General features: G+C 49.0%; 54 protein-coding genes (2 of these 54 cut by a window edge). 26 read left to right on the forward strand and 28 right to left on the reverse strand.

The genetic code is table 11. From position 1 onward, the window contains the following. Together B5P39_RS16115 and B5P39_RS16120 are read left to right on the forward strand one after the other, a co-directional pair. Positions 1 to 316, forward strand: the final stretch of a protein-coding gene (locus tag B5P39_RS16115) for an acyltransferase family protein (RefSeq protein ID WP_088212252.1). 722 nt of this gene lie to the left of the window's left edge; 316 of the gene's 1,038 nt are visible here — the last part of the coding sequence; its start codon lies beyond the left edge, outside the window; it ends in the stop codon at positions 314 to 316. Between the two features lie 85 nt (positions 317 to 401). Further along, complete coding sequence (locus tag B5P39_RS16120) at positions 402 to 1,004, forward strand: hypothetical protein (RefSeq protein ID WP_088212253.1); 603 nt, start codon at positions 402 to 404, stop codon at positions 1,002 to 1,004. Between the two features lie 77 nt (positions 1,005 to 1,081). Here the strand turns inward: B5P39_RS16120 and B5P39_RS16125 are convergent, their stop codons facing one another. The 4 genes from B5P39_RS16125 to B5P39_RS16140 form a co-directional block, all read right to left on the reverse strand. Next, entirely contained in the window at positions 1,082 to 1,663 is a 582-nt protein-coding gene (locus tag B5P39_RS16125; RefSeq protein ID WP_088212254.1) for a lipid-binding SYLF domain-containing protein, read from the reverse strand. A gap of 138 nt (positions 1,664 to 1,801) precedes the next feature. Beyond that, positions 1,802 to 2,734 carry a hypothetical protein gene (locus B5P39_RS16130; RefSeq protein ID WP_088212329.1) on the reverse strand — a complete coding sequence of 311 codons (933 nt, stop codon included), beginning with the start codon at positions 2,732 to 2,734 and terminating at the stop codon, positions 1,802 to 1,804. A gap of 55 nt (positions 2,735 to 2,789) precedes the next feature. Further along, positions 2,790 to 3,191 (reverse strand): nitrous oxide-stimulated promoter family protein, encoded by a 402-nt coding sequence (locus B5P39_RS16135; RefSeq protein WP_011718580.1) that lies wholly within the window; start codon positions 3,189 to 3,191, stop codon positions 2,790 to 2,792. A gap of 104 nt (positions 3,192 to 3,295) precedes the next feature. Continuing rightward, positions 3,296 to 3,655 carry a DsrE/DsrF/TusD sulfur relay family protein gene (locus B5P39_RS16140; protein ID WP_088212255.1) on the reverse strand — a complete coding sequence of 120 codons (360 nt, stop codon included), beginning with the start codon at positions 3,653 to 3,655 and terminating at the stop codon, positions 3,296 to 3,298. A gap of 252 nt (positions 3,656 to 3,907) precedes the next feature. On the opposite strand from B5P39_RS16140, the gene B5P39_RS16145 reads away from it, so the two are divergent. The 7 genes from B5P39_RS16145 to B5P39_RS16175 all read left to right on the forward strand — a co-directional run bounded on the left by B5P39_RS16145 (position 3,908) and on the right by B5P39_RS16175 (position 9,587). Beyond that, entirely contained in the window at positions 3,908 to 4,825 is a 918-nt protein-coding gene (locus B5P39_RS16145; protein WP_088212256.1) for a hypothetical protein, read from the forward strand. Between the two features lie 217 nt (positions 4,826 to 5,042). Further along, on the forward strand, positions 5,043 to 5,354 hold the full coding sequence (locus tag B5P39_RS16150) for a hypothetical protein (protein ID WP_176399970.1): 312 nt from the start codon (positions 5,043 to 5,045) through the stop codon (positions 5,352 to 5,354). Between the two features lie 11 nt (positions 5,355 to 5,365). After that, positions 5,366 to 6,820, forward strand: coding sequence for a protein adenylyltransferase SelO (locus B5P39_RS16155; RefSeq protein ID WP_088212258.1), 1,455 nt, complete (start codon positions 5,366 to 5,368; stop codon positions 6,818 to 6,820). 11 nt (positions 6,821 to 6,831) lie between these two features. Then, entirely contained in the window at positions 6,832 to 7,125 is a 294-nt protein-coding gene (locus B5P39_RS16160) for a DUF3630 family protein (protein ID WP_086017278.1), read from the forward strand. Between the two features lie 10 nt (positions 7,126 to 7,135). After that, positions 7,136 to 8,173, forward strand: coding sequence for a serine/threonine protein kinase (locus B5P39_RS16165; protein ID WP_088212259.1), 1,038 nt, complete (start codon positions 7,136 to 7,138; stop codon positions 8,171 to 8,173). Between the two features lie 127 nt (positions 8,174 to 8,300). Beyond that, positions 8,301 to 8,912, forward strand: coding sequence for a thiol:disulfide interchange protein DsbA/DsbL (locus B5P39_RS16170; protein ID WP_086903027.1), 612 nt, complete (start codon positions 8,301 to 8,303; stop codon positions 8,910 to 8,912). Positions 8,913 to 9,374: 462 nt separating this feature from the next. Then, entirely contained in the window at positions 9,375 to 9,587 is a 213-nt protein-coding gene (locus tag B5P39_RS16175; RefSeq protein WP_011624366.1) for a DUF1107 domain-containing protein, read from the forward strand. On the opposite strand, the gene B5P39_RS16180 is transcribed toward B5P39_RS16175, so the two are convergent. Continuing rightward, positions 9,584 to 9,805: a cell division protein ZapB gene (locus tag B5P39_RS16180; RefSeq protein ID WP_086903028.1), complete on the reverse strand. Its 222-nt coding sequence runs from the start codon at positions 9,803 to 9,805 to the stop codon at positions 9,584 to 9,586. The genes B5P39_RS16175 and B5P39_RS16180 overlap by 4 nt on opposite strands. A gap of 179 nt (positions 9,806 to 9,984) precedes the next feature. Here B5P39_RS16180 and B5P39_RS16185 point away from each other — a divergent pair, with 179 nt between their 5' ends. Together B5P39_RS16185 and B5P39_RS16190 are read left to right on the forward strand one after the other, a co-directional pair. Further along, positions 9,985 to 11,490 carry a Na+/H+ antiporter NhaC family protein gene (locus tag B5P39_RS16185; protein ID WP_088212260.1) on the forward strand — a complete coding sequence of 502 codons (1,506 nt, stop codon included), beginning with the start codon at positions 9,985 to 9,987 and terminating at the stop codon, positions 11,488 to 11,490. Between the two features lie 56 nt (positions 11,491 to 11,546). Continuing rightward, positions 11,547 to 11,903: a RidA family protein gene (locus tag B5P39_RS16190; RefSeq protein ID WP_088212261.1), complete on the forward strand. Its 357-nt coding sequence runs from the start codon at positions 11,547 to 11,549 to the stop codon at positions 11,901 to 11,903. Between the two features lie 160 nt (positions 11,904 to 12,063). Here B5P39_RS16190 and B5P39_RS16195 read toward each other — a convergent pair whose 3' ends face one another. Together B5P39_RS16195 and B5P39_RS16200 are read right to left on the reverse strand one after the other, a co-directional pair. Continuing rightward, the gene (locus tag B5P39_RS16195; protein ID WP_088212262.1) at positions 12,064 to 12,399 is read right to left on the reverse strand and encodes a hypothetical protein; all 336 of its coding nucleotides are present in this window, start codon (positions 12,397 to 12,399) and stop codon (positions 12,064 to 12,066) included. A gap of 17 nt (positions 12,400 to 12,416) precedes the next feature. Continuing rightward, the gene (locus B5P39_RS16200; RefSeq protein ID WP_176399972.1) at positions 12,417 to 12,683 is read right to left on the reverse strand and encodes a Rho-binding antiterminator; all 267 of its coding nucleotides are present in this window, start codon (positions 12,681 to 12,683) and stop codon (positions 12,417 to 12,419) included. Between the two features lie 70 nt (positions 12,684 to 12,753). Between B5P39_RS16200 and B5P39_RS16205 the strand changes: the two genes are divergently transcribed. Then, entirely contained in the window at positions 12,754 to 13,554 is an 801-nt protein-coding gene (locus tag B5P39_RS16205) for a DUF1223 domain-containing protein (protein WP_088212264.1), read from the forward strand. 171 nt (positions 13,555 to 13,725) lie between these two features. Next, positions 13,726 to 14,817: a branched-chain amino acid aminotransferase gene (locus tag B5P39_RS16210; protein ID WP_088212265.1), complete on the forward strand. Its 1,092-nt coding sequence runs from the start codon at positions 13,726 to 13,728 to the stop codon at positions 14,815 to 14,817. Between the two features lie 58 nt (positions 14,818 to 14,875). On the opposite strand, the gene B5P39_RS16215 is transcribed toward B5P39_RS16210, so the two are convergent. From B5P39_RS16215 to B5P39_RS16240, 6 genes are all read right to left on the reverse strand, one after another. Further along, a complete protein-coding gene (locus B5P39_RS16215) occupies positions 14,876 to 19,393 on the reverse strand; it encodes an EAL domain-containing protein (protein WP_088212266.1) in 4,518 nt (1,505 codons plus the stop codon). Between the two features lie 278 nt (positions 19,394 to 19,671). Beyond that, the gene (gene prpF, locus B5P39_RS16220) at positions 19,672 to 20,865 is read right to left on the reverse strand and encodes a 2-methylaconitate cis-trans isomerase PrpF (RefSeq protein ID WP_088212267.1); all 1,194 of its coding nucleotides are present in this window, start codon (positions 20,863 to 20,865) and stop codon (positions 19,672 to 19,674) included. Between the two features lie 112 nt (positions 20,866 to 20,977). Continuing rightward, complete coding sequence (gene acnD, locus B5P39_RS16225; RefSeq protein WP_088212268.1) at positions 20,978 to 23,581, reverse strand: Fe/S-dependent 2-methylisocitrate dehydratase AcnD; 2,604 nt, start codon at positions 23,579 to 23,581, stop codon at positions 20,978 to 20,980. Positions 23,582 to 23,691: 110 nt separating this feature from the next. Continuing rightward, complete coding sequence (gene prpC / locus B5P39_RS16230; protein ID WP_088212269.1) at positions 23,692 to 24,819, reverse strand: bifunctional 2-methylcitrate synthase/citrate synthase; 1,128 nt, start codon at positions 24,817 to 24,819, stop codon at positions 23,692 to 23,694. Between the two features lie 233 nt (positions 24,820 to 25,052). Continuing rightward, entirely contained in the window at positions 25,053 to 25,931 is an 879-nt protein-coding gene (gene prpB, locus B5P39_RS16235) for a methylisocitrate lyase (protein ID WP_088212270.1), read from the reverse strand. 66 nt (positions 25,932 to 25,997) lie between these two features. Beyond that, positions 25,998 to 26,786 (reverse strand): GntR family transcriptional regulator, encoded by a 789-nt coding sequence (locus B5P39_RS16240; RefSeq protein ID WP_088212271.1) that lies wholly within the window; start codon positions 26,784 to 26,786, stop codon positions 25,998 to 26,000. A 348-nt stretch (positions 26,787 to 27,134) separates the two neighbouring features. Here B5P39_RS16240 and B5P39_RS16245 point away from each other — a divergent pair, with 348 nt between their 5' ends. Beyond that, the gene (locus B5P39_RS16245) at positions 27,135 to 27,608 is read left to right on the forward strand and encodes a DUF523 domain-containing protein (RefSeq protein WP_088212272.1); all 474 of its coding nucleotides are present in this window, start codon (positions 27,135 to 27,137) and stop codon (positions 27,606 to 27,608) included. Positions 27,609 to 27,672: 64 nt separating this feature from the next. Here the strand turns inward: B5P39_RS16245 and B5P39_RS16250 are convergent, their stop codons facing one another. From B5P39_RS16250 to B5P39_RS16260, 3 genes are all read right to left on the reverse strand, one after another. Continuing rightward, entirely contained in the window at positions 27,673 to 28,614 is a 942-nt protein-coding gene (locus B5P39_RS16250) for an acyltransferase (RefSeq protein WP_088212273.1), read from the reverse strand. Positions 28,615 to 28,621: 7 nt separating this feature from the next. After that, positions 28,622 to 29,524 (reverse strand): acyltransferase, encoded by a 903-nt coding sequence (locus B5P39_RS16255; RefSeq protein ID WP_088212274.1) that lies wholly within the window; start codon positions 29,522 to 29,524, stop codon positions 28,622 to 28,624. Between the two features lie 100 nt (positions 29,525 to 29,624). Then, the gene (locus B5P39_RS16260) at positions 29,625 to 31,151 is read right to left on the reverse strand and encodes a YifB family Mg chelatase-like AAA ATPase (RefSeq protein ID WP_088212275.1); all 1,527 of its coding nucleotides are present in this window, start codon (positions 31,149 to 31,151) and stop codon (positions 29,625 to 29,627) included. Positions 31,152 to 31,367: 216 nt separating this feature from the next. Here B5P39_RS16260 and B5P39_RS16265 point away from each other — a divergent pair, with 216 nt between their 5' ends. Next, positions 31,368 to 32,483 (forward strand): DUF1963 domain-containing protein, encoded by a 1,116-nt coding sequence (locus B5P39_RS16265; protein ID WP_088212276.1) that lies wholly within the window; start codon positions 31,368 to 31,370, stop codon positions 32,481 to 32,483. Positions 32,484 to 32,488: 5 nt separating this feature from the next. On the opposite strand, the gene B5P39_RS16270 is transcribed toward B5P39_RS16265, so the two are convergent. From B5P39_RS16270 to gmk, 9 genes are all read right to left on the reverse strand, one after another. After that, positions 32,489 to 33,085, reverse strand: coding sequence for a response regulator transcription factor (locus B5P39_RS16270; RefSeq protein WP_088212277.1), 597 nt, complete (start codon positions 33,083 to 33,085; stop codon positions 32,489 to 32,491). Then, a complete protein-coding gene (locus B5P39_RS16275; protein ID WP_088212278.1) occupies positions 33,085 to 34,164 on the reverse strand; it encodes a sensor histidine kinase in 1,080 nt (359 codons plus the stop codon). Before B5P39_RS16275 ends, B5P39_RS16270 begins: the two co-directional genes overlap by 1 nt. Before the next feature lie 83 nt (positions 34,165 to 34,247). Then, entirely contained in the window at positions 34,248 to 34,952 is a 705-nt protein-coding gene (locus tag B5P39_RS16280) for a hypothetical protein (RefSeq protein ID WP_088212279.1), read from the reverse strand. A 176-nt stretch (positions 34,953 to 35,128) separates the two neighbouring features. Beyond that, entirely contained in the window at positions 35,129 to 36,079 is a 951-nt protein-coding gene (locus B5P39_RS16285; protein ID WP_088212280.1) for a calcium/sodium antiporter, read from the reverse strand. Between the two features lie 170 nt (positions 36,080 to 36,249). After that, positions 36,250 to 37,914, reverse strand: a complete 1,665-nt coding sequence (locus tag B5P39_RS16290; RefSeq protein WP_088212281.1) for an AMP-binding protein — start codon at positions 37,912 to 37,914, stop codon at positions 36,250 to 36,252. Positions 37,915 to 38,146: 232 nt separating this feature from the next. Further along, entirely contained in the window at positions 38,147 to 38,530 is a 384-nt protein-coding gene (locus B5P39_RS16295; RefSeq protein ID WP_011624341.1) for a RidA family protein, read from the reverse strand. A 22-nt stretch (positions 38,531 to 38,552) separates the two neighbouring features. Beyond that, the gene (gene spoT / locus B5P39_RS16300; RefSeq protein WP_011624879.1) at positions 38,553 to 40,655 is read right to left on the reverse strand and encodes a bifunctional GTP diphosphokinase/guanosine-3',5'-bis pyrophosphate 3'-pyrophosphohydrolase; all 2,103 of its coding nucleotides are present in this window, start codon (positions 40,653 to 40,655) and stop codon (positions 38,553 to 38,555) included. 43 nt (positions 40,656 to 40,698) lie between these two features. After that, entirely contained in the window at positions 40,699 to 40,977 is a 279-nt protein-coding gene (rpoZ, locus tag B5P39_RS16305; protein ID WP_011624339.1) for a DNA-directed RNA polymerase subunit omega, read from the reverse strand. A 58-nt stretch (positions 40,978 to 41,035) separates the two neighbouring features. Beyond that, entirely contained in the window at positions 41,036 to 41,659 is a 624-nt protein-coding gene (gene gmk, locus B5P39_RS16310) for a guanylate kinase (RefSeq protein ID WP_086903081.1), read from the reverse strand. 374 nt (positions 41,660 to 42,033) lie between these two features. Between gmk and B5P39_RS16315 the strand changes: the two genes are divergently transcribed. From B5P39_RS16315 to B5P39_RS16330, 4 genes are all read left to right on the forward strand, one after another. Then, positions 42,034 to 43,530 (forward strand): hypothetical protein, encoded by a 1,497-nt coding sequence (locus B5P39_RS16315; protein WP_088212282.1) that lies wholly within the window; start codon positions 42,034 to 42,036, stop codon positions 43,528 to 43,530. A gap of 145 nt (positions 43,531 to 43,675) precedes the next feature. Beyond that, positions 43,676 to 44,548 (forward strand): nucleotidyltransferase family protein, encoded by an 873-nt coding sequence (locus tag B5P39_RS16320; protein ID WP_088212283.1) that lies wholly within the window; start codon positions 43,676 to 43,678, stop codon positions 44,546 to 44,548. Beyond that, a complete protein-coding gene (locus B5P39_RS16325; RefSeq protein ID WP_176399973.1) occupies positions 44,541 to 45,605 on the forward strand; it encodes a phosphotransferase enzyme family protein in 1,065 nt (354 codons plus the stop codon). Before B5P39_RS16320 ends, B5P39_RS16325 begins: the two co-directional genes overlap by 8 nt. 116 nt (positions 45,606 to 45,721) lie before the next feature. Beyond that, entirely contained in the window at positions 45,722 to 47,146 is a 1,425-nt protein-coding gene (locus tag B5P39_RS16330) for an MFS transporter (protein WP_088212284.1), read from the forward strand. A gap of 20 nt (positions 47,147 to 47,166) precedes the next feature. Here the strand turns inward: B5P39_RS16330 and B5P39_RS16335 are convergent, their stop codons facing one another. Beyond that, entirely contained in the window at positions 47,167 to 47,985 is an 819-nt protein-coding gene (locus B5P39_RS16335; RefSeq protein ID WP_088212285.1) for a sulfotransferase family protein, read from the reverse strand. A gap of 304 nt (positions 47,986 to 48,289) precedes the next feature. On the opposite strand from B5P39_RS16335, the gene B5P39_RS16340 reads away from it, so the two are divergent. Together B5P39_RS16340 and B5P39_RS16345 are read left to right on the forward strand one after the other, a co-directional pair. Next, positions 48,290 to 49,405: a Fic family protein gene (locus B5P39_RS16340; RefSeq protein WP_088212286.1), complete on the forward strand. Its 1,116-nt coding sequence runs from the start codon at positions 48,290 to 48,292 to the stop codon at positions 49,403 to 49,405. Positions 49,406 to 49,623: 218 nt separating this feature from the next. Then, entirely contained in the window at positions 49,624 to 52,791 is a 3,168-nt protein-coding gene (locus tag B5P39_RS16345) for a DUF3427 domain-containing protein (protein ID WP_088212287.1), read from the forward strand. Positions 52,792 to 52,801: 10 nt separating this feature from the next. Here the strand turns inward: B5P39_RS16345 and B5P39_RS16350 are convergent, their stop codons facing one another. Then, the gene (locus B5P39_RS16350) at positions 52,802 to 53,689 is read right to left on the reverse strand and encodes a LysR family transcriptional regulator (RefSeq protein ID WP_088212288.1); all 888 of its coding nucleotides are present in this window, start codon (positions 53,687 to 53,689) and stop codon (positions 52,802 to 52,804) included. A 240-nt stretch (positions 53,690 to 53,929) separates the two neighbouring features. Here B5P39_RS16350 and B5P39_RS16355 point away from each other — a divergent pair, with 240 nt between their 5' ends. From B5P39_RS16355 to yjjG, 3 genes are all read left to right on the forward strand, one after another. Then, positions 53,930 to 54,421, forward strand: coding sequence for a DMT family transporter (locus B5P39_RS16355; protein ID WP_088212289.1), 492 nt, complete (start codon positions 53,930 to 53,932; stop codon positions 54,419 to 54,421). Positions 54,422 to 54,443: 22 nt separating this feature from the next. Then, entirely contained in the window at positions 54,444 to 54,905 is a 462-nt protein-coding gene (locus tag B5P39_RS16360) for a DMT family transporter (protein ID WP_011718540.1), read from the forward strand. Between the two features lie 177 nt (positions 54,906 to 55,082). Further along, entirely contained in the window at positions 55,083 to 55,799 is a 717-nt protein-coding gene (gene yjjG / locus B5P39_RS16365) for a pyrimidine 5'-nucleotidase (RefSeq protein ID WP_088212290.1), read from the forward strand. A gap of 224 nt (positions 55,800 to 56,023) precedes the next feature. On the opposite strand, the gene B5P39_RS16370 is transcribed toward yjjG, so the two are convergent. Then, complete coding sequence (locus B5P39_RS16370; RefSeq protein ID WP_088212291.1) at positions 56,024 to 56,785, reverse strand: YaaW family protein; 762 nt, start codon at positions 56,783 to 56,785, stop codon at positions 56,024 to 56,026. 322 nt (positions 56,786 to 57,107) lie between these two features. Here B5P39_RS16370 and B5P39_RS24695 point away from each other — a divergent pair, with 322 nt between their 5' ends. Together B5P39_RS24695 and B5P39_RS16375 are read left to right on the forward strand one after the other, a co-directional pair. After that, positions 57,108 to 57,284, forward strand: coding sequence for a hypothetical protein (locus tag B5P39_RS24695; protein WP_176399975.1), 177 nt, complete (start codon positions 57,108 to 57,110; stop codon positions 57,282 to 57,284). A gap of 217 nt (positions 57,285 to 57,501) precedes the next feature. Then, a protein-coding gene (locus tag B5P39_RS16375; RefSeq protein WP_088212292.1) for a type II toxin-antitoxin system HipA family toxin crosses the window boundary here: on the forward strand, positions 57,502 to 57,671 show its beginning. Its footprint extends 1,177 nt past the window's final position; only the first 170 of its 1,347 coding nucleotides appear in the window; the start codon lies at positions 57,502 to 57,504; the stop codon falls past the right edge of the window.

Genomic DNA, 57,671 nt, shown 5'->3' on the forward strand with positions numbered 1-57,671 from the left:
GCAGTTTATCCAAAAGCTGAGTCTGTGTGTGCTAGTGCTTAACTTCTGTGATTGGTTGTCGAAACGCAGCCGCATCCCTTGGTTAGTCGAAACCGCCGAGATGAGCTTTGCGATTTTCTTCATCCACCCGTTATTCGACATGTTGTTTAATACGGTCGCCACTGTGTTGCGTTATCGCTTACCGCCGGGGTCTTGGGTCACCAGTATCCTGTTTTCGGCAGCGATTTTTACCTTCCTGATGGTGGGCAGTATTATCACGGCTCGCTTTATCAAAAAACGTTTAGGCAGCCGTTCACGCCTGTATATCGGTTGGTAACACCTCTAAGCTAAACAGGGGAATTAAGTTTAAATTTATTCCCCTGTGTTAGCGTGTTTTCATCGAATTTTCCATGGAAAACATAATGAAAACTATCACCCTATCACGCCTTGGAATCGTCGGCCTTATGCTGGCGACGCCAGTATTTGCCAATGCGGCAACCGAACCTACACTTGCCATGGTGCAAGAGACTTTCTTCAATCAATTAGCATCCCATTGCGGTAAAGCCTTTGCAGGTAAAGTGGTGTCAACGGACAGCGCCGATGCGGCTTTTCGTGATAAAGCGCTGGTGATGCATGTGCGCGAATGCAGTGACACTGAGCTGAAAATCCCCTTCCATGTGGGTGATGACCACTCCCGTACTTGGGTGATCACGAAAACGGCTCAAGGCTTAAGGTTAAAGCATGATCACCGCCATCAAGACGGAACGGAAGATAAAGTGACTATGTATGGCGGCGATACGGCGAGTGTCGGCAGCAGCCAAAAACAGTCATTCCCTATCGATCAGGCATCGATTGATAACTTTATGCAGAACGGCCTGACCCAGTCAGTCACCAATGTGTGGCATATGGAGGTTACGCCTAGTACCTTCAGCTACCTGCTGACCCGCGAGAATCGTCATTTCCAAGTGGATTTTGATTTGAGCCAACCGCAGCCGTTGCCGCCAGCCCCTTGGGGACATGAGTAAGCGCAATCGAGGATAAAAGAAAACCTCCTAACCCTGTGGGATTGGAGGTTTTTTTATGGGGACGACACGACTAAAGCTTAGTTGCCTCTGGGCTCGAAGGAGAAGGATTGTCCCGCCAGTGCGGCTTCAAACATTAATCCGCCCTTGGCTACCGTGAATACCGCCATACCATTGATATAGGCTGCGGTTGCCGATTGATTCCCACCTGCTTGGCCAGCACCTGCCGAGTTACCTGTGGTGCCCGCTTTGGCGTTGGCGCCCATGTTAATCGCAACGGCCGAGGCTTGGGCATCAAACTCAAAGCTGCCACTGGTAAACTCGTTGTAGGATTTGGCGTCCTTAAAGAAGATGATTTCACTGTAGGCTTGTCCGCCTAACTGAAAGCCGATGGAGAGCTGGGTCAGGCTAGAGTCTCCCATATATTGACCCGCTTGAAAGACGCGACCTTTGCCGTAGGCGGCGCCAATACCAATTCCGCCTTTACCGACAGTGGGGAAGAGGGCATAACCATAGGCGGTATCAAAAAATTTGCGGGTTTCCTTTGCTTGGTGAAAATTATTTAAAGCCTCGGTGTAGCTATCATCGGCTTGAGCCGCGGGTGCCATAAAGCTGGCAATCAGGCAGGTTGATGCGGCGATAAGGGATAAAAATGATTTCATGGCGTTCCTCCTTCATTCTTCGGTTCCATCAGACTACCCTTTGTTTTAACAAATGACAGCCTAAAGCTGCATTTGTGTCAGCTCGGGTTCAGTTTATTCGGTGTGGCATATTGCCAGTTTTGATTACCAAGTGCTGATTTAGTTCTGTGGCTTTGGGGGCGTATCGGTCGATTTTTCTTTGTTATCGGTCGATTCCTGCTGCAGTTGTTGCAGGAATTCAAACTCTTCGGGCGTGAGTATCTCAGAAGATTGAGGCTCTGCCTTTGGCTGTGGGGCCGACATATGTCCCCTGAGATAGGCGGTGCGGGTGATCTGCTTGAGGCCATAAGCCGCCAGCAGGTAAAAGCTTAACAGCAGGCTTAAGCGTGGCAGCGCATGGGATAGGGTCGAGAGTGAATCCCCAAGATAAAAGGGGAGCACTACCACAAATACCCTTAACAACCAGTTAAATAGCATGGCTAAGGTCAGGCCGAACAACCAGCGGAAACGGATCAGTTTTAAGGTTTGCTGCGGTGCATCGTTATTCTGTTGCTGGCGCAGTTTATGCCGTTGGAACAGTCGCCAGAGTGCAACAAAATAGGTTGCTGTCTGGATAAACAGCAGTAGCGGTAAGGCGAGGCTCCAGTGGCTGAAATCGATATCTTGCCGATATTTAAAGAATTCTGCCTCAAACCAAATCGCATTTTTGTGTAGATTCAACCGCACCGCGATATCAATCATGGCCAAGCATAGGGTGAGTAGTGCTGGCCAATAATGCCGCGAAAAGCCAATGGGTGAGGTGTTTTGCTCTAGACTGCGTTTGCAGTAGAGGTAGAGCAACGGCATGAGTAAGAAGTAAATCGGGGTGATCAGGTTAAATAACACATGGATAGGGATAGGCGTGTTATCGCGGTTGAGCATGCCCGTCAGGAAGTACAAGCCGATAAGACTCAAGAAGCCAGCAAGCAGTTTTTGGTTATTGTTTGAGTGGTAGAAGTAGCGAATATAAATAGCTAGCGCGAGGCAATGTAAGCCACCAAATAAGGATAACCACCAATAGGCTTGAGCAAAAAACGTATTAAATTCGTTCATTTTAAGCACCTCGACGCCTTGTTATAACAGGGAATTTCGAGGTGCAAAAGTGTTACTAAAGGTTTTTCTGTGAAATTGCGATGCGTTGATGGCGATTAGATGCCGCCTCGGGTACAGATGCGGGTACTGGCTGACGCTCTGCCAGTAAGTGTTTGATTGCGCGAATGGGATGCGGTAACAGCATTCGTGGGCCAGCGAAAATCATGATCTCTTTGACCTGCGCCTTTTGCGCCGGTTTATAGCAGTGCACTGGGCACTTATTGCAGGTGGGTTTATCTTGTCCGTAGGGGCAACGATCGAGGCGAACGGCGGCATACTCTAGCAGCGCTAAACACTCTTCACACAGGCCGGATGCCGTTTGGCCTTGGTGCTTAGCTTTGCAATAGATCTTCGCCATCGCGCTAATGGTTTCATGCTCGTAGCGCAGTTTACCTGTGAGTAGGGCCGCTGAGTCCATGGGAATACCTTAGTCTGTTACTCGGATAATCCCATCATAAGCAGCGGCGCGGGCTTGTTCAAAATTGAAGTGTCAATTTATGAAGATGCGCACAAAATGAGACTTTAAATATGCATCACCTTATCGGCGGCCAGCGTCCAGCGGGTGAGATCCTGTAAAGTGCCAATTTCGGCACCTTCGAGCAGCATATCGGGGTTAACGCCCCGCGCTTGGGCGCAGGTTTTACAGAGTAAAATCGGGACTTGCTGAGCGCTTAGGATCTCAAACATCTGTTGTAGATTGTAACTGAGGTCTGGAGTCGTTTGATGCTTAAGGGCGCCAAACACCGCATCTGACATTAAAAAGATTTTTAAATCAACTTGTTGCTCGGTTTGGTCCTTCAGCGCCAACGCGATACGTAGGCTATTGAAGAGCTTTTCAGTGCCATAGGGGCTGGCGTGGGCAACGATCAGAATGTTTTGCATTAGGCTTTCCTTAATTTTTGCAAATGGTCATAAACCCTTACAGTCTAGCCGAATTGCGCCTATCGATTTGCGTGCAAGATCGGATAAAACGGCATAAATACTTGATTTACACAGACACTATGGACTTTAATAGCGGTTAATCTCTGCTCAACTTTTGGACAGGATCCCTTGTCAGCTTCAGGTTATTGAGTCGCCCTGGCAAGCCAACTGCAATCGCTTCTGATGGGAAGCAGCCATTAAAGGTGAAGAAGAATGAAGGTCGTTGTCGTTTTTATACTGATCGCTATCGGAGTGTTTTTATTTCGTCGTGCCCAGCGTTTGGCGAAGGAAGAACAAGAAGCAATGATGGCGAAGAAATCAACCGAAAAGACAAGGGATACAAGCGCTTCGCCCGATGAGGCTGAACCTACGCCTGACATTGCTCCTGCTGCGACGAACGAGTCAGCAGATGCTTCTGAGGCTAAAGCACCCGAAGTTGAATTAATGCCAAGGGACGTTGAGCCGGCGAGTCGGGTCGAGATAAGCGAAGATATTATCGATGTCGAGCTCCCAGCCGCTAGTAATGAAAAGAGTGTGATTATCCTTGCCGATGTCCATTCTGCCGATGCCGATAAAGACTCTACAATCCCTAAGGATGAAGCTCCGGTCACCAAGGCGAGTGAGGCCCAAGAAGAGCCTGTAGTCGTCGACACCCCAGTTAAGGCTAAAGAAAGCGCCGAGAGTTCGCCTGAGGTGGCAAGCACTCACTTGGTAAAAGATGATTCGCTTGCAGAACTTGGTTCTTGGGCAAACGTGACCCTGCAACGTGCGGTAGAAGAATACCAAAGTGCAGAGACGGCATTGGCGCGCTATAACGCGTTACAAAACGTGATTGCCGAGTGCTACAAGCAGCGCAAGTCGGCCGAATATTTAGCCTATGGTGCAGCGCTGCATGAGTTGTATCTTGCATTATTCCACAGTGCGAATGCCGAAAAGCCCAAAGATCTTGAGCTTAAAACCCCTGGTTTTATGCAGCTCGCGACCCTGTTAAATGATACCCAAGACTTTGATAAAGCGATTGCGCTCTGCCAAGAGGCGATCAAACTTGGTTTAACCGATGGCACAGTCACGGGATTTGAAGGACGAATTAGCCGTATCGAGAAGGCGCAGGCGAAAGCGGCGACGGCCTAAGGTCGTTGTCTGCTCGCGATTGTAGGATTCGAGCCTTTGGTACTCAAACGCGATTAACGATGCGCTTGAGATACCCTTAGCCGAAAAGCGGTTATTTAACTGGGTAAAGCCGTGTAGAATCCTGATACTTACCGCGCAAAAGGCGAACTAAGGTTCGCTTTTTTTATGGGCTATTTTTATGAAGTGTGTTGCGAGCTGTTTTAACCGAATCGGCAAAATGAAATTATCCTTGGCCATCTTGTTTGCCTGCCTCAGCCTTGGCTTGAGTGACTGCACTAAAACCCCTGAATGGACGCTATTCTATTATCCTACGGCGACCTCACTGCCAACGACGCCATTACAAACCGATGATATCAATGGTTATTACGACACTCTCGAACAATGCCAACGCAAAGCCCAAGGGTTACAACGCTTAACGGGATCGGGTGTGAGTGGCTTCGAGGCCAGTGGTGCCGGCGTCTATCAATGCGGCCTGCAGTGCGAGTTTAACGACAAGTCCGTGCTCGTGTGTAAGCAGCTCGTTCAATAGGGAAAGCATTGATGAAGTTTAAACAGGATTTTTTTACCCAGTTGCCTGAGTTTTACGCTCAAGTCTATCCGCAGGGGATAAGTAATCCCCATTGGCTGGCGTGGAGCGAGGATGCCGCCAAGCTAATCGACTTACGGCAGCCGACGGATGCCTTATTGCAGGGATTATCGGGTAACGCGGCCGTTGAGGGCGCAAGTTATTATGCGCAGGTGTACAGTGGCCATCAGTTTGGTGGCTATACGCCCAGATTAGGCGATGGCCGCTCGATTATCTTGGGTGAGGCATTAGGCCCCCAAGGCGCTTGGGATGTGGCACTCAAAGGCGGTGGGCCGACGCCCTATTCTCGCCATGGCGATGGCAGAGCCGTGATGCGCTCTGCGGTGCGGGAGTTTCTTGTCTCTGAAGCGCTGCATCATTTAGGCGTGCCGACGACCCGAGCATTGGCAGTGATCGGCTCTGATATGCCCGTCTGGCGTGAGAGCCAAGAAACCGCAGCCATTACCGTGCGTTTGGCGCGCAGCCATATCCGTTTCGGTCATTTCGAATTTTTCTGCCATAGCGAGCGTGGTCAAGCCGATAAGCTCACGCAGTTACTCAACTTTACCTTGAGGCAGCATTATCCGCATTTGAGCTGCGATCTGGCGGGCTATAAAGCCTGGTTTTTGCAGGTGGTACAAGATACCGCTAAGCTCATCGCCCATTGGCAGGCTATCGGCTTTGCCCACGGGGTGATGAATACCGACAATATGTCGATTCTGGGGAACAGTTTCGATTTTGGCCCGTTTGCCTTCCTCGATACCTTCCAAGAAGACTTTATTTGCAATCATTCCGACCCAGAAGGGCGTTACGCCTTTGGTCAGCAGCCCGGCATTGGCCTGTGGAACCTGCAACGTTTAGCGCAGGCGTTGACGCCAGTGATCCCATCCGATGATCTAATTGCCGCCTTGAATCAATATCAACATGCTCTAGTGCAGCATTATTTGATGCTGATGCGCGCTAAGTTGGGATTGACTGAGCGAGTGGATTCGACAGCCGAGCAGGATCAGCAGGACTTAGAACTGATTGGCCGCTTTACCGTGCTGATGGAGAAAAATCAGCTGGATTACAGCAACACGTGGCGCCGCTTCGGTCAGCTTGACCCAAGCTGTGTGCACTCGTCGCTGCGGGATGATTTTATCGATCTCAAGGAGTTTGATGCTTGGTATCAGACCTATCAGGCACGGCTGGGTAAAGTTACCGATGTTGAGGCATGGCAACAGGCGCGTGATAGCGTCAATCCCAAGTACATTCTGCGCAACTATTTGGCTCAAGAGGCCATTATTGCTGTGGAGGAGGGGAATCTTGCGCCGCTAGAGCGTTTGCATCAAGTATTGCGCCAGCCGTTTGCCGAACAAGTTGAGCATGAAGATCTAGCCAAGCGTCCACCCGATTGGGGACAAGGGCTGATTATGTCGTGCAGTAGTTGATGGAAGTAAAGATGAAATTAGAAGCCATTCAATTAGATAGAGCCGCGTTAAGCTTAAGTGTGAGCGGCGATATCGATTTTGACCATTTCGAGGCCTTTGCCGAGCCACTAGCCCATGCCTTAGACTGCCGAGTGCGCGAGCGCCAATGGGGCGCGGATCGCCATCAATGGCTATTGGAGTTTGAGGGCACCTCGCTTTGGCTCAATTATGAGTTTTACGGCAATATCTGTTGGCTGAGTGTGGAACGTGAGGCCGATTTTGAGGTGCTGGAATACCTTGCCACACTTTTAAAGTCCTATGTATGAGAGAGTCGCAATGAGCCAAGATAAGTTAGCCCCATCTCAGGGCGTCGTTGATGATGCGCATTCGGGCGCAGCCTTTGACTTTCAAGCCTTAACGCCGGATTTGATTTTAGATGCGATCGAGAGTCTTGGGGTGTATCCAGAGACAGGCCTACTCGCGCTCAATAGCTACGAAAACCGCGTGTATCAATTTCGCAGCGATGAAGGGCAACGCTATGTGGTGAAGTTTTATCGCCCCGATCGTTGGACCGATGCGCAGATCCAAGAAGAACACGACTATGCCATCGCGCTTGCCGAGCAGGAAATCCCAATGGCGGTGCCCGCATCTGTGCAAGGGCAGACCTTACATCATTTCCTCGGCTTTCGCTTTGCACTGTTTCCCTCCATCGGCGGTCGTCCCTTTGAAGTGGATAATTTAGAGCAGTTGGAATTTGTTGGGCGTTTTATCGGTCGTATACACCAGTACGGCGCGCAGTCGACATTTAAGGCCCGTGAGCCTCTGAATCCTCAGATCTTAGGCGATGAGCCTTTAGCCTGGTTAAAGCAGTCAGATTTAGTGCCAAACACACTGCGCCCCGCGTTTTTTACCGTAGTAGAGCAAGTGCTGGCGAAGGTGAATCGCATTTGGGTGCAGCAATCCTTTACGCCCATTCGTCTGCATGGGGATTTACACCCGGGGAATATTCTTTGGACACCCGATGGGCCTGGGTTTGTGGATTTAGACGATGCCCGCATGGGACCGGCTATTCAAGATTTATGGATGATGCTGACGGGCGATAGAGCGCAGCAGCAACTGCAACTCGAGGTATTACTCGAGGCCTATGAAGAGTTTTGTGAGTTCGATACTCGGCAGTTGGCGTTGATTGAACCCCTACGCGCATTACGGATGGTGCACTATAACGCTTGGATTGGCAGGCGTTGGCAGGATCCTGCTTTCCCTATGCATTTCCCCTGGTTTGGGGATGAAAAGTATTGGGAGCAGCAGATCTTAGCCTTTAAGGAGCAACTCGCGGCACTCGATGAACCGCCGCTGAGCCTGATCCCCTACTAAATGTGTGAACAGGGTGGAATTACGCGCCTATTAGCCCAAACCGATTGAACTCTCGGCTTGAGTTACACTCAAAAAATGAAATATGTTAGGCTCCAGCTAGTTTTGAAAATTGATTTAAGGAAAATTCATGAAAAAAGCATTACTTATGGTGGCAGCGCTGTTATTGGCTCCATTAACTGTATCGGCAGTTGAGTACAAAGAAGGCGTACACTACACAGTGATTAACGACGGCCCAGCGACAGCTAAGCCTGAAATCACCGAGTTTTTCTCTTTCTATTGCCCACATTGCTTCAACTTCTCTAAAACTGTGGTGCCTAAAATTTTGGCTGAGAAGCCAGAAGGTGTGGCATTTAACCAAGCCCACGTTGACTTTATTGGTAAGGAAATGGGCGTAGAAATGTCACGCGCTTTTGCCGTTGCACACCAATTGAATGTGGACGAGAAAATGGATGCGGCTCTATTTTCTGCCATCCATGAGAAGAAACAACACTTCACTAACCGTGATGACGTGCGCGCCTTGTTCGTGGCTAATGGCGTAGACGGCAAGGCCTTCGATGCGGCCGCTGACTCTTTTATGGTGAAAGCGCAAATGGCGAAGATGAAGCGTGATACTGAAAACGCGAAGATTTCAGGTGTGCCTGCCTTAGTGGTGAATGGCAAGTACCGCGTCGAAACCGGTGCAATCAAGTCTTACGACGAACTGTTAGATATCGCTTACTATTTAGCCAAGAAACAGTAATGATCACCAGATTGCCGCCGTTTTATCATCATTTTGTAATCTAACTGATTGATACTGCGAGCATAAAATTAAAGGAGCCTAGCGCTCCTTTTTTATTGGCTGAAGCTTGAGCTCTTGGTAGTGACAGTTAAACTCGCCGCTTGCGGACTTAGGTGTTTGGCAAAAAAGAGTAAAAAAAAACCGTACTTCCGATAATCGGAAAGTACGGACTTGAGCCAGAGGGCTCATTTTTACCCTGAGTAACCTGGCTAATTTAACGATGCGTCAAAATAATGTCAATAGTCAATTTTTTGACGTTTGTTTATTGTAAGATAAACTGAACTGATTATTTAATTAAATCATTTGGTTAAGCTGTTTGAATTGTAAATCTTGAAAAAAATCTATCAGAGATGAAACTCAATAGGTAATGCTTCTGTCAAACAACTGTAATCAATAACAACAAGAATGCATGTAGGGGGTTGTATGAGAGTTTTCCCTGTATACGCACCGAAGCTTATTGCAAAGCATGCGCGTATTTTTCTCACTGGCGTGATATGGGTTAAAGACTTAGGTCGATTAGAATTTGAAAAGGGGCGTTTTTTATTGCCAAGAAAAAGCCTGCCAAAAGTGAAGCAGGCTATCTTAGAGCTGAACGAACTGATTGAATCGCAGAATCATCAAACTAAAACAGCTTAGATTTCACTGTTGAGCAGGCCAACAAGTCCAGTGACTTTGTCGTTCCAAGAAGCGAGTTCTTGTTGCAGTTGTTGGTTTTGCTCAGATAATTGTTGATTTTGCTCATTCAAGGTCGACGTCTTTTGCTTCTCTTCCTCTAGCTCCATTTTTAGAAGCTCGATAGTTTCGAGTGTAGCCTGGATCTTGGTTTCCAGTTTGGACAGTAATTCAAGGCTCATCTGGAGAGTCCTATAGTTTCTGGATGGGACTGTGATTCTAGCAGTGCCAAGAGCATAAGGAATAGCAGTCTTTTTCGTTTGGTCAAAAAATACCCGATAACTGCGTGCGAATTTAAGTTTTTTTGCATTTGTTACTAACTCGTTAGTATTCTTGGGTTTATTTATTATCGGAAAGGCCTATGTCGCCGAATCTGCTTGCGATACTTCCCCTGTTATTAACCCTAGTGTTAGCCCTTTGGCTGCGGCGTACCTTAGTGGCGCTGGGTGTCGGTATCCTCTCGGGCGCCTTAATCATTGCCCAGTTCGATATAGTGCAAAGCTTGGGCTATCTCTTGGAGATAGGCGCTAAGCAGTTTTACAGCCAAGACGCTTGGCAGTGGTGGCATTTAAACGTGCTGATGGCCATGTTACTGCTGGGCAGCATGACGCAGCTCCTCGCCAGAAGCGGTGCGGTAGAGCAATTTGGTGATTGGCTATATCGACGTATTCGTACGGGACGACAGGCGCGTATTGGTGTGGTGATGTTGGGTTGGCTGGTCTTTATCGACGGTATTTTTAGTTGCCTCGCCGTGGGGCATGTGTGCCAACCTTTGAGCCAGCGTTATGGCATCAGGCAGACGCAGCTGGCCTATTTAGTCGACTCTAATGCGTCGCCGCTCTGTTCACTCTTGCCTTTTTCTAGCTGGGGTCCCTATGTTATGGCGCTGTTGGCGGGACTCAGCTTTTTACCCGTATCTGCCCTTGAAGCCTTTATCGACGTCGCCCTATCCAATTTTTATGCGATAACCACCTTAGGCTTGTCGCTGATTGTGGCTTGGTTTGGGATGGGATTTCGCCCCATCGAGAAGGCGCTATTGGCGGCTGAGCCCGTTGAGCCAAGTTTAACTCCCTCCCAAGGCAATCCTTGGCTGCTTACGATCCCTATGCTGACCTTGCTGGTCGCCTCAGTCGGTTTAACTCTTTGGTCTGGCGAGCAGCAGGTGCCGTCATGGGATATTTCGGCCTGGTTAGCCAAGGCCGATATTGGCGCGGCGATGCGCGATGCTTGTCTGTTATCGACCTTAGTCACTCTAGTGTTGTTGATGCTGTCGGGCCGAAGCATAGGGAAACTGCTGGCGGACTTGGCGCATGGGGTGCGGATGATTGCCTTTGCCATCGCGATTTTACTCTGTACTTGGATGATAGGCGCGGTGATCCAAGATCTGGGCGTGGCGAGCTTGTTGGCGGGTTGGGCTAAATTGTATTTATCCCCGAGTCTGCTGGTGGCGGGGATGTTTCTGCTCTGCGCTATCATGGCCTTTGCCACTGGCTCAAGCTGGGGAACTTTCGCGATTATGATCCCCATCGGCGGGGAAATTGCCCATAACATGGATGCTAGCTTGCTGTTGCCTGTATTGAGTGCTGTGATGGCGGGCTCAGTGTTTGGCGATCATTGCTCGCCGATTTCCGATACTAGCGTGTTGAGCGCGACGAGTTCAGGCTGCTTACCCCATGACCATGTGGTGACTCAACTGCCCTTTGCGTTAATTGGGGCGGGTGCGGCATTAGTGGGATTTCAGTTAGTTAACTTATCGGTTGCAACCCTATTCGTGTGGTGTGGGGTCATAGGTACTGCGCTTGGGTTATTGGCCTTAATGACACGCTTTTATCCACCTTGGGTGAGCGCACGTTCGCAGACAAACTGAGCCTTTCGGGGTAGAATGCCCGCAGAATTAACCATTTGATTTAAGAGATTATCCCTATGAGCATTACCCGTTTAGATGTTGGTACACGTATGAGCAGCATAGTGATCCACCAAGGCACAGTGTACTTATGTGGCCAAGTGGCAAAGGATAAGTATCAAAACATCACCGAACAAACGACGACTATGCTAGAGGAAGTCGACACTCTGTTAGCGCAGGCGGGCAGTTCTCGGGAACGCTTGTTGTCAGCCACTATCTATTTAAAAGATATGAATGACTACGATACCATGAATGCCGTTTGGGATGCTTGGGTGCCACAGGGTCATGCGCCAGCCCGTGCCTGTGTGCAGGCGGCCATTGCCGAGCCTGAATATCTGGTTGAAGTTTCTGTTATTGCAGCGGTCGCTAAGGCGTAACTCGCTATCTTATCTCAGTAAGTAGTAAAGCTAAGTTGAACTTGGCTTTACTCGTCCTCAACCCTTGCAGCCTCAAATGATGCTGCACATCTATCGTGACAAGGTTACGCAACGTGACCTTCAATTAGAGCGCGATCTTTAGTTATAACAATCGCTTCAGTTAGAAATAGCGGGCTAAGTTTGCCGGGATATGTGGGCTGTTTGATGCATACTGCGCCTGCAAGCCTTGGGAAATGGCCTCAATATCCAGCGTTGGTAAACCTTGCTCTATAATGGTCGCGGCCCAAGGTGCGTGAAGCTTGAGTTGGCTATAATCCTCGGTTTCAACAAACCGTGCCAACGAATAACGGCTACCGCCTAATCCGTGCCCCCAACCTTCGCTAACGTCAAAGGGGGAATCGAGCCGCTCGCTATCAAATTCCACCAAGTAGGGTGATTGGCCGTGGTGACCACCAGTCCAATCGCCTAAGTCCAATAACAGAATCATCCTTGCCATTGAGTTATGCTCCTTTGCTACTGGCTGGCAATCATAACACGGCCAAAACTGGCATGGGGACCCGTGGGCGTGATGGCGATAATGCTATCTAGCCGCAGTGTTTGCTGGCCAGCTTGATGTTCGACGACCAGCCATTCGGTCTTATCGGCGTGGGTCTGGGTCGTAATTGCCCGTGCTTGGCATAGGCTGCCGTCCTGCAGCTCAATGTCGAGGCGATAGCCGTGCATACACGCTAGCTCAAGATAGTCGTAGTGGGCACAGGGGATCATTTTATAGTCAGACATCATCTTTCCTCTAGTGTGAATGATTTGGATGTGATTCAAGGTCTTCTTCTCTATTAAGGGAGGAAAAATAATGAAACGCATCCCATTAGCGAGCATCTTGTTCTGGCAGCTGTTGCAACCCGTGTTTGCTCAAACCTTGGCACCTTTTGAAGCGCAGAGTGCCGTGACTCGCCCTTATATTATCGAACTTTATACGTCACAGGGCTGCAGTAGTTGCCCGCCTGCCGAAGCTTGGTTAGCTGAGCAATTTAATAAGACCGACCTATGGCAGAAATATTTTCCGTTAGCCTTCCATGTGACCTATTGGGATTACCTCGGGTGGAAGGATATTTTTGGCCAAAGGGCTTTTAGTGAGCGCCAATATCAGCATTTAAACCAAAAGCATACGCGGCAAGTGTATACACCGCAGTTTGTGATTAATGCTAAGGAATGGCGTGGTTGGTTCTCGGGTGAGTTAAACGGGATATTTGCTATGCCTCAGTCTGAGGTCGGTGTGCTTAAGGTGCGCATCGCCAATCAGCAACTTGAGGCGAGTTTTGCACCGCAGCCCAGTTGGTCGCAGGATAAAGACTTACATCAAGCGCGTTTGCACTTGGCCTTGGTCGGTTCGGGGTTTACGACTGAGATAAAGCGCGGCGAGAATCGCCATAAACAATTACCCCATGATTTTGTGGTGCTGAGTTTGCAATCTTTGCCCGCGACGGCTTTGTTTGCGGGCGCCACAGACCCAGCGCTGCAGTTTACCCAATCCCTCGATGCCATTCCCGCATCAACGCTTAACGCGCCCCGTTTGGCGTGGGTGGTCTGGTTAACGCTAAATGAAGAACCCGCACAAGCCGTGGGCGGCTGGCTTGAGGCGCCGCAGGGCTAAATCCAAAGTCAATAAGGGGAAGTGAATGAGGCGATTTGACCTAACGGCAAGTTGTTAAGACATCTTTTTAACAGCTTATTTTATCGGCTAAGACTTTTAGATTAATCTCACCTATTGACTTTATTCCTGCCGCTACCTAGTCTGCTTGTTCAGTAATCAAGGTGGTATGCGATGGAAATAAAATACGATTTAAAACCTGCGTCCGAACGCCGTACTGAGCAATTCAAGCCCGAAGGAAATGTGGGCTTCGGTAGCCTCAGAACCGATCATATGTTTTTAATGGATTATCGCGATGGTGAATGGCGCGATCCGCGTATTGTGCCCTACGGTCCGTTTGAAATGGCACCGGGTGCGATGGCCCTGCATTATGGTCAGTCAATCTTCGAAGGCGCCAAGGCCTTTATGCATGAAGATGGCGAAATTTACACTTTCCGTATCAACAAAAACGCCGAGCGTATGAATCGCTCTGCGGATATTGTCTGTATTCCTAATATCGATGAGCAGATGCAAATCGATGCGATCAACGCCTTGATCGACGTAGACCGTCTCTGGTTCCCGATGCAAGAAGGTGCCTGTTTATACATTCGCCCCTTTATTTTTGCGACTGAAGACCGTCTGTCTGTGAGTCCAAGCACGCGCTACACCTTCTGCGTGGTGTTAAGCCCAAGTGGTGCTTACTACGCGGCGGGTGTGAATAAAGGCATTCGTCTGCTGATCAGCAAGACTTACCATCGCGCCGTGTCGGGTGGTACTGGTGCCTCTAAAGCGGCGGGTAACTATGCCGCCTCATTGCGTGCCGGTAAGGCTGCCGCGCAGTTTGGGGCTTCGCAGGTGCTGTATTTAGATGCCAACAACCAACAGATTGAAGAAGCTGGCGCCATGAACCACTTCCACATTCTGAAAGACGGCACAGTGATTATTCCAACCTTCACCGATACCATCTTAAAATCCATTACCTCGCAATCCATTATGGAGCTGGGTGAGTTACTCGGCTGCGAAGTGCGCCAAGAGACTGTTATGCTGGATAAGTTTATCGCCGATATCGAGTCCGGTGAGATTATCGAAGCAGGTGGTTTTGGTACGGCCGCCGTAGTGTCTGCTGTCGGTTCCTATATTTTTGAAGATGGTCGAGTGGTGACCGTGGGCAACGGTGAAGTGGGTGAGCATATTCAGCGCATCTACAAGCTCTATACCGATATCCAGAAAGGCCATGTTCAAGGCCCTGATGGTTGGGTGAAACGTGTTGAGCGTGTAGCACCTTAATCGTGAAATGATTCAATGAAATAAGGCTCCTTTAGGGAGCCTTATTTTTTATCTGGTTTTATTTTATCCGTTGTTGCAACAGCGCTAAGCAATCTTGGGCACTGAGCGGTTTACTCAGCAGGAAGCCCTGTACCTGATCGCAACCTTGTAGCGCTAAGAAGTTTAGCTGCTCTTGGGTTTCTACCCCTTCCGCCACCACATTTAACTCTAGGCTGTGGGCGAGGGCGATAATCGCACTGGTAATGGCCGCATCGTCGGGGTCATTGGTAATGTCGCGCACAAACTCACGGTCAATCTTTAAGGTATCGATGGGGAAACGTTTTAGATAACTCAAGCTTGAGTAACCAGTACCGAAATCATCCACTGCGATGGTTAAACCCAACGCCTTGAGTTTAGAGAGGATATTTACCGATTCTTGCGGATTACCCATGATCATCGACTCGGTTAATTCCAGCTCGAGCGCCTTGGCGGGCAGGCCCGATACCGCAAGAGCGACTTCGATGGTCGAGATAATATCGGCCTTCAATTGCCGCGCAGACAGGTTCACTGCCATGCTGATATCGCCAAAACCTAACTCACTCCACTCGGCAAGCTGTTGGCAGGCGTGGTTGATCACCCAATGGCCAATCTGGTTAATAATGCCGGTTTCCTCCGCCAGCGGAATAAATTCGGCGGGCGAGATGGGGCCTAATTCGGAATGGTGCCAACGCAGTAACGCCTCGAGTCCGGTCAGAGAACCTTTGCGCAGGCAGAATTTGGGCTGATACACCAAACTTAACTCGTTGCGAGAAATGGCCTGTTTAAGCCCCGCCTCGAGTTGCACATGGCGTGTTGCCATCTCATTGAGTTTATTAGTGTAAAACTGGAAGTTATTCCGCCCGAGTGCCTTAGCGTGGTACATGGCAGTGTCGGCAAACTTAATCAGCGAATCCACATCTTCTGCATCGTTGGGATAGAGGCTGATACCAATCGAGGTCGAAATGGTTAGGGACTTATCATCGAGTAAGAAGGGGGCCTGAAAGGCCTTGAGCACTTTTTCGGAGATCAGCGTCGCCGCTTTGGTTTTCGCCACGCCTTCTAAAATAATAGTAAATTCATCGCCACCTAAGCGGGCCACAGTGTCCCCTTCGCGAACGGCATTTTGCAGTCTGTGGGCCACGGCTTTGAGGAGTAGATCGCCAATATGGTGCCCCATGGAGTCATTGATATGCTTAAAGCGGTCGAGGTCTAAAAACAGCAGGGCGACGATATTATTCGACCTATGGGCTTGAGATATGGCGTGGTTGAGCCTGTCCTGGAATAAGGTGCGATTCGGCAGTCCAGTCAAGGTGTCGAAACTGGCAAGGAAGCGGAGATCCTCTTCGGCCTTTTTACGCTCTGTGATATCGGTAAACACCGCCACAAAGTGGCTAGTTTCGCCTTTTACATCGATCACTTGGTTGATCTCAAGCCATACCAGAATTGCCTTACGCGCCCTGTTGCGGATCCAAATTTCACCCGCCCAATGTTTATGGCGTAGCAGTTGCTGCTCAATACTGTTGAACAGATCTCGCTGCTGCCGGCTGTAGGCTAAGTGAATTAAATATTTATCACTGATTTGCCGCTCCGAATATCCGGTAATCGCGCTAAAGGCGGGGTTTACCGAGCGGATACGATAGTCTAAACCTGCTACTACAACGGCTTCGTTCATGCTGTTAAGCACTTGGGAGGAGAGCACCAGCTCATTCTCGATCAGCTTGCGGGAGGTGATATTACGGGTGGTGCCCGTCATCCGAATGGGCTGTTCCTGGGTGTTGGTCTCAACCACTTTACCGCGCTCGAGGATCCACAACCAGTTGCCCGGTGAATGCTCGATGCGATATTCCATTTCAAAAAACGGTGTGCGCCCCTGTAAATGGTCGGTCAAGACTTGTTTAAAGCGCTCTCTATCCTCTGGGTGAGCATTGTCGTGCAGCAGCGTGTGGCTGCTCCACTGGGAAACCGGAATATCCGTATGAGTACGATAGACCTGCTGTTCTTGGATATTCCAGTCCCACATGCCATCGCCCGAGGCCCACAGTGCCAGTTTGAGTCGTTCTTCAGAGGCGCGGATGCTGGTTTCAAACTCTTGTTGTTGTTCGCGCTTCTGTTTACGCCACAACACTATCCAGCCTAGTAGACCAAGTGCTAGCAGGACATAGAGTGCATAGGCAATTTGCGAGCGATAGAAGGGCGCTTTAACCGTTAAATCGACCAGCAGCGCATAGCTGCCCTCGCTGTTGTACTCCAAAGAATGGCGAACATGGAGCACATAGTGGCCGGGATTGATATTGGTAAAGGTGATTTCATTCCCCGAGGGCAGATCATGCCATTGGTTATCAAACCCTTCGAGATAATAACTAAAGCGATTTTTCCCCGTGTAACTGAAATCGAGTGAGGTGACCTCAAAGCTGACGAGCTGGTCGTCATAGTTCATCAGGATTTTAGGCGGATGGCTAAGATCGAGGATAGTGTGCCTCTTACCCGCAATTTTATAGGCCGTTAGGGCGACTTTGGCTTCGCTTCTTTGGTCGGGTATCGCCTTAGGATTAAAGCGGTTGATGCCGTTAATGCCACCAAACCAGAGGTCGCCATCGCTGTCTTTGAGTTTGACGCCGCCGTTAAACTCCAACGCCTGCAAACCTTCTTGCTCGTTGAAGTTGATGATTTTGCCATTGCTCGGATTCAACTTGCCGATGCCCGCATTGCTGCTGAACCAAATATGGTGCTCATCGTCTTCGAGCAGGGCGTAAATCGTGTCGCTCGGCAGGCCTTGTTCACGGGTGTAATCCCTAAAAACCATATCCTCGGCTTGAGCCGATAGCCTGCTAATACCGCCGTGGGTCGCGAACCAGACGTCGCCATTGCTTGCGACTAAAACGTCTCGAATCCGATTGTTAATAATGGTGTTTTTATTTTCGGGGTCATGGTAAAAGGCTTGGCCTTGACCCGTTTGCATATCGAGTTTAACTAAACCATTGAGTGAACCAATCCACAGAGTATTGCCATCGGCTCTGAGCATCAGCAGCAGGTTTTGTGTGGGATGAAAATTCTCAATATCTGTGAGTGGGACAGAGGTAAACTCATCCTTTTCAAGCGCCTTTCGATACAAGGCGTGGGAAGTTGCGACCCAAAGTTGGCCCTGAGCATCCAGCTCTAAGCTACGAATATAGTTCGCTTCTGAGGCCGGATCTTGGCTTTGAGTAAGCTTAAGCAGACTAAATTCACCGCTCGGGGTTAAGCGCCCTAAGCCATAATTGCTGGCAAACCAGAGCACGCCTTGTCTGTCTTGGGTGATCGCACGCAGGACAAGATTTAAATGGCGCGTTTCTTTACCGAGCGCCTTAGCAAAAGCCGAAGTGTAATGTTCATATTGTTTAGCATTGAAGGCTAAGCGCTTGAGGCCCGCGCCCTCGGTACCTATCCACAGTGCTTTATCCTGACTACGAAAAATGGTGCGGATATTATTGCTCTGCTGAGGTAATTCGGTTGTATATTCAAACAGATGTTGGAAGTACTGTCGGCGGGTGTTGATCTTATTCAAGCCAGAATAACTTCCCCCGAGCCAGAGATTGCCGAAGGTGTCTTGCAATAAACAGAGGATATTATTGTCGCTGATACTGTTGGGACGCTGCATATCGTATTTATGGTAAGCCGCAACGAAACGCCCCGCCTCACGCTCTAGCTGGATAAGACCCGCTTCGGGACCGACCACCCAAAACTGTCCTTGGGGTGTTTGAATAAAATCCTTGAGGTAAGGAATATCGTCCTCTGCCTGCCAGAGAATACTTCCTTGGTGTGAAACCAAATCGTAATGCCATAGCTGATTGCCCAACGCTAAGGTGATGGCGCGAGTCGAATTCGCTTTAATCTGGTAGGCAGTCAGATCCTGCGGCACATTCAGCCTAGTGATGGCATTTGAACTCAGCGCAAAGGTGCCACTGGCCCTTGTTCCCGCTAGTAGATAGGTGTTTTCAACATTGGCGAGGCTAGTGATATGTGGCTCGACGCTGTTGCCGAGGGAGACTTGCGTGATCCGCTGAGTTTTAATCGACAGTGAAAACAACCCGCCTTGGGTACCAATCCACAGCGTATTGCCGACAATATTGAGCTTGGTCACTCTAGGATCGGTTAGGCCCTGTTCAAGGCCAAAGCGCTCAAAGGTCCCCGTATTGAGATCGAGCCGATTAACCCCTTGGCTAAAGGTGCCAATCCACAGATAGCCTTCCGCATCTTGAATAATGTCTGAGATAAAGCTTTCTGAAATGCTGCTGGGATTATTTGGCGAATGAATAAAGAGATTGAAATTATAGCCATTGTAACTATGTAGGCCGTCCTGAGTTCCAATCCAAAGCATACCCGCGCTGTCCATAAACAGGCTGGTAATTGTATTTTGATTTAAGCCTTCTTCGCTGCGGATATGTTCAAATTTCAGCTGCGTGTTAGCCGCATTTAAAGGTAATGCTGAACCTATGAGCGGCGCCCCGCATAAGCTTAGGAAGCAGAGTGCGCCGAAGAAAAGTTTAAGGACTGGATGGCTCAAAATTACCCCTATCAAAACCCATTAACCCATTACTGGGAGGTATTATGCATTTACCTTGGGGATGCCGCGTGTAGTGCAACGGAAGACGCAGTTCAGTTAAATTTCAAAATTAATAATCAGTATATTCACGGATTTATAGGACGCAAAATGCTTGTTGTTATTATTTGCTGTCGGGGGGATTTTAGCAGTTTTTACCGTATGTCGACACAAGCTGATAACACGATGAGACAAATAAAAAAAGACCTTGCCGGAAGGGGGAGAAGCAAGGTCTTTGGTTGAACTCTTTTCTTGGCTTAAGCCGTAGGTACGCGAACAAAGCCTTCCATTAGCACGCGGGCACTGCGGCTCATAATGGCTTTGACGACAGTCCATTCGCCGTTTGTTTGCATGGCCTGCGCGCCAACACGTAAGGTGCCTGAAGGATGGCCAAAACGTACAGCCTCCTTCTCACCACCGCCGGCGGCGAGGTTGACTAGAGTGCCGGGTATCGCTGCCGCCGTGCCAATGGCAACGGCGGCGGTACCCATCATCGCATGGTGTAATTTACCCATGGAAAGGGCGCGAACCAACAGGTCGATTTCCTCTGCCGTAACCGCTTTACCACTCGATGACACATAGCTGCTGGGTTTCGCCACAAAGGCCACCTTAGGCGTATGTTGGCGTGATGCGGCTTCATCAATATGTTTGATCAGCCCCATACGCACCGCGCCGTGGGCGCGAATGGTTTCAAACTTGGCAAGGGCGGCGTTATCGCTGTTGATATCGTCTTGCAGCTCAGTGCCCGTATAACCTAAGTCTTCGGCATTGATAAAGATGGTCGGGATGCCCGCATTAATCATGGTTGCATTAAAGCTGCCAACGCCCGGTACTTCGAGCACATCCACTAAGTTACCCGTGGGGAACATGCTGCCACCGTCTCCATCTTCATCGGCGGCGGGATTCATAAATTCGATTTGCACTTCGGCGGCGGGGAAGGTCACACCATCGAGCTCAAAATCACCGGTCTCCTGCACTTCACCATTGGTGATAGGCACGTGGGCAATAATGGTTTTAGCGATATTGGCCTGCCAAATACGCACGGTACAGATACCGTTTTGCGGGATGCGCTCTGCATCAATCAGGCCATTGCTAATGGCAAAGGCGCCGACGGCGGCGGTTAAGTTGCCACAATTTCCGCTCCAATCCACAAAGGGTTTGTCGATAGACACTTGGCCAAACAGATAGTCAACATCGTGGTCGGCTTGGCTGCTTTTAGACAGGATCACGGTTTTGCTGGTGCTTGAGGTGGCACCGCCCATACCGTCAATCTGCTTACCATAGGGATCTGGGCTGCCAATCACGCGTAGGAGCAGCGCATCGCGCGCAGGGCCTGGCACTTGGGCCGCCTCGGGTAAGTCCAGTAAACGGAAAAACACCCCTTTGCTGGTACCGCCGCGCATATAGGTGGCGGCTACTTTAATCTGGGGCGGAAACGGATTCTTGCTCATGCTATTAACTCCAAGGGGAATAGCTATTTGTTAAACGCTGCGTTAGTCGCAAAGCGCGGCGCCTCAGTGTCGAGCCGCCGCCCCTTGTGCAATGTTACTTGTTTTACGTTAGTTACTTCAGATTCGACTCTAAAAAGTCCTGCGCAAAACGTTGCAACACGCCGCCAGCCGAGTAGATAGACACTTCTTCTGCGGTATCTAAACGACAGGTCACGGGCACTTCGACACGCTCACCGTTTTTACGGGTGATGATAACGGTCAGATCTGCTCGTGGCGCGATGTCACCATAAACGTCAAACACCTCGGTACCATCGATGCCGTAGGTCGCGCGATTCTCGCCCGCTTTAAATTCCAGCGGTAATACACCCATACCCACTAGGTTAGTGCGGTGAATACGCTCGAAGCCTTCGGCAACAATCGCCTCAACGCCCGCTAAACGCACACCCTTGGCGGCCCAGTCACGGGATGATCCCTGACCATAGTCGGCGCCGGCGATAATGATCAGCGGCTGCTTGCGATCCATATAGGTTTCAATGGCTTCCCACATGCGAGTCACTTGGCCTTCTGGTTCGATACGCGCCAGTGAGCCTTGCTTAACTTTGCCATCGACAATCGCCATCTCGTTTTTGAGTTTAGGGTTGGCAAAGGTCGCGCGCTGCGCCGTTAAGTGGTCGCCCCTGTGGGTGGCATAGGAGTTAAAATCTTCCTCTGGCAGTCCCATCTTGTGCAGGTATTCGCCAGCCGCACTGTCCATCATGATGGCGTTCGATGGCGATAAATGGTCGGTGGTGATGTTGTCACCTAATACCGCCAGTGGACGCATGCCCTTGAGGGTGCGCTCGCCCGCTAATGCGCCTTCCCAGTAAGGTGGGCGGCGGATATAGGTCGATTGTGGGCGCCAGTCGTAAAGCGGCGTAACCTTATCGCCATAGTCGACGCTTAAATCAAACATAGGCTCGTAGACTTTGCGGAACTGCTCGGGCTTAACACTTTTCGCAATCACGGCATCGATTTCGGCATCCGTTGGCCAAATGTCGATTAAACGCACTGGGTTACCGTCTTTATCGTGGCCTAACACATCCTTCTCAATATCGAAGCGGATGGTACCTGCGATCGCATAGGCGACCACTAACGGTGGAGATGCGAGGAAGGCTTGCTTAGCATAAGGGTGAATACGGCCGTCGAAGTTACGGTTACCGGATAATACGGCGGTGGCGTACAGATCGCGATCGATCACTTCCTGTTGGATAACTGGATCTAAGGCGCCGCTCATGCCGTTACAGGTGGTGCAGGCAAAACCAACGATACCAAAGCCTAGGGATTCAAGCTCTGGCAATAGATTGGCTTCTTCTAAATACAGTTGCACCGCCTTAGAGCCGGGGGCTAAAGAGCTCTTAACCCAAGGTTTACGGCTTAAGCCCTTGGCATTGGCGTTACGTGCCAGCAGGCCCGCCGCAATCACGTTGCGTGGGTTACTGGTGTTAGTGCAACTGGTGATGGCGGCGATAATCACCGCGCCATCTGGCATTAGGCCGGGCTCGTTTTCAACCACGCCGCTGATGCCGCGAGCGGCAAGCTCAGAGGTTGGAACACGGGCATGTGGGTTAGATGGGCCCGCAATAGTGCGCACAACCGATGACAGATCAAAGTGCAGGGTACGTGGGTACTCGGTATGTTTAAGATCGTCGCTCCACAAACCTGTGGTCTTAGCATAGGTTTCAACCAGCTTAACTTGCTCATCGCTACGACCCGTGAGGGTTAGGTAGTCTAGCGTTTGTTGGTCGATATAGAACATGGCGGCGGTCGCGCCAAATTCTGGCGTCATGTTAGAGATGGTTGCACGATCCCCAAGGGTTAAAGCCTCAGCACCTTCGCCGAAGAACTCAAGGTAGGATGAAACCACTTTTTCCTTGCGCAGGAATTCGGTCAGGGCCAATACGATATCGGTGGCAGTAATGCCCGGCTGCGGTTTACCCGTTAACTCAACGCCGATAATATCTGGCAGACGCATATAAGAGGCGCGGCCTAACATCACGCTTTCGGCTTCAAGCCCACCCACACCGATAGCGATAACGCCTAGCGCATCTACGTGTGGTGTGTGACTGTCGGTACCCACTAAGGTATCTGGGAAGGCAACACCATCGCGTGCATGCACCACAGGTGACATACGCTCTAGGTTAATCTGGTGCATGATGCCGTTACCCTGTGGGATAACATCAATGTTTTTAAAGGCTTTTTGCGTCCAGTTGATAAAGTGGAATCTGTCTTCGTTGCGTCTGTCTTCAATGGCGCGGTTTTTCGCAAAGGCGTCCTTATCGAAGCCGCCGTATTCCACCGCCAGCGAGTGGTCGACAATTAGCTGCGTTGGCACAACGGGGTTCACCTGCGCTGGATCGCCACCCTTAGCGGCAATCGCATCACGCAGACCCGCTAAGTCAACCAGTGCGGTTTGACCCAAAATATCGTGACACACTACGCGGGCAGGAAACCATGGGAAATCCAGTTCCTGTTTAGATTCAATAATTTGTTTTAGTGAGGCGGTGAGCGCCTCTGGCTCGCAGCGACGGACTAAGTTTTCAGCCAGTACACGAGAGGTGTAGGGCAGTTTCGCGTAGGCGCCGGGGCTTATGGCTTCAACGGCTTCGCGGGTATCGAAATAGTCGAGCGCGGTGCCTGGTAAGGGCTTGCGATATAAGGTATTCATGGCTGTGGTCATAACCTAACCTATTTTATTACTTCAGTGCGTCAATATTTGAGTTTGCACATTATTCACACTGGGTTCTGTTGGCGAAACTGACGCCTAAGCGCCAGTTTCAGTTGTGTCGATTAACGGTCAGAGATCGGTACGACTTTACGTAGCGCCACACCCACATAGTCGGCACTTGGGCGAATGATGCGGTTGTTTGAGCGTTGTTCCATCACGTGTGCCGTCCAGCCTGTTACCCGTGAACATACGAAGATTGGGGTAAATAGCTTGGTTGGAATGCCCATGAAGTGGTAAGCACTGGCGTGGAAGAAGTCGGCGTTACAGAAGAGTTTTTTCTGTTCCCACATCAGGGCTTCACAGGCAACAGATACGCGGTAGAGGCGATCATCGCCGTAATCGGCGGCCAGCTTTTCAGACCATTCTTTGATGATGGCGTTACGTGGGTCTGACTCACGGTAGATGGCGTGACCAAAGCCCATGATCTTCTCTTTACGCTCGAGTTTACCCATCAGCACATCGCGGGCATCGGCTTCGTCTTTCATATCTTGGATCAGTTCCATCGCCGCTTCGTTAGCGCCGCCGTGCAGCGGGCCACGCAGTGAGCCGATAGCGCCGGTCACGCAGGAATGCATATCCGACAGCGTCGAGGCGCATACGCGGGCGGTAAAGGTAGAAGCGTTAAACTCATGCTCTGCATACAGAATTAACGATACGTCCATGACCTTAGCGTGCAGTGCCGATGGCGCTTTGCCGTGTAGCAGGTGCAGGAAGTGGGCACCGATTTGCTCGTCGTTAGTTTCGGTTTCGATGCGCACGCCATCGTGGCTAAAGCGATACCAGTAGCAGATGATCGATGGGAACGCCGCCAGTAAACGGTCGGCAATGGCGCTTTGCTCGTTAAAGCTGTGTTCGGTTTCGAGGTTACCCAGCATTGAACAACCGGTGCGCATCACATCCATTGGATGGGCGTCGGCTGGAATGCGCTCTAACACTTCTTTTAATGCCTGTGGCAGGCCGCGCATGCCTTTTAATTTGGTTTTATAGGCTTGAAGTTGTGCCGTGGTTGGCAGTTCACCGTAGAGGATCAGGTGAGCGACTTCTTCGAAGGTCGCGTTTTCAGCCAGATCCTTCACATCGTAACCGCGGTAGGTCAGGCCGCTGCCCGATACACCTACGGTACTTAATGCGGTTTCACCCGCGCTCTGGCCACGTAATCCTGCACCACTTAATTTTTTTGCGTCTGACATAATCCTTCCCTTCCGTTAACGCTATGGTTATTGCAGACAGGCCCAATATTAGCCGTCTACCTTTTTGGTTAAAGCTGCATAATGTTGGCGAAATACTCGTTTCGGCCTTATGTAGGGTTGCAGCGTGTCGGTGATGCATGAGCCGTTATTTGAGGTCGCGGCTCGTGCATTTGGGTATCAGTAACAACGCGAAGCCAAAGCTTCTACTGACGTCCATGGTCTGTACTTATCTTTTACTTATCTTGGCTAAATAATTGATCTAACTTGTCTTCAAAGGCGTGGTAGCCCAAGTACTTATACAGATCCGCACGGGTCTGCATAGTGTCTAAGACATTGCGTTGATGACCATCATTCATCAGCGCTTGCATCACTTTCAGTGCGGCTTGGTTAGCGGCGCGGAAAGTACCGAGTGGGTAAAGCACCATGTCGGCGCCCGCTTCGGCAAGTTCTTCTTTATTGAACAATTGGGTTTGGCCAAATTCGGTCATGTTCGCTAGGATTGGTGCGTTAACCTGAGCCTTGAAGTGGCGATATTGCTCGAGCTCAGTTAAGGCTTCGGCGAAAATCATATCGGCGCCCGCGGCGATATAGGCTTTTGCACGTTCGATACCCGCTTCTAAACCTTCAACGGCAACCGCATCGGTACGCGCCATGATCACAAAGTTAGGATCGGTGCGGGCATCCACTGCTGCTTTGATACGGTCAACCATTTCCTCTGTGCTGACGACCGCTTTATTGGGTCTGTGGCCACAACGTTTTTGCGATACTTGGTCTTCCATGTGCACGGCGGCCACACCTGCTTTTTCAAATTCTTTAATGGTGCGGGCGATGTTAAAGGCGCCGCCCCAACCTGTGTCGATATCGACCAGCAGTGGCAGTTTGGTTGCAGAGGTGATACGACCGGCGTCGATCAGCACGTCATTCATCGAGGTCATGCCTAAATCCGGTAAACCGTAGGAGGCGTTCGCTACACCCGCGCCCGACAGATACAGGGCTTGGAAACCCGTTTGCTCCGCCATCAGGGCGAAATAGGCATTGGTGGTGCCGACGATTTGCAGCGGTTTTGAGTTAGCAAGAGCTTGGCGAAAACGTAATCCTGCGCTTTGGGTCATGGTCTTGTCCTTATCCTATTTAGGGTACTGAGTGTTCAGCATTGGATGCTTATGGGCCGCAACGCCTTAGTTAATATTGGCTAAGGTTTCTTTCGCGGCGGCGTTAGCTTGTAATTCAATCAAGCGTAATTCGGTATTTTTACGGCCTTGCTCAATATGGCGACGCATCAACAGACTGGCGAGTTCGCCATCACGTTGTGCAATGGCCTCGACGATACGTCTATGTTCGGCAATGGCTTTTACTGGGCGGTTCTTATTGGTGCACTGATAGCGATACATCCGCAGCAGATGGTAGAGCCCGCCAATTAAGGTTTCTTGCAGATGCTTATTGCCGCTGGCTTGGATAATTTGGTAGTGGAAGTCGACATCGCCTTCCTCTTGGAAATAGGTATCGCCATTGGCCAGCGCGGTTTCTTGCACGGCGAGTAAGTCTTCTAACTTGGCTAGCTGCTCTGGGGTAATACGGCTGGCGGCGAGTTCGCAGGCCATGCCTTCGAGCACGCTACGTAATTGATATAAATCGTTTAACTCGCTCACTGTGAGCTGCGCGACTCGGGCACCGACATGGGGGGCGCGGACAACGAGACGTTGTCTTTCTAAGGTTTGCAGCGCCTCACGGGTTGGGCCGCGGCTGATGCCATATTTTTCGGCGAGGGCTTGTTCGTTGATCTTACTGCCCGCAGGCAGTTCGCCCTTGATGATGCTGGTTTGTATTTGCACCAAAATTTGATCGGCTAAGGTAGTCGACGATTTTTCGCTGGCGAGGGATTTCACCTTATTCGTTGGGCTCGTTGCGGCATGGGCCACTGAGCTTGGGGTGTCATCTGTGGGGAATATGGTCTCTTGCTTCAACATACTTCGCATCACTCGTTGATTGCTGGATTGTCGACAATGGGTAAAAAATAGTCCCGATAAAGGTTATTGTCAACAATGTGTTTACTTAGACGTAAGTCTATATATTTGGATTTCAAGTTTTTAATTGTTGTATTTATTGGTTATTTTGTGGTTTTGTTGATTTTGGTTATTTTATCTTCTCTATTTGATAATTAATAATTGTCGACAATTTTAGTGTTGAGTGATGTCTGATGGTGCTATAAAACGCAGCTTTTACCCCATTGCGACTTATTGAGTACAATGCTGAGAAGGTATTGGTTGGCACTCATAGGGTTAAGGCTCTCGGGGTTAAGTCATTAGGGGGACAGGATGGAGAAAATCCTCATTAGCAGTTGTTTGCTCGGGCAGGCGGTACGCTATGACGGCGGTCATAATCTGCTGCAAGATGAGTGGATACAGCGATGGCAGCGAGAAGGCCGCATAGTGGCGTTTTGTCCTGAATGTGCGGGCGGATTACCCACACCAAGGCCTGCGGCCGAACGTGTCGGCGAGCTAGTGCTAACGGCGCAGGGAGAAGATGTAACAGCGGCCTTTAGGCTGGGAGCACAAAAGGCGCTTGCTCTGGCTCAGGATCAAGGTATTAAGATTGCGATTTTAAAGGCGCGTAGTCCTTCCTGTGGCAATCAACATATTTATGATGGCACTTTCAGTAAACATTTAATTGCAGGACAGGGAATGACGGCGGAATTACTGCAGGCGGCGGGTGTGAGCGTGTTTAATGAAACGGAATTAGCGCAAGCGGCAACGAGGTTGGCACAGCTTGAGGCGGAATCAGCGGGCTAGGTAAGCCTAACCTAACCCGCAATCGACTCACTTACATTCGTGAAGCTGTATTCGTAAATCTGTATTAGTGAAGCTGTGTGTGGGTGCTGGTGGTGCTGTCCGTGAGCTGTCGATGTTGCAGTAATAACGCATCGATTTGCTCGTCCTTCTCAACCCAAATTTGGTTTAACCAGCGCTGAAACTCGACGCGGTACTCGGATTCAGCAAAGTAGCGAGTCGCATCGACTTGGGGTACAGGTAAGGCGCGAACTCGCACCACAATCTTACGCACTTTGCCGTTCATCACGCCGAATAACACATCATCCGGTGCATCAGGATACACTAATGTCACATCCAACAGATTGGTAAATTGCTCACCCATGGCTGACAGGGTAAAGGCAATACCGCCCGCCTTAGGACGGAGTAAATGGCGGTAAGGTGAATCCTGACGCTGGCGCTTATCTTGGGTAAAGCGGCTGCCCTCAACATAGTTAATGATCGAGGTGGGCATATTTTTAAACTTCTCACAGGCGCGGCGAGTCGTGGCTAAATCCTTACCCTTAAGCTTTGGATTTTTCTTGAGTTTTGCCGGGCTGGTTCTGTCCATAAAGGGCATGTCGAGCGCCCAGCAACCTAGGCCCATAATGGGGACATAGATCAGCTCTTTCTTGAGGAAGAACTTCAGCATAGGGATATGGTTACGCAGCAGATAGGTCTGCGCGGCAATATCAAAGCCACTGAGGTGGTTACTGATCAACAAGTACCAGCCATTTTTATCCAGTCCTTCGAGGCCTTGGACATCCCACTCGATTTTGGCAATCAAATACAAAATGCCACCATTGCAGCTCGCCCATGCCCACATAAAACGGTTCATCAGTGCGGTCACGGCGTTGCGAGCACTTGGGACAGGCATCAGCATTTTCACTACACCACCGAGGCAAACCAAGGTTCCCCAAAGGGCGGTGTTAATGATCAGCAGGCTCAGACTGAGAATAAACAGCACTGGGCCGGGAAGGAAATTCAACATAGAGGTTTTACCTTACTTCTTGGTCCGCTTGGCCAGCCAGTTGGCTGAGCACTTGATCTTTAGCGAGCCAAATGTCGTTCAATTGTTCTTGGAAGCCAATTTTGAAATCACGGTCATTCATGTAGTCGCCACGCATGTCCGGCGCAATATCACTCACTTTGATGTGTACTTTAACCTTTGGCAGCTTGCCTGTCAGGTAGTCCCAAAAGCTAGGGACTGGGCCTGGGTAGTAAATCGCAACATCCACTAACTTGTGGATCTGTTCTCCCATCGCCGATAGCGCGAAGGCCATGCCACCCGCTTTAGGTTTTAACAGATGTTGGAACTGTGAGTTTTGCTTTTTATGTTTAGCCTTAGTAAAGCGCGTACCCTCGACAAAGTTCATCACACTGACGGGTTTTGTCTTAAATTTCGCGCAGGCTTTACGTGTAATTTCAATATCTTTGCCCTTAAGCTTTGGATTTTTCTTCAGCTGTGCCGTGCTATAGCGGCGCATAAAGGGAAAGTCTAATGCCCACCACGCCAGTCCTAATACTGGTACATAAAGCAGTTCCTGTTTGAGGAAGAACTTCAGGAAAGGAATGCGGCGGTTAAACACCCGTTGTAGGATTAAAATATCGACCCAAGACTGATGGTTAGCAATCACCATATACCATTCTTTGGTCGAGAATTGGGTGTCACCCGTGAGTTCGACGTCGACTGGGTGCAGCACTCGCTCAATCACGCCATTGACGCTGATCCAGGCACTCGCGCAAAAGTCGAGAAAGTAGCTGATGGCCGTTCTCAGTGGCGGCAGAGGGATAAGCTTTATCAGGCTGCCGAGCACTATAGGTATCACCCAAAACAAGGTATTCACGACATAGCCTAAGAAGGCAATGCAGCCTTTTAATTGTGAAAACAGCGTCCCCATTAGTGCCTCCTGATAAAAATTGGAGGCCTATGTTACTCGGTGTCGGCGTTTGGCTCAATCTTACGGCAGCTGGTCGGGGCATTTGTTAACATTTGGAGCCTCAATACTGCTGGGATAAGCGAGCTAATAGTTTGTCCATGGCGCGATAACCTAAGGCTTGGGCGAGGTGGCGCCGTTCGGTATTGGGGGCTTGCTCCAGATCGGCAATGGTGCGGGCAACACGTTGAATGCGATGGAAGCTGCGAACGGATAACCCGAGCTTGACGACACTCTGCTCTAAAAAGCCTAAGTCGGCGTCGCTGAGGCCACCGAATTGTTTTAGCTGTTTTCCCGAGAGTTCACTGTTGAGCATGCCAGCTCGCGCCAGTTGACTATCGCGGGCGCGTTTGACTCGCTTGGCTATTTCATCACTGGTTTCGCTGGCACTTGTTGGTTGTGTGAGTGTGCCCGCGGGGAGTTTTGGGACTTCGATGGTGAGGTCGAACCTATCTAAGAAAGGCCCCGAGAGTCTGGCGAGATAACGCTGAACCTGATCGGGTGTGGCGCGGTTCGCCCCTTCAATATCGCCGCTGGGACTGGGATTCATGGCGGCGATCAACTGAAAGCGGCTCAAAAAGGTTAACTTAGCGGCGGCGCGGGAGATCACTACTTCGCCCGTTTCCATGGGTTCACGCAGGCAATCGAGCACCTTACGGGGGAACTCGGCGACTTCATCCAAAAACAACACCCCGCGATGGGCTAGGGAGATTTCCCCAGGTTTAGGAATGCTGCCACCGCCGACCAAGGAGATGGACGAACTGGTATGGTGCGGCGCGCGAAATGGCCGCTTCAAAAAATCCTGCGGTTTGATATTAATGCCCGCCACCGAATGAATGGCGGCGACCTCTAATGCCTCTTCGTAATTGAGTATGGGCAATAAGGCCATAATTCGGCTGGCTAACATGGTTTTGCCTGTGCCCGGCGGGCCGAGCATCAGTAAGTTATGGTTTCCGGCCGCAGCGATTTCGAGGGCTTGTTTGGCTTGATACTGGCCTATAACGTCGCTTAGACAAGGCTGGGTGGTTGGCGCCTCGTCGCTAATCCACTCGAGCTGTTGCTCGAGCATAGGCAGTGGCGCCTGTCCGTGGAGAAACGCGGCTAAGCTTTGCAAATGGGAAGCAAAATAGACGCCGTGATAGCCCACAAGCTCGGCATCGTGGCGATTCTCTAAGGGAAGAATTAACTGATTATTATGGCGTTTAGCCGCAATGATGGCGGGCAGTAACCCTTGGCAATGGCGTATCTGCCCTGAGAGCGCGAGCTCGCCAACAAATTCGGTATTTTTAAGGCTGCTGGCGGGGATTTGCTCCGAAGCCGCCAGAATGCCTATGGCGATGGGCAAATCGTAACGGCCCCCTTGTTTAGGCAAGTCCGCCGGCGCGAGATTAACCGTTATCCTGCGCATGGGGAATTCAAATCCCGCATTGATCAAAGCGCTGCGTACACGCTCGCGCGCTTCTTTGACCGAGGCTTCGGGTAAGCCCACCAGATTAAAGGCGGGTAGACCATTACTGAGATGCACTTCCACTATGACTTCTGGAGCCTCAACACCGCAACTGGCTCGGGTATGCACGCAGGCTATCGCCATAAACAAATCCTTTTGTTGATCTTTTTGCGCAGAATTTGAGTTTAGCAGTAATTTGCCTAAGGGTTTTCAATTCACTTGGCCGCTGTCCGCCAGAGTCGTAAGCGGCTGACTCAGGCGGTAGCGTTAGCGTGACAGCATTGGCAGCTTGAACGGTTAAGCGATAGCAAATATTTGATAGAAATGATAAAAAGCCAATATTGGAGCAGTGAGGTAAATATGGATATGTTGTTAGCAGAAAATTCCCCCATTCGTCAGCAGCTACTCGAGCAAAAGCTGGCACAGTTTAAAGACCCCAAGCTTGCCAACGTCCTTTCGGCGTTTATTCGCAGTAGTGTCGACCTCTATCCCTGTGCAAATGAAGACTATGCCCAGTTAGGTAACAGCCGACTAGGTGGATTGCCGGATTTGCCTGTCGGCATGGATTATCCGGTGACTCTGGTTGGAAGGGAGGAGATGCTGGATGCTTACGCTGAGGAATTCGACCACACTCGCGAGTATATCGAGGAGCATTATTGCTGGTCGCAGGATTGGGACTGGGACGAGGCGGCGCAGGCCTTTCGTGTGCCCATGCAATTTATCGCACAGCTCAACTGTAGCGAACTGAAGGCGTTTCAATCTTACTTGCCTCGAGAAGGGCGATTGTTGTTCTTTTTGGAGCGCTGGCGATTCTCGGAAATGCTTCGCGGCCATGTTTATTATGTCGCTGAAGATCAGCAACTGAACTCTGGGAAAGCGATTGCCGAACCTAAGTTCGACGATGCTGTATGTGCAAATTATGAGTATGAGGCGGCTTATCAACTTCAGGGGATTGCCAGCATTAAGATGATAGCCCCTGACATGATTAATAGTGACAACCCGCATTTAGTAAAGATAGCCAAGGCACGTTTACAAGCGCTACCAGAACCGCAACAAGCCATGGTGCTGGAAGCCCTTGAGGTTGTGGATGATGAATTGGCACCAGAGTGGCAAGATCAGCTCAAGGGCTATGAGCTGATACAATTGAATGAGCACGGGTTTATCCCTGGTCAGATTCTCACTCAATCGCAATGGGCTAATACCGACTGGCAGTCATCCAACTTGCAGGCATTGCTCGTCCCCGAGCAGCCGCTGCCGTATTACAATGGTATCGCCAGCATTAATGGACATGGTGATAGCCGCTATAAAGCCCCGGAGCTCCACGCCGCGACTGAGTTAGGCGGTAATGCCGAAGATTATCTGGTGCTGTTCAAAGCCGTCTATAGTGAGCACTCAATGCAGTTGAATTTTATTATCCACCAAGCGGATTTAGCGTTAGGCAAATTCGATCGCATTTACTGCATTTATGACAACTAGCAGAGCTATAACCAACCTTTTTGCTTGGCGATGCGGGCGGCATCGATTCGGTTGCTCGCATTGAGTTTGGCAATGGCTTCGGATAAATAGTTACGTACCGTGCCTTCGGCAATAAACAGCATCTCGGCTATCTCGGCGGTGGACTTGCCTTCACTGGCAAAACGTAGGGCGCGGCGCTCTTTATCATTGAGGGGATCGATATCGCCAATCGCCATGATTGCCAGCTCAGGATCGATAACCCGCTTACCCGCGATCACCTGTTGGATGGCGTTGACTAAGGTTTCCGAGGGCGCATCTTTCAGTAAAAAACCACCCACGCCCGCTTCAATGGCGCGTTTGATGTAACCTGCGCGGCCAAAGGTAGTGATAACTACGACCTTGGTATGGCTATGTTGTTCTTTCAACCAAGATGCTAATTCTAGGCCGGTGCGACCTGGCATTTCGATATCCGTCAGCAATAGGTCGAAATGTTGTTGTTTCAGCAGGCTTAAGGCTTCATCGCCATTGCTGGCTTGGGTGATGGTAAAACCACCCGCTAGGGTTAACAGTGCTGCGAGCGCACCGCGTACCATAGCCTGATCTTCCGCGAGAAGAATGTGCATTAATCTGTTGCTCCCTGCAAAGGTAAGCTGACGCTAAAGGCGTATCCCTGTTCAAGATCATAGCTTAAATGTCCCCCAAGGCTAGCGAGCCGCTCGCGGATCCCTGTTAGGCCGTTACCCTCGATAATAGGGCTTGTTGGGGCGTTATCTTGCACATCGACGATAAGGCTATCGGCCTGCTCGCGAAACTGAATGCGACATTGGCTGGCGCTGCTGTGGCGCAGAATATTATTCACCAGCTCGGTTAACACTAAACCGAGCTGACTCTCTGCTCTGGCGGATAATTTGGGTAACTCGCCTAGTAGCTCCACCGCGATGCCCTTGTCCCTCAGGGTGTTACATAATTGAGTGACGCAGCTAGCCAACCCTTTATGTTTATAATCTGAGACCGTATGCCTTATTTGGCTCAAGCTCTCCCGAGCGATTTGTCCTAGCTCTTGCAACTGAGTGGTCGCTAATTGATATTCGTGTTTGGCGAGCAGTTTTTCCGCCAGTTCAGCCTTTAGGGCAATCGATGACAGACTGTGCCCCATGATATCGTGCAAGTCTCTGGCGATGCGCTCCCGTTCAACCATGGTCGCTAAGGTGCTGATCTCCTGCGCGCTTTGTCGCTCCTTCAATCTATGCTGATAACGTTTTTGCTCGGCTATCCCCAGCATGCCAACGCCGAAAACTAACGCCGAGCCATACACTGGGAAATACAGATTATTGAACTGGCTAAAGTGGTTGAGTAGGAACAGTAAAACCAAAATCCCAAACCAACTTAACAGGCTGACTCTGAGCGGATAGAAGAAGCCAATAAAGAAACTGGCAAAGGTAAAGAGAGAAATAGAGCCAGGATTGATGGGTGTGATGGCAATGGCCAGTAATAGCATGACGCTGATGGGTCGATAAGCCACTCGAGTATGGCAGCGATAGGCCCAAAAGTAGCTGTAAATAAAGGGAATAAGTACGGCTAAAATGAGTCCTATCTGCCAGCTCGGATAGGGCGTGACAAACAGCGGGATCAGATAAAACGCCAGGTTAATCAGGTAAACCCATGCGATTTTTTGTTCTATTTGCACTGAATGTTGAGTCATGACGCTTCGCCTAAGGCCAATAGCTGGCTACCGATGGCAGGATTGGCCGCAAACGTCAGCCAATCCTTTTGCCTGTTCAGGGGTTATTTTGCACTTATTTGCTGATTTTGTTGAAGTAAAAACTTAGCCCAACCATAATCTTTTTCCACTTGCAGCGCCTGTTGCCAATCTTCGATCGCCCCTTGGGCGTCACCTAACTCCTGTTTTGCGAGTCCGCGCCAAGTGTAAGCTTCGGCCTCACCCCAGCAAATGTCCTCGCAAGGTTGATTAAACCGCTCAATGGCGCTGCTGGCGAGGGTCTTTGCATGCTGCATGCTGCCACCAAACATGGCGGGCGTATTATAGGCGGCAATTGCTTTCACTAATGCCACTCGCGGGTTAAGCGGTGCCAGCTGTTCGGCTTGGGCGATGGCATTGGCGGATTTAATCCCAAGCTCGGCGCCTTTACTGTTGTCCAAGGCGATTTGCATGCCATACACGGATGATAATAGCGCGAGGGATTCGGCATCGGCTTGGGTATTATTGAGGGTTTCTAAGCTGGTTTGCGCCGAAGCTAAGGCCTGAGCTGCTAAGGTTTTTTGTCCCATTACATTGGCGCTGATGGCTAAGCGGTAGTTGGCATAAGCCGCTTCGTAATCCTGTGTTGCTGTGCTGAGCTGTTGTAATTTTTCGATATTCAAGGTACTTGCGGCTTTGTCGACTTCTGCGATATTGAGACTCGAGTTGGAAGCCGCGAATACCGGCGTGCAGGCGAGGGCAAGACTTGATAGTAGTAAGAATGTTTTCATGGTATTTCCTTATTGAAGTGATAACCCATTGCTTGGGAACGGCTTCATTATCAGAAATAGCTTGACCTGAGTGCAGGCACAAAGGTCATCAATAGTGCATGACAAATGTCATCTCTTAAGCCTAAAAGCAAAACACCGGAGAAGCTCCGGTGTTTTGTAAGATGAGGCGCAGCGCGTTATACGACCGCTTGGGTGCTGGCTTGGTTGACTAGGTAAGCCATGTAACCTAAGTAAGCGACAAGCAGCGTGGCGCCTTCACGGCGACCGATACGCAGACCTGACCAAGCGAAGGGTAAAATCACTACGGCTAAGGCGAGCATCACGATAAAGTCGAAGGATTGGAAACCTAGGGCCGATACCGGGTGCACAATCGCTGTCACACCTAAAATACCTAAAATGTTGAATAGGTTAGAGCCAACCACGTTACCGATAGCAATATCGCTCTCACCTTTGAGCGCCGCTAAAACAGAGGTCACTAACTCGGGCATACTGGTGCCGATAGCGACAATGGTTAAGCCGATAATGACTTCGCTCACGCCAAATACCTTGGCTAAATCGACAGCGCCATTCACAAATAAAATCCCGCCACCGACTAACATGCCGATGCCTACAACAATAAATGCTACTGATAGTAATGGGTTTTTAGGGCCTTCTTCGATGATTTCGCCGTCGGCATCTGTGGTATTTTTCGAGCTTAAATAGCTGAATACGAGGTAGCCAACAAGCAGTGATAATAAAATCACGCCGTCAATCAGGCTGAGTTCGCCATCAAATAACAATCCCCAAAACAGCATAGAGGCGAGGATCATCAAGGGGATATCCCGTCTTACCATTTGTGACTGTACTTGAATCGGGCGAATAAGCGCAGTTATCGCCAAAATCAAACCAATGTTGGCAATGTTAGAGCCAATCACGTTACCCAGTGCAATGCCGCTATTGCCCGCCAGTGCTGACTTTACACTCACCGCAAGTTCGGGCGCGCTGGTACCAAAGGCCACAATGGTTAAGCCGATGATGAGGGGCGTGATGCCAAGACGTAGGGCGATCGAACTTGCGCCACGGACTAAGGCTTCTGCGCCCAAGGTTAAAATGATAAAGCCGCCGATAATTGAAAGTGCAATGAGCATTTTAGACTCTGTTAAACCTGATTGAGTGAATTGATTTAAGGTGTATCACCTTACGCTGACAGGCGCACATGATACGTGTTTTTCAACTGTTTTGACAGAATATGTCATAAAAAAGCACACCGAAAAGGTGTGCTTTAGAGGTGAGTGTCATTTCTTAAGGATTCGATGGGTTATTTTGCAGATAACTCATCTTCCCAGCGTACTTGCGCGCCGCGAATACCGTCGACACGTTCGCTAAACGCCTTCTCAAGCACATGGCGTTTGATCTTCAGCGTCGGGGTTAACACATCGTTTTCGATGGCCCAAGGTTCGTTCACGACCACAATCGCATCCACATGCTCATGGGACTCTAAATGTGGGTTCACGCTATCGAGTGTCGCTTTTAATGACGCACGAACTTCCTCGCGGGCTTGTAAGGTCGCGCCCTCGGAAAGTTGCACTAATGCGACGGGATGCGGCAGACCAGAACCAATAACGCAAATCAGCTCCACATGGGGATCCTGCGCGAGCTTACGTTCAATGGGTACTGGAGCGACGTATTTACCCTTAGCGGTTTTAAAGTTGTCCTTCACCCGACCAGTAATAGTCACGCAACCATCGGCATCGATGGCGCAGAGATCGCCAGTATGGAAGAAACCATCGGGATCGAAGGCCGCCGCTGTCGCTTCGGGTTGCAGATAATAGGCTGTCATCAGGCCGGGACTCTTCAGCAGCAGTTCGCCGTCTTCACCTTGGCGGATTTGGCAATCCTGCACAGGTTTACCCACAGTGCCAATTTTACGCGCATCGAAGGGGTAGTTGATGATGGAGTAAGCACAGTTTTCCGTCATGCCCCAGGCTTCACAAATATCCAAGCCAATGCTGTGGTACCAATGAATGAGTGAAGGCGGAATAGGCGCCGAGCCAGAGCCGAGTAAGCGGCAATGGTTGAGTCCTAACCCTTTGTGGATCTTGTGTTTTACTAGGCTACTAATCAGTGGGATCTTAAGCAGTAGATTGAGTTTGCCAACACCAATCTTGTCGATAATGTTCTTCTGGAACAGGCTCCATAGCCGTGGAACCGAGAAAAACACCGTCGGTTTAGCGCGCTGCACATCGGCAACGAAGGAGTCTAAGCTTTCGACGAAGGCAACTGTGCTGCCGGAATAAAAAGATGAGCCTTCGATCGCCACACGCTCGGTAATATGCGCTAACGGTAAGTAGGACAATAATCTGTCGTTACCATTGGTACGTAGATCGCGCACCACGGCTTGGCAAGTCCAGCCATAGCTGGCAAACGTCTGAATCGCACCCTTAGGTTGGCCCGTTGAGCCCGAGGTGTAAATCAGGGTCATGGTCTGATCTGGCTCAGGTAACGGCGCTTCAATCAAAGGGTTGCCCATCTTGAGCAGTTGTTCCCATTGATATTGAGCCGGCATGGTTTCATAGGGCATGGCAAGGCGGAGTAATTCGCCGCCGACGCCGGCTTCTTGATCGGCCCAGTGGTCGAGCTTGCCGAGGAAAATCGCTTTGGCACCACTATGTTGAAGCACATAGCGGATAGTATCTGTATTGGCGGTTGGGTAGATGGGAACGCTGATATAGCCGCCGTGCATCAGGGCGAGGTCGGTAATAAACCATTCGGCACAGTTTTTAGAGAGCACGGCAATCTTATCGCCCGGCTCTAGGCCTAAATGGCGCAGTGCACCCGCGAGTTGCTGCACTTTTTCTTGCACTTCATTCCACGTGAAATCAAGGTATTGACCCTTGATGGGCTGGCGCAAATAGATTTCATCCCCACGTGTATTCGCCCAGTGCGCCAACATTTCGATTGGCGTCTTAATCGCATTATCCATAGGCAATTCCCTGTTCTTTATTGTTATTTTAACCCCAACATAGGTGCCCAGTATGGCGAGTTTTGTGAGGCCACGCAAATAGTTTGCAAGATTGTAAAATCTTAAAATTGGCGGACTAGCCTATCGTTTGAGTATGAAATGAAAATGAACTTAATCACAGGTCAGAGCAGGAGTCGCGGGCGCATTAGGCAATAAAAAAGGCGCCTAAGCGCCTCTTAACATTGGTGGAAGCTTACAGCTCCATCACGCCGTCCATTTCGACTTGCGCATCCTTAGGCAGTTGCTTCACACCGATAGCGGCGCGAGCTGGGTAAGGTTGGCTGAAGTAGCGACTCATGATTTCGTTCACTTTTGCGAAATGGCTTAAGTCCGTCAGGAAGATATTGAGCTTAACGATATCGTTGATTGTGCCGCCAGCAGCGGTACAAACGGCGGTTAAGTTTTCAAACACTTGCACTACCTGCGCCTCAAAATCATCGCTCACGATTTGCATTGTGCTTGGCACCAGTGGGATTTGGCCGGATAAATACACTGTATTGCCGACTTTAACCGCTTGAGAATAAGTGCCTATTGCCGCTGGGGCGTTTTCGGTCGCGATAATGATTTTTTCTGCCATGACGCTCTCTCTAAAGTAATGATTAACGATTACGGGATGTACGTAATACCTCGGGCAGTACCCGAATACGGCGCATCACGTTAGCTAAATGGATCCTGTCCTTCACCGAAATCCGCAGGTTAATCAAGTAAACGCGGCCATCGCGCTCTTCGGTGCTAAGGTTATGAATGTTCGAGCCTTCGGCGGCGATAATCGAGGTGATCTTCGCCAGCGCGCCTTGGTGGTTAACAATTTCCACCCGCAGATTGGCTTGATACTCGACGCCTTCGACATTGTCCCACTGTACGGGAATGTATTTATCTGGCTCGCCCTGGTAACCGCGAATGTTAGCGCAGTTTTCCATGTGGACGACTAGGCCTTTACCTTGGCTCACGTGGGCAATTACCGCATCACCTGGAATAGGGCGGCAACAGTTAGCGAAGGTCACTAACATGCCTTCGGCGCCACGGATTGGCATCAGGTGAGAATCGCGGCTCTCTTGATTCTCTAAATTATCGCCAATCAAACGTTGGGCAATGACTATGCTCATGGCATTGCCAAGGCCGATGTCGGCGAGTAAGGAATTTAAATTGGCATGCTTGGTATCTCGCACGACTTTATCAATCTGCTCGGCTGGAATGCTATCGAGCTTGGTTTTACCCAGCGCATGGTTAAGCAAACGGCGGCCAAGGGCGATAGCATCGTCCGCTTTTAGGCTCTTGAGCACTTGGCGGATTTTGGCGCGGGCTTTACCCGTCACCACAAAGTTAAGCCAAGCTGCATTCGGCCGCGCGCCTTTGGCGGTAATTATCTCAACGGTTTGACCGGAGATTAATGGCTGGCTTAACGGATAAGCTTGGCGGTTAACACGGGCGCCGACACAGGTATTGCCCACATCGGTGTGGACTTCATAGGCAAAGTCGACGGCGGTGGCGTTAACCGGTAATTCTAAAATGCGACCTTCGGGGGTGAACACGTAAATCTCTTCGGGGAAGAGTTCAGTTTTAACGTTTTCCACGAATTCGAAGGAGGTGCTGGCGCTCTGTTGCAGTTCCAGCAAGCTTTGCATCCACTTACGGGCTCGCACTTGTGTAGTGGTGCCTTGACCATCGGCGCCGCCTTTGTAAGCCCAGTGGGCCGCAACCCCTTTGTCGGCCATTTGATCCATATCTTCGGTACGAATTTGGATCTCGACGGGCACGCCGTGTGGGCCGAATAACGAGGTATGTAACGACTGATAACCGTTGGCTTTGGGGATAGCGATATAATCTTTAAAGCGACCCGGACGCGGTTTATACAGGCCGTGCATGGCACCGAGCACGCGGTAGCAAGTATCGATGGAGTCGACGATGACGCGAAAAGCGTAGATATCCATCACCTCTTGGAACTGCAGTTCCTTGCTCTGCATCTTGTTATAGATGGAGTAGAGGTTTTTCTCGCGGCCTTTGACTTTGCCTTTAATGCCCGCATCGTTTAGGCGGGTTAATACCGCAGCCTCAATGCCTTGAATGAGTTCTTTACGGTTGCCACGGGCAGCTTTAACCACTTCCTTCAACACCCGATAGCGCATCGGATAATAGGCTTGGAAGCCTAAATCCTCTAACTCCGTCTTGATATTGTGAATACCGAGTCGGTTGGCAATTGGCGCGTAAATCTCTAAGGTTTCGCGGGCAATACGGCGGCGTTTATCGGGGCGCAACGCACCTAAGGTACGCATGTTGTGGGTGCGGTCGGCAAGCTTGATGAGAATAACGCGGATATCCTGCGTCATCGCCATCATCATTTTGCGAAAGTTTTCCGCTTGAGCTTCTTTTTTGTCGCGAAATTTCAGCTTGTCGAGCTTAGACACCCCTTCAACCAGCTCTGCCACGGCTTCGCCAAATTGTTCTGCCAAGTCCTCTTTGGTGACATAGGTATCTTCGATGGTGTCGTGCAACAAGGCCGCCATCAGCGTCTCGTGATCGAGACGCATCTCGGCGAGGATGCGGGCAACCGCAACCGGATGGGTAATATAAGGTTCGCCGCTGGTGCGCATTTGCCCTTCATGGGCATCACGCGCAACTTGGTACGCCTGCTTGAGCAATTCTACCTGTTCGGGTTCTAAGTAACCGGAAGCAGACTCCTTTAGACCTTCAAACAGATACAAGTGGCAGCTCTCCTTTACCCAAACAGGTGTGACTCAATTAGACTTATAGTGAACGACCTTCAGCGATGGCGGCAACAGCTGCAATTTCAGCTGCTTCACGCTCACGCACTGATTGACGCTCGTCAGCATCTAAAGTGTGAGCATTCACTAAACCTAGTTCGATTTCACGCAGGGCGATAACCGTTGGCTTGTCGTTCATCTCTTCAACCATAGGGTCTTTACCCTGCACGGCGATTTGGCGAGCACGACGCGCCGCAACCAGGATCATATCAAAACGGTTGCCGATTTGTTCTACGGCGTCTTCTACAGTTACGCGAGCCATGTGTTGAAACTCCAGTTTATCTAGGGAAAAAATGACGCAAAATTGTACACTAAGGCAGTTAGCCTGCCAACAGATCGTTAAGCATATCATTTTGCGCGTGGATCTGACTAGCACCCGTTAAGCGTTGGCTGCGAATGATCGCCCGCAGATCAGCCAGTGCTGTGTCAAAATCGTCATTGACGATAATAAAATCATATTCTTTATAGTGCGACATTTCAGAAACCGCCTGTGCCATACGGCTAGCGATCACATCAGCACTGTCTTGGCCGCGGCCTGTGAGGCGTCGTTCTAGCTCATCCCTTGAGGGCGGTAGAATAAACACGCCAACGGCCTCAGGCATCACGGCTTTGACTTGCTGGGCGCCTTGCCAGTCGATATCGAGGAAGACATCGATACCTTGAGTCAAAGTGTGCTCAATCACGTGGCGTGATGTGCCATAGTAGTTACCGAAGACTTCGGCCCACTCGAAAAAGGCATTTTGCGCGATCAGCGCTTTAAATTCTTCAACATTAACAAAATGGTAGTGTTGACCATTCACTTCACCGGGGCGAGGCGCACGGGTAGTGTGCGACACTGAAACCTGCATGTCGGCGGGTTTGTCTTTCAGCAGCGCCGAAATCAGCGAGGATTTACCAGCACCACTCGGGGCTGAAACAATAAATAAATTTCCGCGTGCGGTCATGAGCAAAATATCCAGTTGGTTAACGCAAGAAGGGCCCAGAAAGCCGAGCATTATACAGATTTTGACCTTAAAAACGCTAGGGCTAGTTAGTCGGCAATTGTAGTCAATAACGGTTTTTATTGAAGGACGTTGTCCCGATTGGCGAATTTCACTCTTAACCGTTACCGCGTGGGCTAAGGTTTGAAATCGCAGTGCTTAGACACAGAGCCCTTGACCTGAGATTTAAGCCTGATTTAGTTTTAGATAGATATTATCGGCATTTTTATCCGTCTAGCGCCTTATTGCACTGACAATTGCGGCTAAATTCGTTACGCTCGTGCCTATGCGACATAGAGTCGTGTGCGCTAGGATTATTTCACTATAAAGGAAGGGTCGTGCTGTTAAAATCTCTTTTCTGCCTTCATGGGCGTGATTCCCGTCCCCGCTTTGTGGCCATCAGTGTTGGTGTGTATTTGGGCATTTCACTGGCTGTCGCCGCGTTTGGGCCGAACTTTTTAATGTATCTTTTAGCGCTAGTGGGCTTACCTTTGCTCGCCCTTACGGCGCTGCGCCGTTTAAATGATGCGGCTAAGCCTAAGGCCTTGGTTGCGGTATTTATTCTGCCGCTACTAATTTTACTGGCGCTGTATATAGTGGCTGCGCCGCCCGTAGTCGCCATTCTAGGGCTGGTCTTGGGCGCTGGTGCGACCTTTTGGGGCACGCGTTTAACCTCTCCCACGTTAGTGGAATACCGTTTGGGCTATTATGGCCCAGCATTAGATACCCCTACCTCGCAGGCTATTCCCCGTCGCCGAGTCGAACCCGTATTAACACCAAAGGCTGCTGCGGCACAGAATGCCACAGTCTCCCATGCTGCGCCGGATATTCCGGTATCGACAGAGGCCGAAACCTATTCTCATACTGAGCCTACGAGTGCTTCTCCCGTTGTGGACGCCGAGTTGGATGCCTTGCGCCAAGATGAGCTACGCTTCGATGCGTTAACGAAAATGACGCAAAATCCAGCTGACTTTGTCGTGCAAGATGCGTTACTCGAGGGCCACGCCGATTTTCGTCCTGCCAATCAGAGCCGAGTCGAACAAACCCGTATCGACATTGCCGATGTGGATTTAGCCCAAGTTGATTTACAGGGCGCGGAGTTTAAGCGGGCACCGCTCGACCCTGCCGAGCACAGTGATGAGCCAGTATGGCGTTTTGAACCCGATGAAGATACCGCAGCCTTTAACGATACAGAGCATGCTGAAGAAGTGCGTCGTCGCCGCGCCGAGGCGAAAGAGTCGGGCTCGATGACAGAGCTGTTTAGAGGTGTGGCTGAGTTTTTTGCCCCCTATAGACGTTTTATTAAGTTGCCTTCTTTACCCAAGCTTGAGCGCCGTTATTGGCTGCCCGTCGGCGGCGGTGTGGGGGCGGTATTGTTAGTGCTGTTAGTGTGGGGATTATGGCCCAATAGTGATGAGTCACAGGCTGAGGAGGCTGTTCCTGTCGTGCCCTCGGCGCCTATTGCTGCAAGCGATCGTGTAACCTTAGATATGCCTGATGGTTTTTCGGTGGCGTTAGAGCAAGATGTGTTAATTATTCGCTGGTTAGGTGAACGTGGTAAGCCGCAAAACCTGTGGTCGATTGCCACTGCCAAGGGCGATAAGAGTTGTAGTGCGCTGGTGTTTAATAATGGCACTGAGTATCGCACTATCAGCGTAGACTTGCTGGACGATTCGGCAACGGAGGCGCGTTTCACGCCGCTGGATTCCGCCAGTATCATCACTGATCTGGCCCGTCGTGGCAGCATTGGTTTGTGTGGTTACAAGTTCAGCCTCAAGGGCAGCCAAGCGGTTTTAGAGCCTAATCGCAATTTTGGTAATTATTTAGCCCGTTAAATCGATAAAATTCTAGTCAGGACTAGAGGGGTAGATTACACTTTTGCTCCTCTTTTTCTCCAATCTTGTTTTAAATGTGCTCGCAAAGCCGATTGCGGCGAGGTTCGGGAAAATATCTTTAATACGAACTGAACATTAATCCCACATGAATACAGATTTGACCTTAGTCATTATGGCAGCAGGGCTAGGTAGTCGTTTTGGCGGCGATAAGCAATTGGCCTCCCTCGGTCCTGCGGGCGAACCCATGTTGGTGTTATCGATACAGTCGGCGATCCGCAGCGGATTTAAGCGTGCCGTGCTGGTGATTCGCCCTGAATTGGAAGCGGAACTCCACGACTTGTTGACGCAGTTTTTACCGGCGGACTTTGAGTATCACTTTTGTTATCAGTCGCTCACCGATTTGCCTAACGAAGCGCAGCTTGCGGATGTAAGCCATCGTTTAAAGCCTTGGGGGACGGCTCATGCCCTGTGGTGTGCCCGTGATAGTGTCAATGGGCCAATGGCGGTGATCAATGCCGATGATTTTTACGGTGACAGCGCTTTTGCTTCTTTAGCTAAGGGATTAACCGCCAGACCCCATGATTGGATGATGGTGGCTTATCCGATTGAGTTGACCTTGTCCGAGCACGGTGGCGTGAATCGTGGCTTATGCCAAGTGGAGCAGGGGCAACTGCGCTCAGTCGCCGAATGGTTGAATATTCAAGCTCAAGATCATGGTTTTATCGGCGAAGGCCCTGAGGGATCGGCACCGCTTCCTTCGCAGTCGCTGGTCTCAATGACCTGTTGGGGCTTCTCGCCAAGCATATTTGATGTTATTAAACGTGAATTAACGGTATTTATCGAACAACAAGGCCAATTGCCTAAATCTGAATGCTATTTGCCCGCCGTGGTTCAGGCGGGAATTGAGCAAGGTGTGCCCGTGTTTGTTGATGTGGCCAGCGAACCTTGGCTTGGTGTGACCTATCCGCAGGATACTGTCTGGGTAAAGCAAAAATTAATGGAGTTATTGAGTGATTAAACTCATCAGGCAGTCAGTGTTGCCTCATTTTGGAATTGAAGCCGACGAAGCAAAAATCTCAGCGTTAGGGAATGGTCATATTAACGATACCTTGTTAGTGCGTTGGCCTACGGGTGAGTTAGTGCTGCAACGTATTAATACCCAAGTGTTTAAGACGCCGCAGGCATTGGTGAGTAATGCCGATAAAATTAGCCATCATTTGTGTGCTAAGGCATTACAACAGCAATATGGCTTGCAGGTTGTGAGCCCTTGTCTCACTCAAGACGGCGAGCTGGCGATCGACTTAGGTGAGCAGGGGTTTTGGCGCGCCATCAGTTATTTGCCTCACAGTCTAAGTATCGAAGTGGTCAAGTCTGAAGCCGAAGCCGAAATGGCGGCTAAGGCCTTTGGTCATTTTGCCTGTGCCTTGAGTGATTTCGACGCCACTCAACTTGAGGATGTGATCCCGCAGTTCCATCATTTGCCGGGACGGATGGAAATGCTGCGCCAAGCGGTGCAGCAGGATAAAGCTAAGCGGTTGGATTTATGCCGTGACTGGGTCGATTATGCCCTGTCACAGCAGAGTTTATTGGATGAGCTGGCTGAGATTTCGCCACAGCTTCCGCTACGTATTTGCCACAACGACACTAAAATCAACAACATGCTGTTTGATAAGCGCGACATGTCGAGCATGGCAATTATCGACCTCGATACTTGCATGAAAGGGCATTTGATGTATGACTTTGGCGATATGGTGCGTACCTTCTGCTCGCCTGAAGCCGAAGATTCGACCGCCCTCGAGAATGTTAAAGTGCGCCAATCCATCTTTGCCGCCATTTGCCGTGGTTATTTAAGTGAGCTGGGTGAAGTGTTAACTGAGGTTGAAAAACGTAGCCTCTGGCTCGGGGCGCGGGTGATTTGTCTGATGATCGGCGTGCGTTTTTTAACGGATTATCTCAATGGTGACGTGTATTTCCATGTGCACCGTGAGGGCCACAATCTGGATAGGGCTGCGAATCAATTTACCTTGTATCAAAGTCTGTTAGATCAAGAAGCCGAGTTGAAGGCTTACTTCTAACCCTGAAACGTCAACACGCCCTAATCAAACGCCCCATTTGGGGCGTTTTGTTTTTGGCTTATATACGACATAATTGCAACATCAAAACCCCTAGTCTCATATGGATTTGGCTTGGAATGGGTACCCTCGAAGCTCCATCTGCATTAACGTGTTCGCGCCGTAGCGCTAGAAATCTCTGGTTAAGATGCACTCTGCGCCGCTCGCAGCAGGAAGCCGTGGCTTCGTCGATGATGACGGCGACGAGCGATAACTTTTTCAATGCTTACGCAATTTTTCTCGGTGCCAGTCTTGCACAAATGGGCTTTGTAACCGGTTTGCCGCAGCTCTTCGGGGCAATGTCGCAGTTGGTTTCTGTATGGTTAGCGAGTCACTTTTCCCGCCGTAGTTTTATCGTCTACTGCGCGGCTTTGCAGGCGTTGGTGGTATTGGGCATGGGCGCGTTAGCGGCCTTTCGCCCCGATCATGCTGTGTGGATATTTATCGGGCTCGCCGTGGGATACCATGGGTTTATCAATCTTATTCAACCCCATTGGCGTGCGTGGATGGGGTCTATCGTACCCGAACGTCGTCGTGGTGCCTTTTTTGCGGCGCGCACTCGCTTAACCATGGGCGCATCCTTAAGCGTATTTTTTATTGGCGGTGGGATTCTTACCTTTACCGATTCGCTGCAAATGGCCTGGTTAGGCTTTACTTTACTGTTTTCGATAGCGGCTATGGGGCGTTTTGTCTCGGCTTGGTTGTTATTGCAAATGCACGACCCGGATCCACGTGAAGCCAAGCAGCGGGGCGTATTTATCCAAACCATCCGCAATTTTCGCGGAGCATGGAAGGATAAAACCTTTCGCCAATACAGCCTATTTGTGGCCAGTATGCAGGCGATGGTGGCCATCTCGGCGCCGTTTTTCGCCGTGTATATGTTGGAAGACTTGAAGTTTAGCTATATCGAATTTGTGCTAGCCAGCGTGGCATCGATAGCCACCCAGTTTGTGACGCTGAAGTTTTGGGGGCGATTTAGCGATCAATTTGGTAATCGTTTGGTGATGATTATCACCAGCTGCATGATCCCAAGCCTGCCGCTGCTGTGGTTGTTCTCGGATAACTATCTCTATATTCTGGCGATTCAGGCATTTTCGGGCCTAGCTTGGAGCGGTTTTACCCTAAGCACCGCCAATTACCTTTATGATATTCGTCCCTTTCGCAGTGATTTTGCCACCTATGCGGCGTTGCAGGCGTCACTCAGCGCGGGATTGGTGTTTGTGGGAGCCATGGTCGGTGGCACGATAGCCTCCCATGCGGCTGACTTTTTAGTCTGGTCAGGTTGGAATACTTGGATCAGTAGCCCGATTTTTGTGGTGTTTCTCGTTTCGACCATACTGCGCGCATTTGTGACACTGTGGTTTATTCCGCGCTCGGTCGAACCGAAAGTCAGGCCTCGGCCGCAGTTACTGCAACTTATCTTCCGTATCCGTGGTTTTAACGCGATCTCGGGCGTGAGTCTCGACTGGTTAACTGTGGTAAAACGCCGAAATACCCCTGATTAGCTTAACTATCCGTTAGGGTGTTAAAGCTTATAATCGAAGAACTTACGTTTTTCAGGCCCCGAGGCATTAGCGCTGATCTTATTTGGGTGTTTATATTCATCCCAACTGGCGACATTGCGGCCGACATTGAGTTTAGGAAAGTTCTGTTGGTTTGCGGCGCTGGCTAATCCCATAAATGCTAATAACTGGCCGAGGGCGCTTTGGCGGCTGACATCGATACTGAGGAAGTCGTGTCTACCCGCAAAGTAGTCCAATACCTCTGTTTTATGGCGCTGATAGCAATCGATAAGATGTTGTTCATCTTGCGGGTTTTCAATCAAACCAACACCAAAGCTATGGCGAAAACTGCGCTTCATGATTGGGTGGAATCGGCCGGTTTGTGCGTCTAGATGTGGCAGCATTCGACTCAGTAACATCTGCATCGACGGTACCCAAGAGTCTAACTCACGGTCAAGATAAACAAACTTGGCCTCGGGGAATAATCCATCCAACTGTTTGAAATCGCTAAAACAAGGTGCATCGGAAATCGCCTCAGCTTGCATAAAGGCTTCTTTGGTAAACGCCATATGCGCCACTTTTAAGCCTTGTTCCAATAACGCCACACTCACGCTCGTCGTCCCAGTTCGGGGCAAACCGATAAAAATAACCTTCTGTTTTTGCTCGGCAACCACCGATTCATGCTTAATTGCATTTGGCTCGATTGCGCTTGGCTTAATTACATTTGGCCTGATGTCATTTGGTGTAGTCGAATCGCACTGTGGCTGATTGAGCTGCACATCTGCACTATGGTTATGCCCTTGAGAATCGGGAAGGGTGGCAATAGTTGCGTTATCAGGCATGGATTAGGCTCAGCATTCTTGTCAGCGTGGTCGCGATGGGTGTGTAAATGGGGTTTTAACATTAGCGTTTTATCAACGTTGGCAGTATATCGCAGCCAGCGGGTTTTGGCTGTGCAAAGCTGGCATTGCGTCGGTATTGCTTTGTAGAGGCAATCAACAGCATAAATCCCTTTATGCTAGAAGCATTTGGGCAAGATGAGGCGATTACTTGTATTATTTGCCTCGTCTTGTGAGGCAAATAGGTTTGTTAATTGACTCATTGTTTGAGTAGAATAGGCTTATTATTTGACTCATGGGGTAGGATATGTGGATTTGGCAGCAAGCCGATTGGCCTAAATTTCATTGGAATATCAGCAGAGTTGATGTCCTGCTACGTCAGGTATATTTCAATCAGGGCCAACTGCTCGGCAAGCAAATGCTAAGTCACGACGACAGCCAGTTAACCTCAGCGGCGGCACTCGACACCTTACTCGCTAATATTATCCACTCCAGTGCCATTGAAGGTGAAAAGCTCAATGCGGCTTCGGTGCGCTCATCCTTGGCTAAAAAACTCGGTGTGTCCGAAGACAAACCGTATCCGACCACTGCGCAAACCGATGGTTTGGCTGACATTATGCTCGATGCCTTAAAAAATTTAGATACAGAGTTAACCCTTGAGCGGATATTAGGTTGGCATAAACAGTTATTTCCCCAGGGTTATACGCTGTTTAACCCCGTTATTGGTGGAGTGCTACGTGGCGATACGCCTATGCAGGTTGTCTCAGGCCGGATTGATAAACCAACGGTACATTTTGAGGCACCCTCTCGAGCGACTTTGGACGCTGAACTCTCGCAGTTTATTGAATGGTTTAATGCATCAAGGCAAGATCTGGGTTTAGATCCGCTTATCCGCGCGGCGATAACTCACCTTTGGTTTGTGACTCTACACCCCCTTGATGATGGAAATGGGCGCATCACGCGTTTATTGACCGATTTAGCTTTGGCGCAAGCGGAAAAACGCTCAATTCGCTTTTACGCTATGTCGGTCAGTATTCTGGCCCGTCGCCAAGCCTACTATGACATTTTAGAGTCCACCCAAAGGGGCGATGTCGATATTACTCCTTGGTTAGTATGGTTTTTTGAAACCCTCAATGATTGCTTACTCAATGCGATGGGAGAGGTGAACAAGACTCTTCGGAAAACGCAGTATTGGCAAAATCTCGATCAATCCTTATTGAGTCAAGAGCAAGCCAAAGTGCTCAATCGGATGTTAGATGGCGATTTTGAATTAGGAATGAATAGTAGCCAGTATCAAAAGGTCGCTAAGGTAAGCCGCGCCACCGCCACTCGTCACCTTGCGCAAATGGTCGAGCAAGGCTTTTTAGTAAAAGCCGACGCCGGCGGCCGAAGTACGAGGTACTTATTGCCGAATGGGCTGTAGAGGCTAGTTTGCCTTGTGGAGAATATGCTCACCTGCCGAACATATTTACCGCGTGGAATTACGGCCTTTATCGTAAGTAATCGATTAGTTTAAAGCCTAGGCTGTATTAACTCTCTATCGTAAAAGATAAAGCCATCCCACAAATCGCAATTTGAATCAAATTGTTATGTGATATATTCGCTACAACTTTGATTGTTAGTGTTGGGGTATATCTGGCTATGGAACAGGTCGGGATTTACGAAAAGCTTATTACTCAACTCGTTGAGCAGCGCTTAGATAAGGACATATTTTTTGTTGGAGAAAGGAAGCTAGAAGTTGCTGAGGCAAGTATTTGGCTCTCACGTTTTCTGACTAAAGTAATTGAATATGTGATTAATTCAGTTCCCGCCGATGAAAACCAAGTCTTCAATCAAATCAGTTTGGCTAACCGGTTAGTGATGTGGCTCAAAGAGCACATTAACGATGATGATTTTATTAATGAAAATCTTATCGATAGCCAAGGTCGAATACTCACGGCTCTTTTTAACAAACAAAACCCGATAGCGACTGACTTACCTAAATATACGGCCGCCATATTTCCATTAACGGGGCTAACTCAAAGCGAGCTTTTTTGCGGGAGTAATGCGGGATTATCACTTGAAAGTGAGCTTAAACGTGAGATCCGTTCATCGGATAAAATCTATTGGCTGGTGTCATTTATCAAGTGGGCGGGGATTCGCATCTTCAAGCATGAACTTGAGGAGTTTACACGTAGTGGTAAAGAGTTACGCATCATCACTACATCGTATATGGGCGCGACTGATGCGAAAGCCGTCGAGTTTCTAGCTGGTTTACCTAATACCCAAGTCAAATTAAGTTACAACACTAAACGCGAAAGGTTGCATGCAAAGTCCTATTTATTTCTACGAAATACGGGTTTTCATACCGGTTACATCGGTTCTTCAAATTTATCGCATTCTGCATTGACTAGTGGGCTTGAGTGGAACCTTAAGATCACCACCCAAGAAATTCCACACATCATTGATAAATCGCTCAGTACCTTTGAAACTTACTGGGAATCGAACGAATTTGAGCTTTTTAGCGGTGATGTGAGCAGCAAAGAAAAGTTAAACAATGCGCTCAAAGAAGCGAAAGGCAGTGGCACTGAACCGAGCTCATTTCATTTTGACATTAAGCCGTTTGCGCATCAGCGAGAAATCCTCGAACAGCTTGCAGTAGAACGAAGCGTTCATGGTCGTTTTAAAAACCTTATTGTTGCAGCAACCGGCACGGGTAAGACGATTATTTCAGCATTCGATTTCGCGCAGTTTTATAAACAACATCCAGAAGCAAATTTCCTATTTGTTGCCCATAGGCAAGAAATTTTACAGCAAGCCCTCGGCGCTTATCGCGGTGTGTTAAAGAACAATCAATTTGGCGAGCTATGGGTGGCAGAGCATAAACCAAATAGTTACAAACACTTATTCACATCTATCCAAAGCTTAAATCTGCAACTTGATAACTTGCCATTAGCAACTGATTTTTATGATTATATTGTTATTGATGAAGTCCATCACGTTGCTGCGAATAGTTACCGTGGGCTATTAGAACATTTTGAGCCGACGATTTTACTTGGGTTGACGGCTACACCAGAGCGTCATGATGGTGTTGATATTTTAGTGGACTTTTGCGGTGTGATTGCCGCAGAAATACGTTTACCCGAAGCCATCAATCAACGGCATTTGTGTCCTTTTCAATATTTTGCGATCGATGATGAGACAGACCTTCGTAAGTTAAGTTGGAGTCGTGGTCGTTATGACGTTGCTGAACTGAGCAATTTATATACTCACAATGAACAGCGTGTGACGCGTATTATTCGCAGCCTAGCTGAAACCGTAACTGATATAGACAATATTAAGGCGTTAGCCTTTTGTGTAACCAAGGAACACGCCGAGTTTATGGCGAAGAAGTTCAATTTGGCGGGGATCAGTGCCGATGTGCTGACCAGTGATAATAGCTCTGAACGGCAACAAAAACGGCAGAGCTTAGTTAGTGGCAAATTATCCATTTTGTGTGTGGTGGATATTTTCAACGAAGGTGTCGACATCCCAGAGGTGGATACTTTGTTATTTTTACGGCCAACGGAAAGTTTGACCATATTCCTGCAACAACTTGGCCGAGGTTTGCGTCTCACCGATGATAAGCAGTGTTGTACCGTATTAGATTTTGTTGGCAATTCACGCGATGAATACGATTTTTCTCAGAAATTTAGAGCGTTAGTCGGTAAAACCAATCAGTCGATTAAAGATGAAATTCTCAATGATTTTCCGCATCTACCGCTAGGGTGCCGAATTGAACTTGAAGAGAAAGCACAGTCGATGATTTTGCGTAATATTAGCCGCGCAACGCTCAATGCCAATCGATTAACCAGTCTAATGGCAAACTTTAAACATCAAACTGACTTGCCGCTCACGCTAGGCAATTTTTTACGCATGAACCCGCAAGTGAGCCTTGAAGATATTTATCGCATAAAGATTAATGGCCAAAGTGGATGGACCTTATTAGTCGAGGCCGTACAGGGGAATAAGATTGCAGAACCTGCAGTTCAGCCCGATTTAGCCAAGGCATATTATCGCGCGATTAACTTCCACTTACTCAGTTGCACGTCATTATCCTATTTAAAATTTATCAAGCAGTTATGCGAAAATGATTTTGTCTTTAATGGGTTGGATCCTATTCAAAATCAGTTTGCTTTGATGTGTCATTACAACTTTTGGGATAAATCAGGTACGGCTTTAAACGTTAACAGTTTAGCGGCTAGCTTGCTGATGTTACGCAATAAGCCGTTGCAAGAAGAGTTGTTGTCTGTCTTGGCGATACTGATTAACCGGATACACCATCAAGAAATGGATTTGGAATTACTCCAACCCACAGCGTTGAAAGTGCACTCTCGTTATACTCGTGAGCAAATTTTAGCGGCGATGGGTGCAAGCACATTTGCAGCTAAATCACCTTCAAGGGAAGGTGTACTTGCGATTAGTGAGCAAAACCTTGAGTGTTTATTTGTTACGTTAAATAAATCAGAGAAGCAGTTTTCACCGACAACCATGTATCACGACTATGCGATTAGTGAACATCTATTCCACTGGCAATCGCAAAATAGTGCACGGCCAGAACGTGGTCGAGGTCTGAGTTATATTAAGCAACAAAAGCTGGGGAAAACCGTGCTGTTGTTTGTTCGAGAGCAATCAAAAGATGAAAATGGCCGCACTATGGGATTCGTGAATTTTGGCAAAGTGCATTATGTCAGCCATAACGGTTCACAACCCATGAATGTTACATGGAGATTAGAGCAGCCAATCCCTGATGTAATGTGGCATGACGCGGCCAAACTGGCAGTGGGTTAAATATTACTTCCTAGATTTTTCCCAACTGCTCCATCAAAAACTCAATCAATACCGTTACTTTGGTTGGGAGATATTTTCGCTGTGGATACACAGCATAAATACCATGTTCGGGGAGTGGAAAGTCAGTCAGTATCGTTTGTAAACGCCCAGCCTGTAGATCGGACTCTACGATGAAGCGCGGCAGATTGGCGATGCCAAGGCCATCGAGACAGGCTTGGTGGATAGCATCACTATTATTCACCTGATAGTTGCCTTTGGGTTGCACACGTTGCACGCCATCGGGACTGTGGAAACTCCATTCCACACCATCTTGAAAATAACTGTAAAACAAGCAGTTGTGTTGAGTTAACCCGCTAGGAGTCATGGGTGAACCGTGCTGCGCTAGATAGGCGGGGGATGCGCAAATCACGCTTAAGCAAGGGGCTATTTTGCGGGCGATAAGGCTGGAGTCGGGCAGTTCGCCTATGCGAATGGCTAAATCGAAGCCGCCTGCGATTAAATCCGTGGTCTTATCATCCATTTGCATTTGCAGCTGAATATCGGGGTAACGTTTTAAAAACTCAGCGATTAAAGGCGCAATATACAAGCGGCCAAACACCATGGGCACGGAAATTCGCAGATTGCCTTTAGGTGTTTGCTGCAATTCGGAGATGGCATCCAATCCTTCTTGGGTGAGCTGCACGGCAGGGCGAATATATTCGAAATAGCGCGCGCCAGCATCCGTTAGGCTCAAACTGCGAGTGGTGCGTTGTAACAGTTGAATCCCTAAGTGTTGCTCCAACTGTGTGATTCGTTTGCTGATGGCTGATTTACTCAGCCCGAGTTTTTGTCCCGCAGCGGAAAAGCTACCGCATTCCACCACAGTGACAAAAATGGGCAGGGCGGAAAAATGTTCCATGCAGGGCTTCCTTTATCAAACGATGGTGTAACAGCCGAGGCTCGGCTATAGGTCTCTTGTTTCTATCACTTTAAGTTGAGTATGAGGGGATTTAGAACCTCACTTGCATCTCGCTTAAAGCGGAAATTATCAACATTGATTGTCAGCTAAATCTCAACAATAAGTTTCTATTACGGTGGATTATAAGGTTTAAACTATCACTGTAGACTATTTTGCAACAAAAATAGATGGACTGTGTTGATGCAAACGTCAAATAAACTGACCTTATTTATGTCCTTTGTGGCGCTCTGCTCCGGCGTTTTACTGGCATTAATGATTAAACTCAATAGCCTGCTTGCTATGTATAGCTCACCGCTTTTGGCATCTTGGATGGCTCATGGTATTGGGGCAATAACAGTATTGTTGATGCTGTTTTTACTGAGAAAAAGGCTGGTGGGTAAGGAAGCCAAGTCGACTTTGAATACTGATGCGAGTCGATCATTATTAACTTGGTGGGCGTATTTAGGTGGCGTTCCTGGGGCTGCGACGGTTGTGTTGGCCGCTGTCACAGTCAACAGTGAATTAGCCTTAGCTGGCACCTTAGCGTTGATGCTTGTGGGGCAGTTAATCTTGAGCTGTATATTCGACTGCTGTGGTTATTTCGGTGTCGTTAAGCGGCGCATTCGATTCACAGAAGTCATTGCTATGGTAATGATTTTGTTGGGAGCCATGTTAGTGATTTATTCACATTAGCTGGCGTATCAGGGGAAATTGAATGGAATTGATGGTACTTATCGCATTGCTTAATGGCGGTTTAATTGCCTTAAGCCGAACCTTTAATGGTGCCTTGGCAAAACATAGCCATGCGTTAATCGCATCTTGCTGTAATCATATTGTGGGCTTTGTAGTCTTGAGTGCATGGATAATCTGCCTAGAGAGTGGCGCAAATCAGCTACAGGGGCAGCCGCCAGTGTATTTGTATCTTGGTGGAGTCATTGGCGCTTTATTTGTTGTGCTAAATAGTTGGGCATTGCCATCGTTAGGAGTGATGCGTTGTACATTGCTCGTAATATGTGGGCAGATGCTGACAGGCGTTGTGCTGGATATAATATCTAGCGCCAGCGGTATGCATTGGGCGTCACTCGTTGGAGTGTGTTTGATGTTAGCGGGTGTCGTGTTCCTTAATCGGGTGAAACAACCTACGCCGCAGGTAAAGCATGCGAATTGCTCGTTGTGATATGGCGTTAATCGCCGTTCAACCTCATCATATCGTAGCGAACGGGTTGCTTTGTCATTCTCGGGTATGTGAAAAACATCCCAAGTTGTGACTGGTTGTTGTGTTGATTATTTTTAGGGTTGTCGCATAGTTTTTTCATGCTTAGCATTTGATTTTTTGTTTGTTATTAGGAGTGTTATGTCGTTCTCAAGCCAGACTAATTCTTCGGCCGCACCTTACTCTTGGGTGCTTTTCGATGCCGATGAAACCCTCTTTTATTTCGATGCTTTCGAAGGGCTGAAGCGGATGTTTTCAGGCTTTGGCATCGATTTTACTCGGGCCGATTTCGATGAATATCAAAGGGTAAATAAGCCGCTGTGGGTTGCGTATCAAGATGGCAAGATCAGCGCCGCCGAACTGCAAACCATACGCTTCGAGCCTTGGGCGGCAAAGCTTGCAGTCACCCCTCAAACCCTAAACAGTGCATTTTTAACGGCTATGGCCGAGATTTGTGCGCCCTTGCCAGGCGCCCGTGAATTGCTGGCCGCGCTGCAGGGAAAAGCCAAAATGGGGATCATCACCAATGGCTTTACCGAGTTGCAGACAGTGCGTTTAGAGCGTACTGGTTTACAGCATCATTTTGATATTTTAGTGATTTCAGAAAAAGTGGGCATCGCAAAACCCGATGTCGGTATCTTTGAATACGCCCTTGAGTTGATGGGCCAGCCTGCGCGCGAACAAGTGTTAATGGTGGGCGATAACCCACATTCAGACATTCAAGGCGGTATCAACGCGGGATTCCACACCTGTTGGTATAACGTCCATGGACACGCGGCCCCCACAGGTATTCGCCCGCACTTTCAAGTCGCCTCCCACCATGAGTTACAGCAGAAGCTAATTTCATTACTCGGCTAGCTTCCAGAAAACCAAAAGCCCTTTAAAAGGGCTTTGGGTTTTAGATAGCACAAATAACACTATTCAACGTTTTGGATCTGAATGGTGAGCATTTTATTTAATATTAATAAAATCAATTGTTTGATTGTTTTTATTTATTAGATTTTAAGATCTAGTCACCAAGTTAGTACCAATTATATCGGGCTGTGGCGAATTAATCTCAGGCTCATCATTGTATCAATATTTCAATGTGATGCTTTTTTATCCTCCTCCCCATCTCGTAAGGCTACCATCCCAAGATATAGGCAGATTGGCACTGTTTTTCTGTATGCTGGTCCTTGCAGATCATATGTAAGCCAAATACCTGATAATATCCACAGTACCGGCCCCAATACATTGAGAAATGGATTTCTTTTTAATAGCTCTTTGACGAGTTGTTTCGCCGCTTCTCTGCCAACAATTTGAGCTATTAAGCTAATCACAATCGTTTCAGCGATAGCTAACGCAACTTGAGGGCCCAAAACCTCAACAATTATTGGAAGAATAAGAACTTTGCCCTGGCTTTTTACTCGTTCAAGTATATCCTTGCGACTAATTTCATCTATGCCTAAATTTTTGAATGCCTCAGATAATTCTTCTGGTGTTTTATCCAGTAGTTCCTTGTTGACCACCGCATTAACGAGGCGCTCAAGTTTTGATTCAATGGAGCCGCCAAGTTTGATGCTCACTTTTAACTTTGAGCATACATCATCAATAATTTCCTGCGCTTCTATTCCGCCATCATCACTAAATAGCGCTCTTTTAAGGTAAGCTAAGTCGGACGAAGCATAGTATTTAATTTGTTTGTCTATTAACTCAACTAATTCTTTTCGTGATTCTGGATGAGTGTCACTTACAACCAGTAATTCCTTTCTACGTTTGTCATTTGTGAATGACAGATAGCTATCTAAAACTTTCGACAGGTAGTTGAAGTCATCTTTTGTGCACTTGTTGATAAGGGTCTTCATTATTAGCTCCATTGTTGAAGATTCGACATCAAGATAACGGTAACTTACTGTTAAAAAAGTGATTTGAATCTATAAATTCTTATATTCATTTCTGTAACAATAAATATAGAAGTGGGCTCGAACAATGCCAGGTAACTACATATTTTCTGGATTGAACACAGCCTTAACAAACCAGTCATAGCTTTAGCTTATAGGGTACTTCGTAGCTAATTTATGGGGGTAAGGATTGAGGGACACTGCAATTACTCAATTTACCTGGCTCTTTGTGGCAAGAGGCTTAATATACGCGGTATAAGGCCTGCTATGGCGTTAAAGGGGCGTCATGGTAAAGGCCGTGCAGGATAATATTCTCAATCTGAACTTCATGCTGATAGCCAAGGCCATTAGCTGTGACATGGACTGTATGAGCGAAATGGTTGAAAAACTCGATTTTGTCATTAACAAGGTTAGTAGTGAGTTTCCCTATGCCTTCCCCGCTAGCTCTGTGACCCAATTTTAGGTGGGTTAAAAGAGAGATCGAAGTACCTGAGCGTTGTGGCTTCTCGAGGGCACGAAATTAACTTTTAAGTTTATTGTTTAGCGAATGCCATTTGTTGCTCATAAAAACTTTGTATTTTTCCTAGGCTGAAGTAGTATTTGAGTAAATAATTACTCATTAATTGCTTTTTTTGGATTTAATGAGTATTTAGCTACTCATAATGTCTTTAGGAGCTTTCATGGAACAGTTGACCATTCAGGCGTACATCGATGGCCAATGGAGCGATATTGCACAGCTCTCATTCCCTGAGAGCAAACAAGGTAATTATCGGCTTACCTCGTTAGATTACGAGCAAGCATATGCATTAGCTGAGCTAGATAAAGACGACTTGCACGCCGTCTCGCTAAA

The sequence above is a fragment of the Shewanella sp. Shew256 genome (genome assembly GCF_002196695.1).
GTDB lineage: Bacteria > Pseudomonadota > Gammaproteobacteria > Enterobacterales > Shewanellaceae > Shewanella > Shewanella mangrovisoli.

Excerpts from the sequence above, each read along its gene's own strand:
- B5P39_RS16165 (WP_088212259.1), top strand. The coding sequence starts at position 7,136 with ATGAGCCAAGATAAGTTAGCCCCATCTCAGGGCGTCGTTGATGATGCG.
- B5P39_RS16355 (WP_088212289.1), top strand. The coding sequence starts at position 53,930 with ATGCAAACGTCAAATAAACTGACCTTATTTATGTCCTTTGTGGCGCTC.
- B5P39_RS16285 (WP_088212280.1), bottom strand. The coding sequence starts at position 36,079 with ATGCTCATTGCACTTTCAATTATCGGCGGCTTTATCATTTTAACCTTG.
- B5P39_RS16140 (WP_088212255.1), bottom strand. The coding sequence starts at position 3,655 with ATGCAAAACATTCTGATCGTTGCCCACGCCAGCCCCTATGGCACTGAA.
- rpoZ (WP_011624339.1), bottom strand. The coding sequence starts at position 40,977 with ATGGCTCGCGTAACTGTAGAAGACGCCGTAGAACAAATCGGCAACCGT.
- B5P39_RS16130 (WP_088212329.1), bottom strand. The coding sequence starts at position 2,734 with ATGAACGAATTTAATACGTTTTTTGCTCAAGCCTATTGGTGGTTATCC.
- B5P39_RS24695 (WP_176399975.1), top strand. The coding sequence starts at position 57,108 with ATGGTAAAGGCCGTGCAGGATAATATTCTCAATCTGAACTTCATGCTG.
- B5P39_RS16210 (WP_088212265.1), top strand. The coding sequence starts at position 13,726 with ATGGAAATAAAATACGATTTAAAACCTGCGTCCGAACGCCGTACTGAG.
- B5P39_RS16135 (WP_011718580.1), bottom strand. The coding sequence starts at position 3,191 with ATGGACTCAGCGGCCCTACTCACAGGTAAACTGCGCTACGAGCATGAA.
- B5P39_RS16270 (WP_088212277.1), bottom strand. The coding sequence starts at position 33,085 with ATGCACATTCTTCTCGCGGAAGATCAGGCTATGGTACGCGGTGCGCTC.
- B5P39_RS16295 (WP_011624341.1), bottom strand. The coding sequence starts at position 38,530 with ATGGCAGAAAAAATCATTATCGCGACCGAAAACGCCCCAGCGGCAATA.
- yjjG (WP_088212290.1), top strand. The coding sequence starts at position 55,083 with ATGTCGTTCTCAAGCCAGACTAATTCTTCGGCCGCACCTTACTCTTGG.
- B5P39_RS16370 (WP_088212291.1), bottom strand. The coding sequence starts at position 56,785 with ATGAAGACCCTTATCAACAAGTGCACAAAAGATGACTTCAACTACCTG.
- prpF (WP_088212267.1), bottom strand. The coding sequence starts at position 20,865 with ATGAGCAAGAATCCGTTTCCGCCCCAGATTAAAGTAGCCGCCACCTAT.
- prpC (WP_088212269.1), bottom strand. The coding sequence starts at position 24,819 with ATGTCAGACGCAAAAAAATTAAGTGGTGCAGGATTACGTGGCCAGAGC.
- B5P39_RS16245 (WP_088212272.1), top strand. The coding sequence starts at position 27,135 with ATGGAGAAAATCCTCATTAGCAGTTGTTTGCTCGGGCAGGCGGTACGC.
- B5P39_RS16335 (WP_088212285.1), bottom strand. The coding sequence starts at position 47,985 with ATGCCTGATAACGCAACTATTGCCACCCTTCCCGATTCTCAAGGGCAT.
- B5P39_RS16320 (WP_088212283.1), top strand. The coding sequence starts at position 43,676 with ATGAATACAGATTTGACCTTAGTCATTATGGCAGCAGGGCTAGGTAGT.
- gmk (WP_086903081.1), bottom strand. The coding sequence starts at position 41,659 with ATGACCGCACGCGGAAATTTATTTATTGTTTCAGCCCCGAGTGGTGCT.
- B5P39_RS16190 (WP_088212261.1), top strand. The coding sequence starts at position 11,547 with ATGAGCATTACCCGTTTAGATGTTGGTACACGTATGAGCAGCATAGTG.
- B5P39_RS16255 (WP_088212274.1), bottom strand. The coding sequence starts at position 29,524 with ATGGGGACGCTGTTTTCACAATTAAAAGGCTGCATTGCCTTCTTAGGC.
- B5P39_RS16290 (WP_088212281.1), bottom strand. The coding sequence starts at position 37,914 with ATGGATAATGCGATTAAGACGCCAATCGAAATGTTGGCGCACTGGGCG.
- prpB (WP_088212270.1), bottom strand. The coding sequence starts at position 25,931 with ATGACCCAAAGCGCAGGATTACGTTTTCGCCAAGCTCTTGCTAACTCA.
- B5P39_RS16150 (WP_176399970.1), top strand. The coding sequence starts at position 5,043 with ATGAAATTATCCTTGGCCATCTTGTTTGCCTGCCTCAGCCTTGGCTTG.
- B5P39_RS16200 (WP_176399972.1), bottom strand. The coding sequence starts at position 12,683 with ATGTCTGACTATAAAATGATCCCCTGTGCCCACTACGACTATCTTGAG.
- B5P39_RS16345 (WP_088212287.1), top strand. The coding sequence starts at position 49,624 with ATGGAACAGGTCGGGATTTACGAAAAGCTTATTACTCAACTCGTTGAG.
- B5P39_RS16125 (WP_088212254.1), bottom strand. The coding sequence starts at position 1,663 with ATGAAATCATTTTTATCCCTTATCGCCGCATCAACCTGCCTGATTGCC.
- B5P39_RS16250 (WP_088212273.1), bottom strand. The coding sequence starts at position 28,614 with ATGTTGAATTTCCTTCCCGGCCCAGTGCTGTTTATTCTCAGTCTGAGC.
- acnD (WP_088212268.1), bottom strand. The coding sequence starts at position 23,581 with ATGACCACAGCCATGAATACCTTATATCGCAAGCCCTTACCAGGCACC.
- B5P39_RS16205 (WP_088212264.1), top strand. The coding sequence starts at position 12,754 with ATGAAACGCATCCCATTAGCGAGCATCTTGTTCTGGCAGCTGTTGCAA.
- B5P39_RS16280 (WP_088212279.1), bottom strand. The coding sequence starts at position 34,952 with ATGAAAACATTCTTACTACTATCAAGTCTTGCCCTCGCCTGCACGCCG.
- B5P39_RS16330 (WP_088212284.1), top strand. The coding sequence starts at position 45,722 with ATGGGTACCCTCGAAGCTCCATCTGCATTAACGTGTTCGCGCCGTAGC.
- B5P39_RS16185 (WP_088212260.1), top strand. The coding sequence starts at position 9,985 with ATGTCGCCGAATCTGCTTGCGATACTTCCCCTGTTATTAACCCTAGTG.
- B5P39_RS16175 (WP_011624366.1), top strand. The coding sequence starts at position 9,375 with ATGAGAGTTTTCCCTGTATACGCACCGAAGCTTATTGCAAAGCATGCG.
- B5P39_RS16260 (WP_088212275.1), bottom strand. The coding sequence starts at position 31,151 with ATGGCGATAGCCTGCGTGCATACCCGAGCCAGTTGCGGTGTTGAGGCT.
- B5P39_RS16195 (WP_088212262.1), bottom strand. The coding sequence starts at position 12,399 with ATGGCAAGGATGATTCTGTTATTGGACTTAGGCGATTGGACTGGTGGT.
- B5P39_RS16350 (WP_088212288.1), bottom strand. The coding sequence starts at position 53,689 with ATGGAACATTTTTCCGCCCTGCCCATTTTTGTCACTGTGGTGGAATGC.
- B5P39_RS16275 (WP_088212278.1), bottom strand. The coding sequence starts at position 34,164 with ATGACTCAACATTCAGTGCAAATAGAACAAAAAATCGCATGGGTTTAC.
- B5P39_RS16265 (WP_088212276.1), top strand. The coding sequence starts at position 31,368 with ATGGATATGTTGTTAGCAGAAAATTCCCCCATTCGTCAGCAGCTACTC.
- B5P39_RS16360 (WP_011718540.1), top strand. The coding sequence starts at position 54,444 with ATGGAATTGATGGTACTTATCGCATTGCTTAATGGCGGTTTAATTGCC.
- B5P39_RS16170 (WP_086903027.1), top strand. The coding sequence starts at position 8,301 with ATGAAAAAAGCATTACTTATGGTGGCAGCGCTGTTATTGGCTCCATTA.
- B5P39_RS16155 (WP_088212258.1), top strand. The coding sequence starts at position 5,366 with ATGAAGTTTAAACAGGATTTTTTTACCCAGTTGCCTGAGTTTTACGCT.
- B5P39_RS16180 (WP_086903028.1), bottom strand. The coding sequence starts at position 9,805 with ATGAGCCTTGAATTACTGTCCAAACTGGAAACCAAGATCCAGGCTACA.
- B5P39_RS16340 (WP_088212286.1), top strand. The coding sequence starts at position 48,290 with ATGTGGATTTGGCAGCAAGCCGATTGGCCTAAATTTCATTGGAATATC.
- B5P39_RS16120 (WP_088212253.1), top strand. The coding sequence starts at position 402 with ATGAAAACTATCACCCTATCACGCCTTGGAATCGTCGGCCTTATGCTG.
- B5P39_RS16160 (WP_086017278.1), top strand. The coding sequence starts at position 6,832 with ATGAAATTAGAAGCCATTCAATTAGATAGAGCCGCGTTAAGCTTAAGT.
- B5P39_RS16240 (WP_088212271.1), bottom strand. The coding sequence starts at position 26,786 with ATGTTGAAGCAAGAGACCATATTCCCCACAGATGACACCCCAAGCTCA.
- B5P39_RS16145 (WP_088212256.1), top strand. The coding sequence starts at position 3,908 with ATGAAGGTCGTTGTCGTTTTTATACTGATCGCTATCGGAGTGTTTTTA.